Here is a 52,470-nt window from a genome sequence, read left to right on the forward strand (position 1 = left end):
GGCATGGATAAGCAGAGTGGCGATGCCAAGATTGCGGTCTATGACTTGGGTGGTGGTACTTTCGATATCTCCATTATCGAAATCGCTGATGTTGATGGTGAAAAGCAGTTTGAAGTGCTGGCCACCAATGGTGACACCTTCCTCGGTGGTGAAGACTTTGACCTGCGACTGATTGAGTTCTTGGCGGCGGAGTTCAAGAAAGAGTCCGGTATTGACCTTTCTGGTGATCCTTTGGCGATGCAGCGCCTGAAAGAAGCGGCAGAGAAAGCCAAGATTGAGCTGTCTTCTGCGCAGCAAACCGATGTGAATCTGCCTTACATCACTGCCGATGCCACTGGTCCTAAGCACCTGAACGTTAAAGTGACTCGTGCCAAGCTGGAGTCCTTGGTTGAGGAGCTGGTTGATCGTTCTCTGGAACCTTGCCGGATCGCAATGAAAGACGCCGGTTTGCAGCCCAGTGAAATTGATGAAGTGATTCTGGTTGGTGGTCAGACCCGCATGCCGCTGGTACAGCAGCGTGTGAAAGAACTGTTCCAGAAAGAGCCTCGCCGTGACGTTAACCCCGATGAAGCGGTGGCCATGGGCGCGGCTATCCAGGGTGCCGTCCTGGCTGGTGATGTAAAAGATGTGTTGCTGCTGGACGTGACTCCGCTGACTCTGGGGATTGAAACTCTGGGTGGGGTGATGACACCGCTGATCGAGAAGAACACCACTATTCCGACCCGCAAGTCACAAATTTTCTCCACAGCCGATGATAATCAGACGGCGGTAACCATTCATGTGTTGCAGGGTGAGCGCAAGCAAGCAAGTGGTAACAAGTCTCTGGGTCGTTTTGACCTGGCCGATATTCCGCCTGCACCTCGTGGCGTGCCCCAGGTTGAAGTGAGCTTCGATATTGATGCCAACGGTATCCTTAATGTCTCTGCTAAAGACAAGGCCACCGGTAAAGAGCAGTCCATCGTAATCAAGGCTTCCTCCGGTCTGTCTGACGAGGAAATTGAAAAGATGGTGCGCGATGCTGAAGCTAATGCAGCTGAGGACAAGAAGTTCGAAGAGCTGGTGCAAGCGCGCAACAGTGGTGATGGCATGGTCCACACTGCCCGTAAGACCCTGAAAGATGCAGGCGATAAAGCGACTGCTGAAGAAAAAGAGAAAATTGAAGCGGCTATCAAGGATCTGGAAGAGGCGCTGAAAGGTGATAGCAAAGATGCCATCGCCAGCAAAACTGAAGCCTTGACCGAGGCGTTGTCAGGCTTGGCGCAGAAAATGTACGCCGAAGCCGCCGCGCAGCAGGAAGGTGCCACCGGTGAAGCTGGTAAGGCGAAAGAAGATGACGCGGTGGATGCCGAGTTTGAAGAAGTGAAGGACGACAAGAAGTAAGGTCGGCCCAGACTGGGACGCGGGCGTTAAGCCCGCGTCTGTGTTTTCAACGCGATAACGGCTAGCCAGCGAAAGATATGTCAAAACGCGATTTTTACGAAGTGCTGGGGCTACAGAAAAACGCCTCCGAAGCGGACATCAAAAAAGCCTATCGCCGTATGGCGATGAAGTATCACCCGGATCGTAATCCGGATGATAAAGAGGCTGAAGCCAAGTTCAAAGAAGTGAGCGAGGCCTATGAAGTCCTGTCCGATGCCAAAAAGAAAGCGGCCTACGACCAGTTTGGTCATGCAGGGGTGGATGGCAATGGTGGCGGATTCGGCGGTGGCGGTTTTAGTGGCGGCGGCAGCTTCCAGGACATTTTTGGCGATGTTTTCGGCGATATCTTTGGTGGCGGCGGTGGCGGTTTTGGTCGTGCAGGGAGAGGTGGACCACAACGTGGCTCAGACTTGCGCTACACCCTTGAGTTAGACTTGGAAGAAGCCGTCAAAGGATGCCAAAAGTCGATTCGCATCCCGTCTTTGGTGGAGTGTGAGACCTGTGATGGCTCTGGGGCCAAGCCAGGTACGCAGCCACAAACCTGTTCTACCTGTGGTGGGGCAGGGCAAATCCGGATGCAACAGGGCTTTTTTGCGGTTCAGCAGACCTGTCCTGCCTGCCATGGTGCGGGTAAGGTGATTGCAGATCCCTGCCGTGACTGCCATGGTCGTGGTCGGGTAGAGGAAACCAAAACCCTTAATGTGAAAATCCCGGCTGGTGTTGATAGCGGTGACCGCATCCGTTTGTCTGGTGAGGGCGAGGCGGGTTTACAAGGCGGCCCTGCCGGCGATCTCTATGTGCAGGTGTCGGTACGTGAGCATCCCATTTTTGAACGGGATGGTAAGAACCTTTATTGCGAAGTACCGGTTAGCATTGTAGATGCTGCCTTGGGTGGTGAGCTGGAAGTGCCGACTTTAGATGGTCGAGTGAAGTTGAAGATTCCGGCAGAAACCCAAACTGGCAAACTCTTCCGTCTGCGTGGTAAAGGCGTAGTGCCGGTACGTGGCGGTGCGCCAGGGGATCTGATCTGCCGAGTGGCGGTAGAGACCCCAGTGAATCTGACTGCACGGCAAAAGGAACTGCTACGCGAGTTTCAGGCCAGTATGGATGATGAGGGAGAGCGTCACTCACCGAAGAAAAAATCATTCTTCGATGGAGTGAAGAAGTTCTTCGAAGATATGAAATAAGCGAGGATACTCGCACACAGGCGGCATTGGCCGCCTGTTTTGTTTGTATGCCATCCCATGGTTGCATTCTATAATAGCCGACTTAGATTGAGTAGAAGACAGGATACACAGCATGACTCGCATTGCCATTATGGGCGCCGCCGGACGGATGGGGCGTAATCTCATTGATGCCGTGCTCCAGCAAGAGGGGGTAACCCTGGCCGCTGGCATTCTGGAGCCCGGAAGCAGCCTGCTGGGGGCTGATTTAGGAGAGTTGGCGGGCAAAGGCAAACTGGGGGTAAAAGCCGTCAGTACTGTCGAGTCAGTGCTGGATCAGTTTGATGTGCTCATCGACTTTACTGCTCCCGAAGTGACAGTCGCCAATGCAGCCTTGTGTGCAGCCCATGGCAAGAAGCTGGTGGTGGGCACGACGGGTTTGAGTGCCGAACAAAAGCAAGCCCTGCAGCAGGCCGCACAACAGACGGCCATCATGTTTGCACCCAATATGAGCGTTGGCGTTAACCTCTGCTTCAAATTGCTGGAGTTGGCGGCCCAGGTACTGGGTGATGATTACGATGTGGAGATCGTAGAAGCTCACCATCGTCATAAGGTCGACTCACCTTCCGGTACTGCTTTGCGGATGGGCGAGGTAGTGGCCGATGCACTGGGGCGTGATCTGGCCAGTTGCGCTGTCTATGGTCGTGAAGGTCAGGTTGGAGCGCGTCCTGCCAAAGAAATAGGCTTTGCCACCGTTCGTGCAGGGGATGTAGTGGGGGATCACACGGTGATTTTTGCCACCGAAGGGGAGCGAGTAGAAATCACCCATAAAGCGTCCAGCCGAATGACCTTTGCCAAGGGAGCGGTACGCGCGGCACTGTGGTTGCAGCAAAAACAGCAGGGCCTGTTCGATATGCAGGATGTGTTGGGGCTGCGTAACTGAGTTGAGGCGCTCTAGTAAATGACTGGTTAAAAATCAAGCATCCCTTGCATGGGGTGCTTGGTATCACTAGAATATGCCGTTCTTTGCAATACCCGTTCTTTAATCTCCTTGCTTCTCGCCATCCGGTGGGGGGCTGTTAACCCGTAAGGAGCTTTCATGCGTCATTACGAAATCGTATTTCTGGTTCATCCCGATCAGAGCGAGCAGGTTCCTGCTATGGTCGAGCGTTACACCTCTCTGATCGAAGGTGCTAACGGCAAGATCCATCGTCTGGAAGACTGGGGCCGTCGCCAACTGGCTTACCCCATCAACAAGATTCACAAAGCTCACTACGTGATGCTGAATGTTGAGTGCTCTCAGGAAGTTCTGGACGAACTGGAAGACCTGTTCCGTTATAACGATGCGGTAATCCGTAACCTGGTTATCCGTCGTGACGAAGCCATCACTGAAGTATCTCCGATTAAAGCTGCTGAAAGTCGTGAAGAGCGTCGTCCCCGTCGTGATGACTCTGCTGCCAAAGCCGAGCAGAACGATGCTGAAGACGAAGTAGCTGAAGAATCCAGCGAAGACTAATTAAGCAGATCACAGAGGAGTTCAATCATGGCGCGTTTTTTCCGTCGTCGTAAGTTCTGTCGTTTCACCGCCGAAGGCGTGAAGGAAATCGACTACAAAGACATCGAAACCTTAAAGGGCTACATCACTGAAACCGGCAAGATCGTTCCTAGCCGTATCACTGGTACTAAAGCCCGTTATCAGCGTCAGCTGGCTAGCGCGATCAAGCGTGCCCGCTTCCTGGCGTTGCTGCCCTATACCGATAGCCACGAATAAGGATACGTCCGGGCATGCGTGCTCTTGCTGAGTACATCATGCGGGGCCGCAAAGAGGCCCTGGTCGTAGCAGTCGTGAGCGCTGCGCTACCCCTGATGTTTTGGGTAAGTGCGGCAACCCTGAGCCTGGTGACCCTGAGACGGGGCGTCAGCGAGGGAGCAGTAATACTAGCGTGGGCATCACTACCCACATTGGCTTGGTGGTGGGGACAGGGAGATCCTACTCCCTTACTGAGTCTGATAGGCACCTTTTTACTGGCCTGGGTGCTGAGAGTCTCGGTGTCCTGGACCAAGGTGCTGTTGGTAGTGAGCGGGTTAGCCCTGGTGCTGAGCGGTATATTGAGTTGGGCGTTGGCCGATGTACTCAATATCTTGCAGACCCTCAGTGATCAGATGCTGGCACGCATGAGCCCTGAAGGCCTGGAGGCTCCACCGGAGGCTCTGCGCCAGTTCATGATGGACTTGTTGTTAGGTGGGGTAACCGCCTTCCACTTGGCTGTGATGTTAGGCAGCTTGGCACTTGCCCGTAGTTGGCAGGCTGGGCTGTACAACCCGGGCGGCTTCCAGACTGAGTTTCATCAGCTGCGTTTGCCACTGAGCCTGGCGTTGGGACTGGTGGTCGTGCTTTTTATGGGAACCAGTATTGATCCGCAGGGATTACGGTGGTTACCAGCATTAACTGTGCCCTTGGTGATGGCTGGCTTAGCGCTGGTTCATGGTGTGATAGGTATTAAGGCATTGGGCAGAGCATGGTTAGTGGGCTTCTATACGGCCTTCTTCCTGCTCGGTATTTATATGTATCCCTTATTGATGCTGGCGGCTGTGCTGGATTCAGCCTTTAACATTCGTCGGCGTCTGCGTCCGGTGCATTCATCGGACACTTAACGAAGAGGTTTGCGAGATGGAAGTTATTCTGCTCGAGAAAGTCGGCAAGCTGGGTAGCTTGGGTGACAAAGTAAACGTGAAGTCTGGTTATGGTCGCAACTACCTGCTGCCTTTTGGCAAAGCGGTAATGGCAACTGCTGATAACCTGGCGAAGTTCGAAGAGCGTCGCGCTGAGCTGGAAAAAGCGGCTGCTGACAAGCTGGCTGCTGCTGAAGCCCGTGCTCTGCAACTGAAAGAGATCGAGCTGTCCATCGTGGCCAAAGCTGGTGACGAAGGTAAATTGTTCGGTTCTATCGGTACTCGTGACATCGCTGAAGCGATCACTCAAGCCGGTATCGCGGTAGACAAGTCTGAAGTTCGTCTGCCCAATGGCGCTCTGCGTCACACTGGTGAGTTCGAAGTCAGCATCCAGTTGCACGCTGAAGTGTCTGCAACTGTTGCTATCGTGGTTGTTGCTGAGTAATTTCAGTACACCCGCTAGACAAACACCCGCTTAGGCGGGTGTTTGTGTTTTTAGCCATACCGAAAAGGCCTGCTAAACTAGGCCGCTGTTCAGTCATCAACGAGCTGTGGTTGTAATGATGGAGATGGATACCGAGCTGGATCAACAAACCCAGGCGCTGAAGGTGCCGCCTTATTCACTCGAGGCGGAACAATCGGTGCTCGGTGGGGTACTGCTGGATAACCAGGCCTGGGATTCCGTGGCCGAGCAGGTCACAGATGATGACTTCTATCGGCGTGAGCATCGCCTGATTTATCGGGCCATGGCCAAGCTGATTGGCGAGCAGCAGCCGCTGGATATTATTACTCTCTCGGAAGAGTTGGAGTCGCGGGCAGAGTTGGAACAAGTGGGTGGCCTGGCTTACCTGGGAGAGTTGGCGCAGAACACACCCAGTACAATCAATATCCGAGCCTATGCGGAAATTGTGCGGGATCGCTCCTTACTGCGACAGCTGATCGGTATTGGTGGTGAAATTGTTGATATGGCTTACCACACAGAGGGGCGACAAGCCACCGAAGTGTTGAGTGAGGCGGAAGCCAAGGTTTTTAAAATTGCCGAAAGCCGCGGCAAGTCTAATGGCCCCGAAGCGGTGAATCCGATTCTGGCGCGCACCATTGAAAAAATCGACCAGCTTAATCAGGTTGGGGGCAGCATTACCGGCGTAAGCTCCGGATTTACCGATCTGGATGCCATGACTTCGGGCTTGCAGCCATCGGATCTGGTGATCGTTGCGGCGCGCCCTTCAATGGGGAAAACCACGTTCTCGATGAACATCGTCGAAAACGTAGTAGTCGGCGGGGAAAAGCCGGTACTGGTATTTAGTTTGGAGATGCCTGCGGATCAGTTGATGATGCGTATGCTCGCCTCCTTGGGCAAAATTCCCCTCAGTAATGTGCGCAGTGGTCAGCTGGATCCGGAAGAGTGGAACCGACTCACCGCGGCGGTGCATATGCTGCGTAATAAGCCTTTGTATATTGATGATCAGCCGGGCATCACCCCCAGTGAAATGCGGGCGCGGGCGCGCCGTATTCATCGGGAACATGGCAGCCTGGGGCTGATAATGGTCGACTACCTGCAATTGATGCGCTTGGGTGGCAAGGTAGAGAGTCGTACACAGGAAGTAGCGGAAATATCGCGTTCTTTAAAAGCCTTGGCGAAGGAGTTGCAGTGCACGGTGATTGCCCTGTCACAGCTGAACCGTAGCTTGGAAAACCGTCCTAACAAGCGTCCGGTGAACTCTGACTTGCGGGAATCGGGCTCAATCGAGCAGGATGCCGACGTGATCCTCTTTATCTACCGGGATGAGGTCTATAACGAGGACAGTCCTGATAAAGGCGTGGCGGAAATTATTATCGGTAAACAGCGTAACGGGCCTATCGGTACCTGCCGCCTGGCCTTTATTGGTAAATACACCCGCTTCGAGGATCTGGCCCGTACTGGTTATGATGACTATCAGTATGAGTAATCCGCGTCTGCACGCTTAATCGGTTTTAAATTGTCGGCAGTAAGCGGCAAAGGCTGGGGGCAGTGGGGCCTTGCCACGGGATTGGTAATCAAAGGCGAGAATGCTGGACTGAGCGAGGGCGACCTCTTGCTGGTCCTGACAGCGGCGTAGCCGGTATTGTAATACGCAGCCATGCTGATCAAGTTCACTGACTCCCAGACTGCCCTCCAGTTCGTCTGCGTAGAAGGCTTCCGCACGAAACTGGATAGCCACATCGGCCAGAATCATGCCGCAGCCACCTAAATCCATCTCACTGAAACCTCCGGCACTTAGCCAGCGTACCCTGAGCTCATGGAGCAGATTAAGCAAGGCGCCATTGCTGAGGTGATTGCCGTAATTAATGTCCTGTATTTGCACACGTATCAGACTGTGAAAAGGCAGGGTGGGGAGTGTCAGGCGTAAGCGGGGCATCAGCACCTCCTGGGGGCTGTTTTTCAGCAAAAAAATTGCTGCTATCGAGTAAAAAATACAATCATCGCCAGCGCTAAGATTGCGCACAATAGCGCTCCCGTGGAGGAGTGCCCATGTCGAGTTTTCTGTTAGTTGATGCGATTTTGGATCAGTTGGCTGAGCAAGGCTATGCCATTGTTGATGGACTTTTGTCTGATACCTTATTGCAGAATCTGCATGATGATTTGCATGAGCAGGGCTTGCGCCCAGCCCGTATTGGCCAGGATCGCTTACGTATGGCGGAGGTGCGTGGCGATAAAATTGATTGGCTCGATGGTAATACGCCTCCACAACAGGAGTTTTTGGGGCTGACGCAAAGCTGGCAAGAAGCTTTTAACCGCAGCTTCTATTTGGGCTTAAACGCTGCGGAGTTTCACTATGCTTACTACCCCGAGGGGGGCGGTTATCAAAAGCATTGGGATAACTTTCAGGGCACTAATGCCCGGGTACTGACCTTTATCACCTACCTCAATCGTTTCTGGCAGCCGGGGGATGGGGGAGAGCTGGTTATTTACACCGAGGACGATAGCGCCGTGCGTGCCTTGGTCGCTCCTACCTGGGGTACCAGTGTGCTGTTTTTTAGTGATCGTTTCCCCCACCAAGTGATGCCCGCGGTGAAGCCCCGTGCCAGTGTGACGGGTTGGTTTCGCCGCAATGATCCCCTGGTGTTTTAAGGGCGTGCATTTCATCCGCTATTCGCGTGGATGGGTACCAGGTGCTGGCGAAAACGCTCGGTACAGGCTTGCCAACTGAAGCCTTCCGCTGCCCGGCGACAGAGGCTGCGATCAAGTTGCAGGCAGCGCTGCACCGCCCTGGCTAAGTCTTCATCAAGAAAACCACTGACCCCTGGCTGCACCACATCAATGGGTCCGGTAACGGGATAGGCCGCCACTGGGGTGCCACAGGCCATGGCCTCCAGCATCACCAAACCAAAGGTATCGGTGCGGGAAGGAAAGACAAACACATCCGCCTGAGCATACTCTTGGGCCAGTGCCTGCCCACGCTTAAAACCTACCCACTCGACTTCCGGATAGCGCTTTTCCAGTTCAGTACGGGCGGGGCCATCGCCAACCACCCGCTTACGGGCAGGAAAGGGCAGTTGTAAGAAGGCTTCCAGGTTCTTTTCCACTGCCACCCGTCCGACATAAAGCAGCAAGGGTTGGCCGCAATGCTGCATTGGCTCCGCTAGTTGTGGATGCCGCGGCTGGGGACGAAATAACTCGGTATCCACTCCTCGTCCCCAAACCACCAAGTTGCTTAAGCCCTGGGCGCTTAGCTCATCGGCATTACTGAGGGTGGTGACGAGTACGTGACGGCTAGGGCGGTGAAACCAACGTAAAAAACGATAGCCCCAAGCCAGGGGAATTAGGGCGCAGCGGCTATGCACATACTCTGGAAACTTGGTATGCAATGAGGTGCTAAAGGGCAGCTGCTGTCGATTTAAATAGCGTCGGGCAGCTAAGCCGAGCGGGCCCTCGGTAGCGATGTGATAGGCATCAGCCTGGGCGGCTTGCAGCATCTTAGGCAGGCGCCAGATATCCAGCGCTAGGCGAATATCCGGATAGGTGGGACAGGGGAGATTACGAAACAGGCCGGGATGGATCACTTCGATTTGGATGCCCTGCTGCTGTAACTGCTGACACATTTGCTGCAGGGTGGTGACGACACCATTGATTTGTGGTGTCCAGGCATCGGTAACTAAGACCAGCTTGTTCATTTAGGCGCTCCTTGCCAGGGCCGAGTCGGCGGTTTGTGATAACAACACCTCGCGTTGACGCACCCAGCGCACCAGTTCAATGCGCCCATCCAGGTGCTCAACCAAGGCGGTGCAGGACTCTACCCAATCGCCACAGTTGAGATAGCGCACCTCACCTACCTTACGAATTTCGGCATGATGGATATGGCCGCAGACTACCCCATCGAAGCCCCGCCGTTGGCACTCATGGGCCAGGGCTTCTTCAAACTCGCTGATAAAGCTCACCGCTTTTTTGACCCGGTGTTTGAGGTAGGCAGAGAGTGACCAGTAGCCCATACCAAAGCGTTGGCGTAGTTGATTGAGCCACCGGTTCAATACCAGCAGGCTTTCGTAAGCGGAGTCACCGAGGAAGGCGAGCCAGCGATGGTAGCGGGTAATCACATCGAACAGATCGCCATGGGTGATCAGCCAACGCTCACCTTGCAGGGTCTGGTATTCCGCTTCATCTACCAGACGGATGTTGCCTAGCTCAAGGGTTGAGTATTTGCGTAGAAATTCATCGTGGTTACCGGTGACATAGGTGACTTCGGTACCTCGTTTGGCCAGGGTCAGGATGCGCCTGAGCACATTGGAATGGCTTTGTGGCCAGTAAAAACCTTTGCGCAGGCGCCAGCCATCGATGATGTCGCCTACCAAGAACAGTTGCTGACAGTCATGGCTTTTTAGAAATTCAGTTAACAGTTCCGCCTGGCAGCCCCGGGTACCCAGGTGGGTATCGGAGATCCAGATGGTGCGAACACGGCGCTTGTGCGGGGGCAGGACTGGGGTCGTCATGGGCAGCTCCTGTAACAGTCACTGCCATGCTAGGTAAATTTAATGACGGAAATATTGCGGGGTAACGCCTGCTTGTCTTAGCCGGCAGCGAGGTAGTCTTGCAGCACAGTACAGGTGGTGTGGGTGAGCTGCTGTACCTCAGCGGCGGTCATACAGAAGGGGGGCATCATATAGACCAACTTACCAAAGGGTCGGAGCCAGATGCCCGCCTCAACCAACATGGGTTGCAGGCGGCGATTATCCACAGGCTGTGCTAACTCAATCACTCCGATGGCGCCGAGGCAGCGTACCTCCGCCACGCCGTTAAGTTGGCGGGCGGGGGCTAACCCCTGGGAGAGTTGTTGCTCAAGTTGAGCGACCTGTTGTTGCCAGGGTTGGCTTAGGAGTAGCTCAATGCTGGCAGTGGCCACGGCGCAGGCCAGTGGGTTGGCCATAAAAGTAGGGCCATGCATAAAGCAGCCAGCGCCACCGGCGGAGATGGTTTCGGCAATATGGGTGGTGGTGAGGGTGGCGGCCAGGGTCATATAGCCGCCGGTGAGGGCTTTGCCAACACAGAGAATATCCGGGCTGATCGCCGCATGTTCACAGGCGAAGAGTTTGCCGGTGCGGCCAAAGCCAGTGGCAATCTCATCGGCAATCAACAGCACATCAAACTCATCACAGAGACGGCGAGCCTCCGCCAGGTAGGCGGGCGGATAAAAACGCATTCCCCCTGCCCCCTGCACGATGGGTTCCAGAATCAGGGCGGCCAGTTCGTGCTGGTGGTTGGCTAGCAGAGCGCGTAAGGGCTCCATTTCCCCTGGCTGCAACGGACGGTTAAAGCCCGTCGCTGGTGCGGGGGCAAACAGTTGCTGCATCAAGACTCCGCTAAACAACTCATGCATTCCTGTCACCGGATCACAGACTGACATCGCGCCGGTGGTGTCACCGTGATACCCCTGGCGTAGGGCCAGCAACCGTTGTTTGCCTGGCAGCCCCCGTGCTTGCCAGTATTGGATTGCCATCTTCATCGCCACCTCAACGGCGACGGAACCTGAGTCACAGAGAAACACTTTATCTAACCCCGCAGGGCTAAGGGCAACCAGATGCTGGCCAAGGCGAATGGCTGGCTCATGGGTGAGGCCGCCAAACATGACATGGCTCATTTTCTGGCTTTGTTCGACTAGCGCTTGATTGAGTTTGGGATGGTTGTAGCCATGAATAGCCGCCCACCAGGAGGCCATGCCATCAATCAGCTCGCGGCCATCGCTCAAATACAGCTTAACCCCCTGGGCATGGCTGACCGGAAACACCGGTGCAGGATTCAGCATGGAGGTATAAGGATGCCAGAGGTGTTGGCGGTCAAAGGCCAGATCCAGATCGGTAAGCATAAGGAGTCCTGAAACAGTGCACGGGGCCGGTATTGTGCCATGGTTGGTAAGTAGACGGAAAAGTACGCTGGCGTGATGCGGGGAGTGATGGCGTAAAAAAGCTGAAACTCATGGGAAACTTTCCAGTAGGGGGCAAGTCTACTTATGCAAGCCAACGCCATGCGTCAGGCGAAATAAATTAAAAGCCTTGAAGGAGAGCCTTATGAATAAGTCCAAACTTGTTGCTGCTACTGCCATTACCGGTTTGCTGTCACTGGGTATGATGAGTGCCGATGTGGCGCTGGCCGAAGGTGCCAAAGAGAAGTGCTACGGTGTAGCCAAAGCCGGTCAAAACGATTGCGCCGCTAATGGTCATGCCTGTGCCGGTCAGGCTTCCACCGACAATGATCCCAACGAATGGGTCTATGTGGCAGCCGGTACCTGTGAAGGCATGGGTGGAATGAAGAAGTAAGTCATGCTCACAACCCTCCCTCTGGCTGTAGGTGTGGGGCTGCGCGCCCCCCACTACCCTGATTTTCTTGAGCAGCGTCCGCCCATCGCTTGGTTGGAAGCGCACAGTGAAAATTACTTTGGTGGTGGGGCGGCCTTGCAGACGCTAACGCGGATTGCCGCCCATTACCCTATTAGCCTGCATGGAGTGGGAATGGGTCTGGCCTCTGCCCAGGAGCTTGATCCGGAGCACCTGCAAGCCCTGTGCAAACTGGTGCAGCGGATTCAGCCGCAGGCGGTATCGGAGCACCTGAGTTGGTGTCGGGCAGAAGGGCAGGTGATTAATGACTTACTGCCTTTTCCCTATTCGGAAGAAGCTTTGCTGCTAGTGACGGATCGGGTGCAGCGGGTGCAGGATGCATTAGGGCGGCCTTTATTGATCGAAAATCTGTCTACATACCTGCGTTTTGCCGACTCGGTGCTGACGGAGGCTGAGTTTTTAGCGGAACTGGTGCTGCGCACAGGTTGTGGATTATTACTGGATATCAACAACCTCTATGTGAATCAGGTCAATCTGGGGGTGGATGCCCAGCAAGAGATTGCCCGTCTGCCGGCAGCGGCTATTGCCGAAATTCATCTGGCAGGTTTTAGCCAGCGTAATGGTTGCCTGGTCGATAGCCATAGTCGTGCGGTGGTGGATGAGGTATGGCAGTTATATGCCGCCACCCTGGCGCAGATTGGTCCGCGACCGACCCTGATTGAGTGGGATCTGGACATTCCGAGCTTGGATGTGCTGCTTGGTGAAGCAGATAAAGCAGACGCTATTTTACGGAGGCTGCCATGACGATCTCCTTAGCAACCAGCCAGGCGCGACTCTTAGCGGCGATTCGGGAGCAGGCGGAGTTGCCAAGCGAATGGCTGGTGGATGCCTATCCCTGCACACCCGATAAAGGCTTGGCGGTGTACCGCAATAATCGCCGCATCCTGTTGAAGGAGATGCTGCGTAGCCTCTACCCCACAGTGGCGGCCTTAGTCGGTGAGGCTTATTTTGCCGGTTTGATTCATGCCTATGTGATGTCAGTGCCCTCACGCAGTGGTGATGTGCATCGTTATGGGGAGCAGATGGCGGACTTTATTGCCCAGTATCCGGGGAGTGAGGCCCTGCCCTATTTAGCCGATGTAGCGCGTTTGGAATGGGCTTGGCATCGCAGCTATTACGCTGAGGATAGCCCGCCCTTTGAACTGGCCTGCTTGCAGCAATGGGGGGCGGAGTCATTCCCGCTTCTGGTGTTTGAGCTGGATGCCGCGGTGCAGCTGTTGCAGTCCGAGTACAGCGTGCTGTCCATTTGGGCCTATCACCAACAAACACAGCCCAGCGGCTCCCTTCACTGGCAACAACCCCAGCATCTATTGGTTTGGCGGCCGGGGCGCGTGCAACTCAAGGAGCTCAGTGAGGCTGAATGGCAGGCGTTGCAAGCAATGGCCGCAGGCTTACCGCTGGAGCAGGTGGTGGAGCGAGCCCTGCAGGCAGAAGAAGAGTTCGATATTCAGACCAAGTTATTGGAATGGATTCAGATGCGGGTGATAGCAGGTGTTCATCTGCCGCCCTGTTAGCTTTTCTCTGTTGTGTTGGTAGAGAGGAGCGCTATCACCGTGATAATCACTCATGTCATACCCCAACGAGAGGAGGGCGCGCTATGCAGGCTCTATTCGCTCAGCGTGAGACGCTGTTGAAAATTGCCCAGCCACTCAGTGATGTACTGAATTTGCTGATTCGTTTTTATCTCGCCAAGGTCTTTTTCATGTCTGGCTTAACCAAGCTGCGTGACTGGGAGACAACGGTTTTTCTGTTTCAGGAAGAGTACCGTGTACCGCTGCTGTCACCGGAACTGGCGGCATTTTTCGGCACTGCCGGGGAGCTGGTGTTACCCGTCTTGTTGCTGCTGGGACTGGCGGGGCGTCTGGCCGGATTAGGGCTGTTTGTGCTGAATATTGTCGCGGTGGTGTCCTATTACCATGTGCTGTCTGAGGTGCAGTCGATGCTGGATGCCCACTTCTATTGGGGGCTGCTGCTGGCTGTGGTGGTGCTGTATGGGCCGGGACGTTTAGCCGTCGATCACTGGCTATGCCGCCGCTGTCAGAGCGCTTAATCGGCATAACTTTTTACCTTGCCCGCCCAGGGATCTGGGCGGGGCGGATCAGATGCTCTTTTTCAGCTGCTCACGTAACTCGGGGGAGAGGCCCTTATCCAGGTCCTCTTCGGTGGTGGTTAAATCCATCTTGCTTAGCAGTTCCGCCAGAATCGGGCCACAGCTGCCTTGGGTTTGGCGGTAGATACTAAAGAGCGAGTCGAGGGACAGATTTTGCCCCTGCCAGGCGCCTTCCTGCTTCACACAGTTGAGATATTGCTGCGAATAAGGCACCAACAGATTCCAGTTGCGGCTGACATCGGCCTGCAATTGCCAGAACAGTTCCCAGTTCACCTGTTCCGATAGCTGCTGTAACAGCTGGCCTAGTTGGCTGATGGCTTCTTGCTGTGGGCCATTGCCGGGGGTATTGGCCTGGCTGGGCAGGCTCAGAGTGGCGGCTAGAGATAGGGTTAGCACGCGGAAAAAAGTCATGATGCGGACTCCGCTAATGGCTGTACTCCCGTTACTTCCAGGGCTTGTCCCTGGGAGCGAAAGCGGACATTGAGTTGGTAGACTAACACGCCATATTCACGTTCGTCCTGCTGCTGATAGGCCGGGCGGGGGTCCTGGGCGAGAATTTGGCGCACCAATTCGAGTAATTGCGGGTACTGCTGTTGCCAGTGCTGTAACTGTTGCAAGGCCTCAGGGCAAAAGCGTACCTCCCGTAGAGGAGGGGGCTGTTCGGCAAAGCCGCCTTTGGCCTCAGGCAGGGAGTCAACAAAGGGAATGTAGGGCTTGATGTCTAGCACCGGTGTGCCATCCAGGAGGTCGGCGCCCCCCAGGCTCAACACCAGCTGTCCCTGCTCCTGCCGCCAACCGTGCCAAGGCACGACGGATAAGCCGATGGGGTTCGGGCGGAAAGGGCTGCGACTGGCAAAGACGCCGACCTTCTCGTTGCCCCCCAGCCGTGGCGGGCGTACCCGTTCATGCCAGGGGCGCTGTAGATGCTGGTGGAAGACAAAGCTCAACCACAGGTGACTGAAGCCCTCCAGCCCTGACAGGGCAGCAGGACTAAATTGCGGACTGAGCCAGAGCTCAACCTGGGCGGCGGTCACCAGACCGGGTTGGCGCGGGATGCCAAACTTCTCCCGAAACGGCGAGCGGATATGGCCGATGGCCTGGAATGCAAAGCTATTTTTGTCCATGTGTACAAATTAGATGAAGTATACTTGCCCGGTGAGTCAGTTAAGGAGTGGTTATGAGCCAGTCAAGCATACCTGTTTTAGACCTGGAGCGCTTTGCTTCCGATCGCACTGCTTTTGTGCAAGAACTGGGTAAGGGATATGCCGAGTGGGGATTTGCCGGGATTGTAAACCACGGCATCAGTGATGAAATTTTGCAGCAGGCCTATACACAGATTAAGGCGTTCTTCGCGCTGGATCAGGCCACTAAAGACAAGTACATCCTGCCGGGTATGGGTGGGGCTCGGGGCTATACTGGCTTTGGCGTCGAGCACGCTAAAGATAGCGATTATCCCGACCTGAAGGAGTTCTGGCATGTTGGGCGAGAGCTGCCCACCGGTGAGCTCCCCCACCCGAGTCTGTTAGCGAACCTTTGGGTAGAAGAACTACCGGAGTTTAAACCAGCGCTGCTTAACCTGTACCAGGCACTGGATACCCTGGGTGGGAAAATGCTCAGCGCCATGGCGTTGTATCTGGGACTGGAAGAACACTACTTTGCCGATAAGGTTAATCGTGGTAACTCCATTCTTCGCCCTATTCACTACCCCCCGGTCGCACAGCAGGATGGCCTGTCGGTGCGCTCCGCTCAGCATGAAGACATTAACTTCATCACCCTGTTGATCGGGGCGGAAGAGCCTGGGCTGGAAGTGCTGAGCAAAAAAGGCGAATGGGTACCCATTAATGCCATTCCCGGCACCATCGTCTGTAATATCGGCGATATGCTGCAGCGCCTAACTAACCATGTGTTGCCTTCAACCACCCATCGTGTGGTGAATCCTCAGGGAGAGCGTAGTCAACATCCACGCTATTCGATTCCGTTCTTCCTGCACCCCAATCCGGACTTTGTCATTGAGACGCTGCCGGGCTGCATCACGGCGGATAATCCCAATCGTTACCCTGAACCGATCACTGCTGATGATTACCTTAAGCAGCGCCTGCGTGAGATTGGTCTGTTGTAACGAACAAGCTGGCCCGATGGCGATGTGCTTTGACGGCCAGCTCCGCTAAATGCTCCAGGCGTCCGCCGATATCCAGCCAGGCTAACATCTCTTGCAGGGGAAGTTGGCCCTGGCTACCCGCCTCAAATAACAGTTGTTTACTCTGCTGATAGCCTTGCTGTAAACGCTGCAGACTATGTTCCAATGCGGCTGGGTCGCAGAAATAGCGGCCATGGGGCCGAGCCAGCTCAAGCAGGGCCACGCCATCCTGCTGTAGTTGCAGTAGCCTTTGGCTGAGTGCACTCGCGGTCGGTAGGGGCCGTGCCTGTAGTTGGGTGGCGAGGGTATTGGCCTGATGACGCACATCCTGATAGTAGTGACTGATGCGCAGGAGCAGGCTAAGGCGTTGCCCTTGCTCCACACTCAGGGGCTGGCGGCCGAGCTCAGTAATATGCTGATCCAGGTGTTGTTGTAGCGTTTCCCATTCCTGTTGCAGGCGGTCAGGGCCACTTTCGCTGCTTAATGCAGCCTGTGCCTGTTGCAGGCTGAGACTGCCGAGGCGGGCCAGTTCCAGATCTAAGGCCTCCAGCGCCAGAGCGGGAGTGGCGAGTAGAGTAGTGTCGACATACTGGGGTTGGCTGGGTTGATGTTCCTGCTGCTGGAAGCGTGTTTGTAGCCATAGTGTCAGGCGGGTCAGTAACGGCCAGAGCAAAAGAATGCCCAGTAGGTTAAAACCGGTATGGAAGGCTGCCAGCACGCTGGCGGGCTCCTGGCTTTGCCATTGGCTTAACGCAGGATGCAGGCCAAGTAATAACAGTAGCCCTACGGCAGCAGTGAGCAGGTTGAACAGGATATGAGCAGCGGCGACCCGTTTGGCGTTCGCCGTGGCGCCGATGACCGCCAGGATCGCGGTAGAGGTGGTGCCCAGGTTGGCCCCAATCACCAGGGCGGCGGCCAGGCTCAGGGGCAGGTTGAGACTGACAGTGGCGCTCAATACCAGGGCTAATACGGCACTGGATGACTGCATGATCGCGGTGAGTAGGGTGCCTACTCCGATCAACAGTAACAGTTGCCCGAGCAGGGGTAAGTCTTGTCCTGGCAGGATCAGGCCAGCATTCCAACCGGCGAGCCCGTCTTTTAACAGGTTAATGCCCAGAAAAAACAGCCCCAGCCCGCTCAGGCTTTGGCCACTAGCTTGAAGCAGTGGGCGCGGCAACAGCTGTGCCAGCATGCCCAGGCCAATCATTGGCAGGGCGAGAGCGCCAATATCCAGTTTCAGGCCAAGCAGCGCCACCATCCAGCCGGTCATGGTAGTGCCGAGGTTACAACCGAAAACAATGGCGATGGCTTGGCGCAGGCTCAGCAGACCTGCATTGACAAAGCCGAGGGTCGCCACCGTCACGGCGCTGGAGGACTGCACCAGGGCGGTAATCAGGGTGCCGGATAATATCGCCCGTTGATCGGAATGGGCTGCCCGTTGCAGCCATTCATGCAAGCGACTGCCCGCCAGGGCTTTTAACCCCTCGGTGAGTAATTGCATGCCGAGTAGAAAGAGTCCCAGGCCACCGAGGGTGGTACTCACCATGGTCAGGGTCATGCTTTATTCCAACAGGGGTAAGGGGTTGAGGACACGGTTGCGGTGGCGTAGTTCAAAGTGCACATGGCTGCCGGAGGCACGACCACTTCTGCCCATCTTGGCAATGGTTTCCCCCTGATCAACCCGAGTGCCCTTGCTCACCAGATTGGCCTGGTTATGGGCGTAGAGCGATTGAAAACCATTGGGATGGTCGATGATGATGACATGGCCATATCCTCGCATACTGCCGCTGAAACTGACGGTGCCGGGTGCCGCAGCCAAAATGGGGGTGCCATCCGGTCCGCGGAAGTCGACGCCTTTATGCAGGCGACCATCACGGGGGCCGTAATTGGATGACACCTGCGGGCGTTGCACGGGGTAGCGGAAGCGTCCTATTTGCACATCCGGGACATACAGGCGTTGGCCGACTTCCAGGTGCTCAGGTTCGACATCCGGGTTAAGCGCCAACAGTTGGCTGACACTCATGCCATAGCGCCTGGCAATGCTATAGAAGGTGTCCCCTGCTTGGACTTCATAGACTTGGGTGGGGCCATCTGGGCGCTGAGGGCTACTGCTACAGCCTGCGAGTAAACTCAGCAGAGCCGCCAGCAGAATTAAGGCAGGGAGGCCTTTCATATCAGGGTTCCTGTAATTGGCGGGCGGGGTACTGTGCCTGCTGTAGTAGTGCCAGTATCCCCTCTGGGCCGGGTAGATGCAGGGCGCCTACCACGACAAAAAAAGTACCGCGCGATTGTAATAGGCTCAGCAAGCGTTGGCTCATCTGCTGATTGCGCTGGCGGTTGAGTCGATCCATATAGCGCCCCAGCTGAGGGTCCTGTGCGCTTTCCTGTTGTAGGAGCAGATAGACCTGCTCAGCATCGCCACGGCGCCAGGCAAGATACAGTTGCTGGAGAAACTCCGGCTGACTGTCCATCTGCTCCAGGCTGGATTGCAAGGCGCGCACCTGCAGGGCGATGTCATCCACCGCCAGGCTTTGTAGTTGGCCTTCGAGGGTCTCTAATGCCAGGATCGGCCGGTTCCCGCTGCGCCGCATAAAGTAATGATCTATCCCTGAGTCGGTCTGAAATCCCTGACGTGCGGCATCCGCCAACACCAGATGACTACCCAGACGCCAGGGTTGCCAGTGCTGCATGCTGTCACAGGCAACGGCGAGGCGTTGGCAATGGCGTTGCAGTGCTTGGCGTAGGGTTGGGGAGAGGTAGTGATTGAGGTGCTTGTCCCCTGCTAATCGACTGTAACGTTCAATCAGCGCCTGTTGCTCGGGGATGCTCATGGCGGTTGGGTCTATTTCCACCACCAACGCATCCGCCAGGGCAAAGGCGGCCTCAATCGGTGCCGGTAAGGGGTAATCCTGTGGCCGAAAGGCGTGTAAGGAGCCGAGTAAATAGAGTGTGGCGGTGGGGGAGCGCACCTGCCAGGCATACACGGGGCCAGCCCAGAGCTGGGGTATCCACAACAGGGTGAGGAGTAATAATGCCAGCCACTGGCCTGGGCGAGCAGGTCGTTTCGTCATGGTATTCCTCAAGTCTACTGGGCCTCTGCGCTAGCAAGGAGGCAAATATTATGCCGGGATTGCCGGAGCAGGGGTACGGGCCAGGCAATAGAGTTGCAAGTTGGCGTGACTTTGTTTGCTGTGGATCAAGCGCGCCAAGGCGTGGGCGGTGGCGCCGGTGGTGAGGACATCATCCACCAGGGCGATGGGAAGATCGGGCAGGCTGCCCTCAAGCAGGAAGGCCTGTTGCAGATTTCGTCGCCGTTGCCGAGCGGAAAGACCTTGCTGGGTAGGGGTAAGACGTTGCCGCTGCAGGCGATCACTGAGTACCGGTATTTGCCAAGCCTGGCCCAGTTGAGTGGCAAGCCATTGGCTGTGATTAAAGCCGCGCTGGCGCAAGCGTTCGGTATGCATGGGCACCGGCAGTAACACAGCGGGTTTAGGTTGGCTGTGGGGCCAGGCAGTTAGCAATAGCTGCACCAGTAATTTACCGGCATGGAAGTCGGCTTGATATTTAAAGCGGCTAATTAACTGCGCCAGGGGCAGTTCATAGCGAAATCCACACCAGCTTAATTGAAAGGGCCAAGGCTGTTGCAGGCATTGCCCACATAGCTGCTCACCGCGAGGCAATGGCAGGGCGCAGGAGCGGCAACTGTGACCATTCCAGGGCAGGTCTTCCAGGCAGCCTGAGCAGAGTGGGGTGCCGTGATGAAGTCCACAGAGCGGGCAAGATGATTTTGTTAGTATGTTTTTTGATCTGTTGTAAACCTGCTTCCATTGCATGGGTTGACACCTGTTGGCCAGTAGCTATGATGCCAGCATCGTCCAGCGCTCTGGGCGCTTTGCTTGCTCTAAGGTTCTGTAAGGATAAGCCATGTCTGCCCTAACCCCGATGTCGACTCCGTCCGCTGCCACTGCCTTAATCCGCCATGACTGGAGCGAGGCAGAAGTGCGTGCTCTGTTTGAGCAACCTTTCAATGACTTGCTGTTTCAAGCACAGAGCGTTCATCGCCAGTTTTTTGATCCCAACGAAGTACAGGTTAGCACGCTGTTATCGATTAAGACCGGCGCCTGTCCTGAGGATTGCAAATACTGCCCGCAGAGCTCCCATTACGATACCGGCCTAGAGGCTGAGCGTTTGATGGAAGTGAAGAAGGTGTTGGCGGAAGCGGCTCAGGCCAAAGAAAAAGGGGCGACTCGCTTCTGTATGGGAGCTGCCTGGAAACACCCCCGTGCGAAAGATATGCCCTACATCATGGAGATGATCCGTGGAGTGAAGGCGATGGGATTGGAGGCCTGTATGACCCTGGGCACCCTCAGCCGTGATCAGGCGACTGATTTGGCCGAGGCTGGGCTGGATTACTACAACCATAACCTCGACACCTCGCCGGAGTTTTATAACAGCATTATCACTACCCGTACCTACCAGGAGCGTCTGGATACCCTCGGCCATGTGCGGGAAGCGGGTATGAAAGTGTGCTGTGGCGGCATTATGGGGATGGGGGAAAGCCTGACAGATCGCATTGGTTTGCTGCGGGTATTGGCGAATATGCCTGAGCACCCTGAGAGTGTGCCTATCAATATGCTGGTGAAGGTGCCGGGCACCCCCTTGGAAGATGTGGAGGCGCTGGAGCCTTTTGACTTTATCCGCACCGTAGCGGTAGCCCGTATTCTCATGCCGCAGTCCCATGTACGTTTGTCGGCAGGACGGGAAAAAATGAACGAGCAAATGCAGGCGTTATGTTTTATGGCGGGGGCTAACTCGATCTTCTACGGAGAGAAGTTGCTCACCACACCGAACCCCGAGGCCCATGCCGATAAGCTGCTGTTCAATAAACTGGGAATTCGTCCGGAAAGCCGTGAAGGGGTGTCGGATGAGGCCCATGAGCAGGCCCTGTTGCAGCAGATTAAGGATCAGGAGCGCCAATCCTTGTTCCATGATGCGGCCTCCCATTAACAAGAATTCCTGCCGGGGCGAGGGCTCTCTTCGCCCCGTTGTTCTGCTTGTGCTGACGCCGAGTATGTTATGACTTCCAGCTTTGATCTTGCCCAGCGGCTACAGCAGCGGCGCCAGCAGCAGCTCTATCGCCAGCGGCGTTTATTAGGTTCGGCTCAAGGTGCGCAGGTGCGGGTGGATGGGCGCGACTGTTTAGCCTTTTGTAATAACGATTACCTGGGCCTGGCGAATCACCCTTATTTAGCGGAGGCAATGGCCAAGGCTGCCCGTCAATATGGGGTTGGCAGTGGAGCCTCCCATCTGGTGCTGGGCCACAGTGAGCTACATCATCAGTTAGAAGAAGCGCTCGCCCGTTTCTGTCAGCGCCCGCGTGCTTTACTCTTCTCCACCGGTTACATGGCCAACCTTGGCACCCTGACGGCTCTGCTGGATAAGCAGGGCGCGGTGTTTGAGGATCGTCTGAATCATGCTTCTTTGCTTGATGGCGGTTTGCTCAGTGGAGCACGCTTTCAGCGCTATCTGCACAATGATGTGGCCAGCCTGCGGCAACGCCTGGCAAGTTCAGAGGCCAGTGCCAAATTGGTGGTAACAGATGGGGTATTTAGCATGGATGGCGATATTGCCCCATTGCCGCAACTGGCGGAGGCCTGCCAGCAGGCGGGGGCCTGGCTGATGGTGGATGATGCCCACGGCTTCGGTGTACTGGGCGAGCAAGGCTATGGCTGTCTGGAACACTTTGCTTTGAACCATCAGCAGGTGCCTATTCTGATGGGTACCCTGGGTAAAGCCCTGGGCACGGCGGGTGCCTTCGTTGCGGGTTCAGAGGAATTGATTGAGGCGCTGATCCAATTTGCCCGTCCCTACATTTATACAACGGCTATGCCCCCGGCGGTGGCGGCGGCAACCTTGGCCAGTCTGCAGCTTGTCCAGCAGGAAAGTTGGCGTCGGCAGCATTTGCAACAGCTGATTCGTTGGTTTAGTCAGCAGGCTCTGGCGGAGGGGCTGCCACTGATGCCCTCCAGTACGCCTATTCAGCCCCTGCTGGTGGGCGAGGCCGAACGGGCTCTCGCGCTGTCAGAGTCATTATGGCAAAAGGGCATGCTAGTAACCGCGATTCGTCCGCCAACGGTGCCAGCCGGCAGTGCCAGATTGCGCATCACTCTGAGTGCGGCACATAGCCAAGCTGATGTAGAGCACTTGCTGGATGCCTTGCTGCAAAGTTGGCGGGAGGTGCAGGGTGGCTAATTGGGTGTTGTTGAGTGGTTGGGCGATGCCGCCGCAGAGTTGGCAGCCGTGCTTGGCCGAGTTATCTGCTTTGGGGCAGTTGCAGGTGCTGGATTATCGAGGGCTGCAAAGTTCGGACTTGGCTGGGGCAGCAGCGGAGTTGCTAAGGCAGGCGTCGGCACCGGCTAACTGGCTGGGTTGGTCACTTGGTGGGCGTCTGGCGATGGAGGCCGCAGCGCAGGCTCCGCAACGGGTGCAGGCAGTAGTGACGCTGACGGCATCACCCTGTTTTGTCGATGAGCAGTTAGGTATGCCAGCCGCAGTGTTTAATGATTTTGTTGCCGGTATGGCCACTCAACCCGAACTGACCTTAAAGCGTTTTGCTGGATTAGTGGCGCAGCATAGTACGGATCCCCGCGCCGCACTGCGCCAAGTGCGCAGCTGGTTAGCGCAAAACCAAACTGAGCAGCTGGCGCATATCGCTGGGCAGTTGTCTTGGTTGGCGGATGATCAGCGTGCACGCTGGCAACAGGTACAGGTTCCTCATTGGCATCTGTTGCAGCGCCAGGATGCATTGCTGCCGGCTGCGTTGGCGCAGGTTTGGCAACCTCATGCGTACTTGGCGGGTGGTCACTTGAGTTGGCAGGAGCAGGTGGGGCAGTGGTTGCCGCTGTTGCAATGCTGGTTGCAACAGGAGGGGCTGGATGGATAAGGGAGCGGTGGCGCGTCACTTTAGCCGTGCGGCAGCGAGTTATGACCAGGTCGCGGAGTTGCAACGGCAGGTGGCGGACGCCTTGTTGGCGGAATACCAACAGAGCACTGGCACTATCCTGGACTTAGGTTGTGGTACAGGCTACCTGTCTGGGCAATTGCAAGCAGGTTTTGCTGTCGCCGGTCAGCAGACATCCAGGGTAGTGGCCCTGGATTTGGCTCCAGGGATGTTGGCTCAGGCCCGTCAGCAACACCCGCAGCCGGGCATTCACTGGCTCCAAGGCGATGCGGAGGCCTTGCCGCTGGCGGAAGGCTGCTGTAGTGCGGTGTTATCGAGTTTGGCGGTGCAATGGTGTAGCGATCCGCAACAACTTTTCCGAGAGTGTTGGCGGGTATTAAAGCCGGGTGGGCAGTTGTTGCTCTCCACACTAGGCCCCGCCACCTTGCATGAGCTTCGCCAAGCCTGGGCCGAGTCAGATAATGCGGCTCACGTGAATCGTTTCTGGTCATTAGCAAGCTGGCAGCGGGCCTCAGGATCGGGATGGCAAGGGCAGTGGTTGCAACGCAATTGGACACTCTATTACCCCCGAGCCTGGGCGCTGATGAAAGAGCTGAAGCTGTTAGGCGCGAGCCATGTGGAAGGTGAACGCAGTGTGCAAGGGCTAGGAGGGCGTCAACGCCTGCAGCAGGTTGAGCAGGGATACCGTCAGTTTGTCACCGAGCAGGGGTTGCCTGCTACCTATGAAGTCTTTTTGGCCGTATTGAGGAAACCTGAATGAGTTGTGTCTTTATCACTGGCACGGATACTGACGCTGGCAAGACCCTGGTGGGGGCGGCGATGCTTTATCAAGCTCGTCAGCAGGGGTTGAGTACCCTGGGAATAAAGCCTATCTCGGCCGGCTGTGAGCGTACGCCTGCAGGGCTGCGCAACAGCGATGCGTTAGCACTGCAGGCGCAAAGTGCACCGGCCTGCGCCTACTCAATACATAATCCCCTGGCTTATGAGCCGCCCATTGCGCCCCATATTGCCGCCCGTGAGGTGGGGGAAGAGTTATCGCTGCAGCGCTTAAATCAGAGTCTGGCAGCGAGCTTGGCACAGCCGGCTCAATTCACTTTGATTGAGGGGGCGGGGGGCTGGTTATTGCCCTTGAATGATCAGGAAACATTGGCGCAGTGGGTGGAGCAGCAGCGGTGGCCGGTTGTGCTGGTGGTTGGGCTAAAGCTGGGTTGCCTCAATCATGCACTGTTGACGGTGCAGGCGATTACCCAAGCAGGCTTACCGATACTCGGTTGGGTGGGGAGTCGGGTGGATCCTCAAATGAGCCGAGCAGAGCAAAATATCCAAAGCCTGCAGGCGATGATAGAAGCCCCCTGCTTAGGGGTAGTACCTCATTTAGACAACCCTTCAGCCAGTGAAGCAGCCAAATATATAGACATTAACCCTTTACTTTGGCGAAACAGAGGTTAAAAATTAAACAGTAACGGAGGAGGACATATGCAGGTTACCTCTTCGTCTTGGTCATCAGCATGGCAAGGCTTTCAACGCGCTGAGCAGCAATTGAGTGGTGCCAGTCGGCAAATTGCTCAAGGAGCTGAGGGTGTCGAGGAAGGCCTTTTGGCGTTACCGCCAGCTAAAGTGCAAGCAGACGCCTCGTTGAAGGTGTTGCAGATGGCTCATGACCGATTAGGTACATTGCTGGATATTAGCGTCTAACTCCTGTCTACGTTTGATTTTGAGGGCAAGCGGAGGCAATGATGATTATCAGTCATGGCCTAACATATCAACCCAGTGTGCTGCCACCTGCCGCAGCGCAGCAGGCGCTTGCACCTGAACTTTCCCCCGCCCAGCAAGTGCTGGCCTCACCCCACAATACCCAGGCACAGAACGAGCAAAAGGAACGTGCGAGTCGCCAGGGGGCGAACCCTAATGGGGTGCGCAAAGATCCTAAAGAAGTTCAGAAAGAGCAACGCCTGCAAGGCAAAGAGCGGGAGCTGCAAAACAAAGAGCGTCTGCTGAGTGAAGAAGAACAGCGCCAACTCGATGAGTTGAAGCAGCGTGACCAGGAAGTGCGTCAGCATGAACAGGCGCATGCCAGTGCAGGAAATCAATTTTCCGGTGCGCCGCGTTATGAGTTTACCCGTGGCCCGGACGGACGCTTGTATGCTACGGGAGGAGAAGTAGCAGTGGATACTTCCCCGGTACCTAATGATCCGGAAGAGACGATTCGTAAAGCAGAAATCATTCTTAAGGCCGCCCTGGCACCAGGACAGCCATCGGATCAAGACCGGCGAATTGCTGCAGAAGCGCAGCGGATGTTGTCTGAAGCGAGGGCTGAGCTGGCGCGTCAGCGTGAGCTAGAACGGCGACAAGAGCAGGAACAAGGTAAAACGGTGCGCCAGGACGAGGCAAAAGAGCAGGCTGCCCGCTTAGAGAGTCAGCGGCAAAGTAGTGAGTCTGTGCAACGCCCCACTCTGGAACGAGATGAGGCGGCAGAGAAGAAAACCGCAACCAACAATAGTGAAGCGCTACGGTTACAGCAAATTAATGAGCAATTGAGTGAAGTGAATCGTCGTCTGGTGGATCTGGGGGTGTTTTCCAAGCTCTACCCGAGTGGGGTGTTCGTGAATGTGCATGCTTAATTAACAGCGCTGATGAGGCTTCATTTACAGACATGTAAAGGCAAGGTGCGTACCTTGCCTTTTTTATGTGTGTTAGAGGTGTACTGACCCTTAGTGCAGCAGGAAGCGCTGTAAGGTGCGCATAAAAAGTTCTGGCTTTTCCGCATGAGGCCAATGTCCTGCCCCGGCAATGAGCTTGAGCTGGGCTTGGGGGAAAAGAGCTAAGACAGCTTCACGGTATTCAGATTTGATGTAGTGGGACAGCTCACCCTTAATAAAAAGAGTGCTGCCGGTAAAGCAGGAGCCGCTAGGTGGGCGACTGATTTGTTCATACTGTTGTTGCAATACACTAAGGTTACAGCGCCACTGGAAACCTCCATGCGGCTGTTTACTCAGGTTTTTGAGCAGAAATTGGCGCACGCCTGTTTCTGGTACAAGAGGCGTCAGCAGTTGGTCGGCCTGGCTGCGACTTTGCAAGTTGGCTAGATCCAGTTGGTTCAGCGCAGTAAAAATATCATCGTGATGACGAGGGTAGGCTACCGGCGCAATATCCACCACGATTAGCTTGTTGATGCGCTTCGGGTGGTTAAGGGCGAGTTGCATGGCGACTTTGCCACCCATCGAGTGGCCTAGCAGTACACAGCTTTCAATTTCCAGGCTATCCATCAGTGCGAGGACATCATCCGCCATACTGGGATAGTCATGCTGTTGATGATGAAAGGATTGTCCATGATTGCGTAAGTCGACATTAATAACGTCAAAGTCTTGGCTAAGAAGGCGAGCCGGAGTGCCCCAATTATCGCTGCTGCCGAATAATCCATGCAGAATGATCAGGGCTGGGCCCTGGCCTTGGCGCTGATAGTGTAAGTGCATTTTGGGCTCCTTGGTGACACCGAGATTCGATTGTCCTGACTCACTCGCTAGATGGCAAGCCGGCTGGCATGGACACCTAAGTTAAAAATTCCTATGCTTGGCCACCATTAGCTGCGCCTTTCTATGGGTTCCGCCGCACTGGGACCACCGTCAGCAGCAGGGAAAGGATCGCAGTGCTCGGATGGCTGGTTGCAATGCCGGGCAAGTTGCTGCTGGCGGTATTTTCACTGCTATTGATTGGTCTGAGATGCGTTCATCTGATTCAACCCTGGTATGGGATCTCTCTACCCGACTTTTTCACTGGTGCTTACCTCCTTTGCTGTTAGGGCTGTGGGGTACGGCTGAGTTTGGTTATATGGAGTGGCATCAGTATTTAGGCTTTGCACTGGCCGGCTTGCTTTGCTTCCGTTGGTGCTGGGGGCTGGTAGGTGGACACTATGCTCGCTTTGCACAGTTCTTGCGGGGGCCGAGCGTGCTTTGGGCCTATTGTCGGGGTCGTTATCAATCGGCAGGAGGTCATAATCCTCTGGGGGGATGGATGGTGTTAATGATGTTGTTGTTGCTAACAGCCCAAGTGATGACGGGGTTGTTTGCTAATGATGACATGTTTACGGAAGGCCCCCTATACAGCTGGGTGAGTAAGGCGCTAAGTGATGAGCTTACGCGCTGGCACTACCGATTGTTTGATGGGCTATTGATTGTGATTGCGCTGCATATTTTGGCCATTGGTTGGTATCAGTTGCGCGGTAAACGTCTGGTAGAGGCGATGTGGCACGGTTATCAAGTTGGAGCCAAGCCGATGCCGTACCCTGTGCGCTCATTATGGCTCAGTTTAAGTTGGGGAGCGGGCTTATTGGTGAGTGTGATTTTGTGGTGGCTGACGGATTCGTTTTAGCCAAGTGTGCGTCAGCTACGTATAATAGGCGCCTTCTTGAGCACCGGTATGGGGACGGGCAATGGTATTAGGCACTCAACCAACACCCAAAATGGGGCGTATTCGACAGAAGCGGCGTGCGGCAATTCTAGCTGCTGCTGAGCAAGAGTTTGCCCTCAATGGCTTCAAAGGCACCAGTACCAGTGCGATCGCTGAACGAGCTAGCTTAGCTAAAGCGCAGGTGCACTATTATTTCGGTAGCAAGGAAGAGCTTTATCAGGAAGTGTTAAGCACTATTCTGCGTCAATGGAATTTAGTGCTGGAAGACATTACTCCAGATGATCAGCCTGCCGAAGTGTTAGCGCGTTATATCCGTGCCAAAATGCAGTTTTCCCGTGAGCGGCCGGAACTATCCAAGATTTTTGCTTCCGAGGTGTTGCGTGGTGCGCCTATTCTGCGTGCTTTTTTAGGCAAGCAGCAGTTTGAGTGGGTGCAGACGCGGGCCGCGGTAATCCAAAGCTGGATTGATCAAGGCAAGATGAGAGCAGTAGATCCCGTTCAGTTAATCGTTCACATATGGGCCCTGACGCAGCATTATGCTGATTTTGATACCCAGGTGTTGGCTGTGATGGGCAAAGATTCATTAGTAGAGGAGGAGTATGAGCTCCTTATCCAGCAAGTGATAGAGCTTGTGCTAAGGGGCTGCGGCCTCGTTAAGACTGATAGCTGAAATCGGGGCCTGCGGGCCCCGATTTTTTTTGGCCGTTTGTATGGTTTTGGTGCTTGGTTAAACAGATTGCGTCATTTTGGGGCGTATGTTCGGCGTATCTTAACCATTTCTAGCCCGTCATGAAGGAAAGGTCAGCATAAGAAGCTGGCCTGCTTTTTGCGTAGAAGAAAAAACGGAGCGCTTGGTTTGTTTTTTTGTGTGCACTGTCTAAGCTGAAAAAGTTGCCACAATAAAAAATACAATATTGGAGTTTATATGTACCCAAAAAGTAGGGGGCGGCGATGACAGCGGTACCTTTATTGGCCTTGGAAGGGATTACCAAGGACTATCCAGGCTGTCGCGCTAACGATGATGTGAGCCTAAGTTTGCAAGCTGGGGAAATACGGGCGCTGCTTGGAGAGAATGGTGCTGGTAAAAGCACCCTGATGAAGATTATTTATGGTTTGGTGAAGCCCGATGCTGGTACGTTGCGCTGGCAAGGTCAAGAAGTACAGGTAAAGGATCCTGCCCATGCTCGTCGTCTAGGGATTGGCATGGTGTTTCAGCACTTCTCCTTATTTGAAACCCTAAGCATTGCAGAAAATATTGCATTGGCTTTGGAGCCTGAGGCGGCAGCGGATCGCCAAGTGCTGGCTAAGCGTATTAAAGAAGTCTCGAAGCAGTATGGTATGCCACTGGATCCCCAGCGTTTGGTTTATACCCTGTCGACAGGTGAACGCCAGCGTGTAGAGATCGTCCGTTGTCTTTTACAGGACATCAAGTTGTTGATCTTAGATGAGCCCACTTCGGTGCTCACGCCACAGGAAGTTGAGGTGCTGTTTGTTACTCTGCGCCAGTTGGCGGCAGAGGGGTGCAGCATTCTGTTTATCTCGCACAAATTAAAAGAAGTAAAAGCGCTCTGTCACAGTGCCACCATTTTGCGTCAGGGGCGTATTAGTGGTAACTGCGATCCACAGCTCGAATCTACCGCTACGATGGCGCAGAAAATGGTGGGTGAGGGAGTGAATCTGGAAACTTCTTACCCGCCAGGTCGTCCAGGGTCACCTTGTTTAGCGGTGGAACAATTGTCGTTACCCGCGGCGGATGCCTTCGCTACTGCGCTTAAACAGATCAGCTTTAACTTACATCGTGGTGAAATCCTGGGCATTGCTGGAGTGGCGGGCAACGGTCAAGCCGAGTTGTTAGCCGCTTTATCGGGTGAGCTGCAGGGGGCAACGGGCAGTGTGCGCCTGTTGGAACAGGATATTCTGCCGCTTGATGTAGCGGCTCGACGGCAATTGGGGTTGGGTTTTGTCCCAGAGGATCGCCTCGGCAGGGGGGCTGTGCCTGAGTTGGGATTGGTGGATAACGCCTTGTTAACGGGCTATCAGGGGCCAGCTGTCAATAAGGGTTGGATTGATTTTGCTTGGTTGCGTCAGTGGGCGAGTGATATCTGCCAGCAGTTTAATGTCAAGACCGCAGGTGTGGATGCGGAGGCGAAGAGCCTCTCTGGGGGTAATTTGCAGAAGTTCATTTTAGGGCGAGAGATTACCCAGCGTCCGAAGGTGTTATTAGCAGCTCATCCCACCTGGGGAGTTGATGTAGGGGCTGCCATTGTTATCCATCATGCGCTAATTGCTTTGCGTGATCAGGGGGCAGGGATTCTGGTGGTGTCGGAAGACATTGATGAGCTCTTTATGATTTCAGACCGAATAGGGGCGATCTGTGATGGTCGTCTATCGCCGATTCAGAAAACGGCGGAAACCAGCCTAGAGCAATTGGGTGAATGGATGGCCGGTGTGTTTGAGGAGGTGCAGGATGCTTAAGCTCGAACCCCGTGCTGCCAGCTCCCGCGTGATGGGATATGGCTCACCGTTGTTGGCGCTGGCGTTAACCCTTATTACCGGATATGTGCTCTTTGCCTTATTGGGTAAGGATCCGGTGGAGTCGTTATATACCTTCTTTATTGCCCCCTTGGCGGATCTTTATGGTTGGTCAGAGCTGGGGGTGAAGGTCACGCCTATCCTGCTTTGTGCATTAGGGCTGGCGGTTTGCTATCGCGCTAATGTCTGGAATATCGGTGCCGAGGGGCAGCTGATTGCCGGTGCGCTACTGGGCAGCATGATGGCCTTGCAGTTGCTGGATATAGAGGGATGGTGGGTGCTGCCTACCGTCTTGCTCAGTGGCGTAATGGGGGGATTGATGTGGGGTGGGGTGGCGGCCTGGCTGAAGACCCGCTTTGCGGCCAATGAAATTCTCACCACTATCATGCTCAATTACATTGCGCTGAACCTGCTTTTATATGGCATTCATGGTCCTTTGAAAGATCCCCAGGGGTATAACTTCCCTGAATCTGCCCTCTTTACTGATAGTGCCTTGCTGCCGGTTTGGTTAGAAGGAACGCGCCTGCACGTAGGGTTGGCCTTTGCGTTATTACTGATGGCGGTCATTTGGGTATTGCTGAGTCGTACCTTGTTGGGCTTTCAGGTCAAGGTGGTAGGGGCGGATGCCAGTGCAGGGCGCTATGCCGGCTTTAAATCCCAGCGTTTGATCTGGTTCTGCTTGTTGTTGAGTGGTGCTTTAGCTGGCTTGGCGGGTGTAGTAGAGGTTGCTGGTCCTATTGGGCAGCTGGTGCCGGTCGTATCGCCAGGCTATGGCTATAGCGCCATTATCGTTGCCTTCCTGGGGCGCTTACATCCCCTCGGGATTGTCTTGGCTAGTACTTTGATGGGGCTGATCTATCTGGGTGGTGAGCTGGCGCAAATCTCCCTTGGCTTGCCGTTAGCCTTGACTGGGGTATTTCAAGGGTTGTTGCTGTTTTATCTGCTGATTTGTGATGTCTTGATTCACTTCCGCGTGCGTTGGCAGAGGGGAGCGTAAAGATGGATATGGAATTACTGGTTAATGTGCTTTATGCCGCGATCCGTACTGGCACGCCGCTTTTGCTAGTGGCGCTAGGTGAATTGGTGTGTGAAAAGTCAGGTGTACTCAATCTTGGTCAAGAAGGCATGATGCTGATGGGGGCGGTGGCAGGTTTTATTGCAGCTTACCAAGGCTTACCACTACCGATGGCATTTGTAGTAGCTATGCTGGCGGGGATGTTGATGTCCTGGTTATTTGGCTTCCTGGCCCTTCAGTTATCGACTAATCAGGTGGCAACAGGGTTGGCATTAACCATTTTGGGGGTTGGTCTCTCGGCATTTTTGGGGGCGGCGTATATTGGACAGCCGGTCGAGGGGGTGCGTCCCTGGGAATTGCCGTTGCTGGCGGATATTCCGCTGTTGGGCAAGGTATTGTTTAGTCACGACCCCTTGGTTTATCTCTCCTTTGTGCTGGCTGCAGCGGTGGCCTGGTTTCTTTATCGTACCCGTGCAGGGTTAATGTTACGTGCCATCGGTGAATCGCCGCAGTCTGCCAACGCGACGGGGTTGCCAGTGCTGTGGGTGCGGTATGCGGCCGTTTCTTTTGGTGGGGCAATGGCTGGTTTGGCGGGTGCCTATCTGTCTTTGGTTTATACCCCGATGTGGGCCGAAAACATGACCGCTGGGCGGGGCTGGATAGCGCTTGCTTTGGTGGTATTTGCGAGTTGGCGTGTGGGGCGTGCTCTGTTGGGAGCGTACTTATTTGGTTTGGCAAGCATTCTGCATCTTGTATTGCAGGGGATGGGTTTTGCCGTCTCGCCTAATCTGCTTGCTATGCTGCCCTATGTGGCGACGATTGTAGTGCTGGTGCTGCTCAGTCGTGGCGGCGGTCGCCACCTGAATGCGCCTATGTCTTTGGGAAAACCCTTCCATCCAGCCCGCCATTGAGCGGATTGACGAGGAGTAATAACAATGAAACGAGTTCTCATGGTTCCCACGCTGATGGCGGCAATGATGGCTGTCTCGGTGGTCCAAGCGGATCCTTTAAAAGTCGGCTTTGTTTATGTTGGGCCAGTGGGTGACGCGGGTTGGACAGCTAAGCATGATCAGGGGCGTCAATGTTTAGAGCAGCAGCTGGGGGATAAAGTCAGTACCAGTTATGTAGAGAGTGTGCCGGAAGGGGCCGATGCAGAGCGGGTGATTGAGAATCTGGCGCGTACTGGGCACAAATTGATCTTTACCACCTCATTTGGCTACATGAACCCGACATTGAAAGTGGCGAAAAAGTTCAAAGATGTAAAGTTTGAACACGCGACTGGATATAAAACAGCGGACAATGTCTCGAATTACTTTACTCGTGCATATCAAGGGCGTTATTTGACCGGCATGGTCGCCGGAAAAATGACGAAATCTAATGTTATCGGCTATATCGGGGCCTTCCCAATTCCTGAGGTGGTGCGTGGTATCAACGCTTTTACCCAAGGATTGCGTGAGGTAAACCCTGAGGCCAAGGTTAAAGTGGTTTGGATTAACTCCTGGTATGACCCCGCTAAGGAGCGTGAGGCGGCCGAAGCGCTCATGCAGCAAGGTGCTGATGTCCTGAATACTCACTCCGATTCGCCCGCTGCCATCCAAGCGGCTGAGGCAAAAGGTGTTTATGCCATGGGGTATCATGATGATATGTCAGAGTTTGGGCCTAAAGCTCATCTGACCGCTACTATGCACAACTGGTGTAACTATTATGTAGAGCGTGCTCAGGCTGTGTTGGATGGTAGCTGGACGAGCCAGTCTTCTTGGCCAGGAATGGAAGCAGGTACGACTCACTTGGCGCCTTATAATGAAGCCATTCCGGCCGATGTAGTCGCCATGGTGGAAAAGCGTAAGCAAGAAATTATCGAGGGCAGTTACAAAGTATTCACAGGGCCGGTACGTGATCAATCTGGTGTAGAGCGAGTGCCGGCCGGTGAGGTGATGAGTGATGGCGCTATGTTGGGCTTTGACTGGTATGTAGAAGGTGTGGAGGGTGAGCTGCCCAAGTAAGGGTGCTTACAAATTGACCATTAAAGCGGATTAAGTCATAATCTCGCTTCTGTGTTTTCCGGGCCTATTGGGCCCGGTTTCTCTTTGTTGGATTCCTTGGTGTGTACTAGGGTCAAAAGTGGCCAGGAGTTGCTTTTGCCTTGCGTGCATGCTAGGTGCGGCGTATAATGCCGTACCCATTTTTTGGGGAACCGGCATTGCCGTGCAAAATTGGAGCTGTGATCAACATGCAAAACCAGAAAATTCGTATTCGGTTGAAGGCGTTTGATCACCGCCTGATTGACTCGTCCGCTCAGGAGATCGTTGAGACTGCTAAGCGTACGGGTGCTCAGGTGCGTGGTCCTATTCCGCTTCCGACTCGTAAAGAGCGTTTCACTGTGCTGATTTCTCCGCACGTGAACAAGGACGCGCGTGATCAGTATGAAATTCGTACTCACAAGCGTGTGCTCGACATCGTGGATCCAACAGAAAAGACTGTTGATGCACTGATGAAGCTGGACCTGGCTGCAGGCGTGGACGTACAAATCAGCCTGGGTTAATCCCGGTCTGTAGTAACTGTCTACCAGCGCTTTGCGCCGTGGAATGCTCAATGTGGGCAGCCATAGAGGGTGTGTAGCCCCGTACACAATATGAGGTAAAACTAAATGACAATTGGTGTTATCGGAAGAAAAGCGGGTATGACCCGTATCTTCACCGAAGATGGTGCTTCCGTCCCAGTTACTGTTATTGAGGTGGAGCCTAACCGTGTTACTCAGGTTAAAGACCTGGAAAACGACGGTTATGCAGCCGTTCAGGTAACCACTGGTTCTCGTCGTGCTTCTCTGGTCAGCAAGCCGCTGGCTGGTCACTATGCTAAGGCTGGTGTGGAAGCAGGTCGTGGTCTGTGGGAGTTCCGCCTGCAAGAAGGTCAGACTGCAGAAGTTGGCGAACAGCTGACTGTGGCTCAGTTTGAAGCCGGTCAGAAAATTGACGTTACCGGTCAGTCCAAGGGTAAGGGTTTTCAGGGCGGTATCAAGCGCTGGAACTTCCTGAGCCAGGATGCTTCTCACGGTAACTCTGTTTCTCACCGTGCTCCCGGTTCCATCGGTCAGTGTCAGACTCCTGGACGTGTGTTCAAGGGTAAGAAAATGGCCGGTCATATGGGTGCCGAGCGCGTTACCGTTCAGTCCCTGGAAGTTGTGCGTGTTGATGCAGAGCGTAACCTGCTGCTGGTCAAGGGCGCTGTTCCCGGTGCAACTGGCGGTGATCTGATCATTCAACCAGCTGTTAAAGCTCGCGCCTAAAGGGGTCTAAGCAATGAATCTATCTATTGCCGGAGCCAAGGGTACGGTTGAGGTCTCTGAGCTGACCTTCGGAAAAGAATTTAACGAAGCGCTGGTGCATCAGGTAGTTACTGCATACCTGGCTGGTGCACGTCAGGGTACCAAGGCCCAATTGACCCGCTCTGAAGTAAGCGGTGGCGGCGCCAAGCCGTGGCGTCAAAAGGGTACTGGCCGTGCCCGTGTAGGTTCCGCCAACAGCCCTCTGTGGCGTAGTGGTGGTGTGACTTTCGCTGCTAAGCCTCGCAGCTTTGAGCAGAAAGTTAACAAGAAAATGTATCGTGCTGCTATTCGCTGCATCCTGTCCGAACTGGTTCGTCAGGAGCGTCTGGTAGTAGTGGAAGACCTGAAAGTTGAATCCCCCAAGACTAAAGTCTTTGCTGCACATCTGCAGGCTATGGGTCTGGACAACGTTCTGGTTGTATCTGACAACGTCGAGCAGAACCTGTATCTGGCTGCCCGCAACCTGCCTCACGTTGATGTACGTGATGTAGCTGGTATTGATCCGGTTGCGCTGGTTGGGCATGAAAAAGTGCTGGTAACTGTACCTGCTCTGAAGAAGTTTGAGGAGTTGCTGGGATGAACCAAGAGCGCATCTTCAAAATTCTGCTCGGTCCGCACATCTCCGAGAAAGCAACCATCGTAGCCGAAGACGCTCAGCAGGTTGTATTCCGTGTGACTCCAGATGCGACCAAGGCAGAAGTTAAGCAGGCCGTTGAGCAGCTCTTCAACGTCAAAGTTGAAAAGGTAAACGTGCTCAACGCTAAAGGTAAGACCAAGCGTACCGTACGTGGTCTAGGCCGCCGTGCCAACATTCGCAAGGCTTACGTGCGTCTGGCCGAAGGTCATGACATTGACTTCGTTGGCGCTGAGTAAGGGGATTTCAGGTCATGGCAATTGTAAAGTGTAAACCGACTTCCGCTGGCCGCCGCCAAGTGGTGAAGGTGGTCAACCCTGACCTGCACAAGGGCGCGCCCTATGCACCTCTGGTTGAGCAGCTGAGCCGTTCTGGTGGCCGCAACAACATGGGTCGCATCACTACCCGTCACGTGGGTGGTGGTCATAAGCGTCACTATCGTCTGGTTGACTTCAAGCGTAACAAAGATGGTGTTGCAGCCATCGTTGAGCGTCTGGAATACGATCCTAACCGTTCTGCCCATTTGGCTCTGCTGAAGTATGCTGACGGCGAGCGCCGTTACATCATTGCACCCAAGGGGCTGAAGGCTGGCGATAAAGTGCAGTCTGGTTCTGATGCCGCTATCAAAGTGGGTAATACCCTGCCAATCCGTAACATTCCGGTTGGTAGTACTATTCACTGTATCGAGCTGAAGCCTGGTAAAGGTGCTCAGTTGGCCCGCTCTGCTGGTGCCGCTGTTCAGCTGGTAGCGCGCGAAGGGCAGTATGCCACTATTCGTTTGCGCTCTGGTGAAATGCGTAAGGTGCACATTGACTGCCGCGCCACCCTGGGTGAGGTTGGCAACTCTGAGCATAACCTGCGCAGCCTGGGTAAGGCCGGTGCCAAGCGCTGGCGTGGTGTTCGTCCGACCGTTCGTGGTGTTGCCATGAACCCGGTAGACCACCCGCACGGTGGTGGTGAGGGTCGCACCTCTGGTGGTCGTCATCCCGTTACACCTTGGGGTGTGCCGACCAAGGGCTATAAGACCCGCAAGAACAAGCGTACTACGAAAATGATCGTACGCCGTCGCACTGCCAAGTAATTAAGAGGAATCAGCTGTGCCACGTTCACTGAAGAAAGGTCCTTTTATCGACCTTCACTTGATGAAGAAGGTAGAGGCTGCAGTAGAGAAGGGCGAAAAGCGTCCGATCAAAACCTGGTCACGTCGCTCTACTATCTTCCCACAGTTCGTTGGGTTGACTATTGCAGTCCATAATGGTCGCCAGCACGTTCCGGTGTTTATCACCGAAGACATGGTTGGTCATAAACTGGGTGAGTTTGCTGTGACTCGTGCCTTTAAAGGTCACGCAGCAGACAAGAAGGCTAAACGTTAAGAGAGGAGATAACCATGGAAGCTGTTGCTAAGCTGACTGGCGCTCGCCTTTCTGCACAGAAAGCCCGCCTGGTCGCTGATCTGATCCGTGGCAAGAATGTTGACGAAGCACTAAATATTCTGACCTTTAGCACCAAAAAGGGTGCTCACTTGGTCAAGAAGGTGCTGGAGTCCGCTGTTGCTAATGCTGAGCACAATGAAGGTGCTGATGTTGATGAGCTGAAAGTGGATACCATCTTCGTAGATGAAGGTCCTAGCATGAAGCGCATCATGCCGCGTGCCAAAGGTCGTGCTGATCGCATCCTGAAGCGCACTTGCCACATCACCATCAAGGTTGCTGAGCGTTAAGGAGACACCGTTATGGGTCAGAAAGTACATCCTACAGGCTACCGACTCGGTGTCACCAAAGATCACACTTCTGTGTGGTACGCCGGTCGTGGCGAATATGCCAAGAAGCTGCTGAACGATCTGCAGGTGCGTAAGTATCTGGAAGAGAAGCTGAAAGCTGCCTCTGTTAGCCGTATTGAAATTGAGCGTCCTGCTAACAATGCGCGTATCACTATTCACACTGCCCGTCCCGGTATCGTGATTGGTAAGAAGGGTGAAGACGTAGAGAAATTGCGCCAGGACGTATCTAACATGATGGGCGTGCCTGTGCACGTCAACATCGAAGAAATTCGTAAGCCTGAGCTGGATGCCAAACTGACTGCTCAGTCAGTGGCTCAGCAGCTGGAACGCCGTGTTATGTTCCGTCGCGCGATGAAGCGTGCCGTACAGAATGCTATGCGTCTGGGTGCTAAGGGTATCAAGATCCAGGTTTCTGGTCGTCTGGGTGGTGCTGAAATCGCGCGTACTGAATGGTACCGCGAAGGGCGTGTTCCTCTGCATACTCTGCGTGCTGACATCGACTACAACACTGCCGAAGCTCATACCACTTATGGTGTGATCGGTGTGAAAGTGTGGATCTTCAAGGGCGAAGTTCTGGGCGGTATCGAACAGGTACGTGCCGAAAAGAATGCGCCTAAGAAGAAAGGCAAGTAAGAGAGGATACGTCCCATGTTGCAACCAAAGCGTACCAAGTTCCGCAAAGTGCATAAGGGCCGTAACCGCGGTCTGGCACTGCGTGGTAGCAAAGTCAGCTTCGGCGACTTTGGTCTGAAGACGACTGAACGCGGCCGTATCACTGCACGTCAGATTGAAGCGGCTCGTCGTGCTATGACTCGTCACGTTAAGCGTGGTGGTAAGATCTGGATCCGCGTATTCCCTGATAAGCCTATTACCGAGAAGCCCCTGGAAGTTCGTATGGGTAGCGGTAAAGGTAACGTGGAATACTGGGTGGCTGAAGTTCAGCCTGGCAAGGTGCTGTTCGAGATGGAAGGTGTTGCTGAGACTCTGGCTCAGGAAGCTTTCGCTCTGGCAGCGGCTAAGCTCCCCGTGAGTACCACCTTTGTTAAGCGGACGGTAATGTAATGAAAACTGCAGAACTGCGTGAGAAGTCCGTAGCTGAACTGCAGCAGGTAATGCTGGGTCTGCTAAAAGATCAGTTCAACCTGCGGATGCAGAAAGCGTCTGGGCAGTTGGCTCAGACTCACTTGCTGGGCAAAGTCCGTCGTGACATTGCTCGCGTGAAGACGGTGCTGACCGAAAAGGCAGGTAACTAAGATGTCTGAGAAAATTGTTCGAACTGAGACCGGTCGGGTCGTCAGCGACAAGATGGATAAGACCGTCACTGTCCTGATCGAGCGTAAAGTAAAGCACCCGATTTACGGCAAGTACGTCAAGCGCTCCACCAAGCTGAAGGCTCATGATGAAAATAATGAGTGTCAACTAGGTGATCTGGTTACCATCCAAGAAACTCGTCCTTTTTCAAAGACGAAAACTTGGAAGCTGGTAAAGATTGAAGAGCGCGCCGCTAAGGTGTAAAATCGCGGCTCTTTTGCTCCTCCGTACTTTTCCTGCCGGGGTGACTCGGTGGGAAAAGTGCTGTTTTGGCTTTGTGGAGTAGATCATGATCCAAACAGAATCCATGCTGGATGTTGCTGACAACAGCGGCGCCAAGCGTGTGCAGTGTATTAAGGTACTGGGTGGTTCTCACCGTCGTTATGCGAGCGTGGGAGACATCATCAAAGTTGCTGTTAAGGAAGCAATTCCTCGCGGCAAGGTAAAGAAAGGTCAGGTAATGAATGCCGTGGTAGTTCGTACCAAAAAAGGCGTTCGTCGTGCCGACGGCTCTGTTATCCGCTTTGATGTGAATTCTGCTGTGTTGCTTAACAACAAGCTTGAGCCTATCGGCACTCGTATTTTTGGGCCGGTAACTCGTGAACTTCGCAGTGAAAAATTCATGAAAATCATTTCCCTGGCTCCTGAAGTGCTCTAATCGAGTGCGAGAAGGTAGTAGGAAAGGATAAAAGTACTATGCGTAAAATCAGACGTGACGACGAAGTAATCGTCATTGCGGGCAAAGACAAAGGCAAGCGCGGTAAAGTGCTGCGTGTGCTGAAGGATGACCGCCTCATCGTTTCCGGCATCAACATGGTCAAGAAGCACCAGAAGCCTAACCCCCTTCTGAACCAGCCGGGTGGTATCGTTGAGAAAGAAGCCTCTATCGCCACCTCTAATGTTGCGATCTTCAATCCGAAGACCAGCAAAGGTGACCGTGTCGGCTTCAAGATTCTTGAAGATGGCAGCAAAGTGCGCATCTTTAAGTCCACCCAAGAAGTCATTGGTGCTTAAGGAGTTTGGCCATGTCACGCTTGAAAGAGCTGTACAAGAAAGAAGTAGCGGCCAAGCTGAAAGAACAGTTTGGCTACGAAAACGTAATGCAGGTTCCGCGCATTACTAAAATCACCCTGAATATGGGTGTCGGTGAGGCTGTAGGCGATAAAAAGCAAATCGAGAGCGCCGTGGCGGATATGACTGCTATCAGTGGTCAGAAGCCCGTTGTTACTCGTGCCCGTAAGTCCGTTGCAGGCTTCAAAATTCGTGAAGGCTGGCCCATCGGTTGCAAGGTGACCCTGCGCGGTGAGCGTATGTGGGAATTCCTGGATCGTCTGGTTGACATCGCTGTACCCCGTATCCGTGACTTCCGTGGTTTGAATGGCAAGTCCTTCGACGGTCGTGGAAACTACAGCATGGGCGTTAAAGAGCAGATCATCTTCCCTGAAATCGACTATGACAAAGTCGATAAGCTGCGTGGTATGGATATTACTATCACCACTACCGCAGCGACCAATGAAGAAGGTCGTGCCCTGTTGGCAGCCCTGAACTTCCCGTTCCGTAAGTAAGGAGGCCTCGCCATGGCAAAGCTGAGTATGAAAAAGCGCGAAGAAAAGCGCGCCGAAACCGTCGCTAAGTTTGCTGCCAAGCGCGCCGAACTGAAAGCGATCATCAAGAATCCCGCCACCTCTGATGAGGCTCGCTGGGAAGCGCAGATGGCACTGCAGAAGTTGCCGCGCAACGCTAGCCCGATCCGTCAGCAGCGTCGTTGCCAGATTACTGGTCGCCCGCATGCGGTGTATCGCAAGTTTGGTCTGTCTCGTATCATGCTGCGTGAAGCGGCAATGCGCGGTGACGTCCCAGGCTTGAAGAAAGCTAGTTGGTAAGCGGCTTGCGCTAGCAAGCCCTGCTGCACAATAGTTTTCAGGAGTTATTTTTAGATGAGTATGCAAGATACCCTAGCGGATATGTTTACCCGTATCCGCAATGCGCACTTGGCTAATCATGCCGCTGTATCTATGCCTTCTTCCAAGATGAAGGTAGCGGTAGCCAAAGTGCTAAAGGATGAGGGTTATATCAGTGATTTCGCTATTGCAGGCGAGAAAAAACTGACCCTCACCATTGAGTTGAAGTATTACGAAGGTAAGCCCGTTATCGAGCGTCTTGTACGTGTTAGCCGTCCTGGCTTGCGTCAGTATAAGAATCGCTCTGACCTGCCTAAGGTTGAAGGTGGTCTGGGTATTGCCATTGTCTCTACCTCCAAAGGTGTGATGACCGACCGCGCTGCACGTGCTGCTGGCGTGGGTGGCGAAGTCATCTGCACAGTATTCTAAGGAGGACTGAGATGTCTCGTGTAGCTAAAAAGCCCGTGGTCGTTCCTGCTGGTGTTGAAGTTAAACTGGCTGGTCAGGAAGTGGCTGTTAAAGGCAAAAATGGTCAGTTGAACCTGAGCATTCATTCCTCTGTTGAGGTGACTCAGGATGGCAACCAGCTTCTGTTTGCTGCTCGCGATGGCAGCGTGCAGGCGAAGGCAATGTCTGGCACCGTGCGTGCTCTGGTTAACAACATGGTAATCGGCGTATCTGAAGGCTTCGAGAAGAAGCTGGAGTTGGTCGGTGTTGGTTACCGTGCTGCGGCTAAGGGTGATGCGGTAAGCTTGACGCTGGGTTTCTCCCATCCGGTTGAATATAAACTCCCTGCCGGTGTGACTGCTGAAACTCCGAACCAGACTACTATCTTGTTGAAAGGTTCAGATAAACAGCAGATTGGCCAAGTGGCCGCAGAGATCCGCGCCTTCCGTGCGCCGGAGCCCTACAAAGGCAAGGGTATCCGTTACTCCGACGAGTTTGTGCGTCGGAAAGAAGCTAAGAAGAAGTAAGGCAGGATTCCATGAACGAGAAAAAAGTTTCCCGTTTGCGTCGCGCTGCCCGTGGTCGCCACAAGATGCGCGAACTGGGCGTGAATCGCCTGACTATTCACCGTACTCCACGCCACATCTACGCTCAGGTTTTCTCTCCCTGTGGTGGACATGTGCTGGCCGCGGCCTCTACTCTGGACACCGAGCTGCGCTCTGGCCAGACTGGCAATGCCGACGCGGCAGCCAAAGTAGGAGCGCTGGTCGCTAAGCGTGCTTTGGAGGCTGGTGTTAAGCAAGTAGCCTTCGATCGTGCTGGTTTTAAATACCACGGTCGTATTAAGGCCCTGGCTGATGCTGCCCGTGAAGGCGGACTTGAATTCTAAGGTGTGACAATGGCAAACATCGAACAGAAAGACGGCGACCTGCAAGAAAAGCTGGTCCAAGTTAACCGTGTTGCCAAAGTGGTCAAGGGTGGACGCATTTTCGCGTTCACCGCTCTGACTGTGGTTGGTGACGGTAAGGGCCGTGTCGGTTTTGGTCGTGGTAAGGCGCGTGAAGTGCCTGCAGCTATCGCCAAGGCTATGGAAGCGGCTCGTCGCAACATGATTAAAGTTGAGCTGAATGGCGGTACTATTCAGTACCCCGTTAAAGCTCGTCATGGTGCTTCCAAGATCTACATGCAGCCTGCTTCTGAAGGTACAGGTGTTATCGCTGGTGGTGCGATGCGCTCTGTGCTGGAAATGGCTGGTGTTCACAACGTACTGGCAAAGTGCTACGGCTCTACCAATCCGGTAAACGTAGTGCGTGCAACTTTCAACGGTTTGGCGCAAATGAAGGCTCCCGAAGAAATTGCTGCTAAGCGCGGTAAAACCGTTGAAGAGATTCTGGGGTAATCAACCATGGCAAATACTGTAAAAGTAACCCTGGTTCGTAGCCCTATCGGCAAACAGCCGAAGCATCGTGCCACTGTGCGCGGTCTGGGTCTGCGTAAAATTGGTCAGGTGGTTGAATTGCAGGATACTCCTGAGGTTCGCGGCATGATCAACAAAGTGAACTACATGGTTCGCGTCGTCGGCGAGTAAGGAGATACTCATGTTTCTGAATACTCTTACCCCGGGCGAAGGCGCCAAAAAAGCACGTAAGCGTGTAGGTCGTGGTATCGGTAGCGGTCTGGGTAAGACCTGTGGCCGTGGTCACAAAGGTGCCAAGTCCCGTACTGGTGGCGGTATCAAGTTGGGCTTCGAAGGCGGTCAGATGCCTCTGCAGCGTCGTCTGCCCAAGTTTGGTTTCGTTTCCCATATGGCTATGACTACTGCTGAAGTTCGTTTGTCTGAGCTGGCTCTGGTAGAAGCTGATGTTGTTGATCTGGCTGCTCTGAAGGCTGCCAATGTGATCAAGGGCAACATGATTCGTGCCAAGATTGTACTCTCAGGTGAGCTGAACAAAGCTGTTACTGTTCGTGGTTTGAAAGTGACTGCCGGTGCTAAGGCAGCCATTGAAGCCGCAGGCGGTAAAGTCGAGGAATAATGTTCGATGGCCAAGCAAGGAACTATACCGGCAGGTGTACAAAGTGGTTTGGGTGAGCTTTGGGCTCGTCTCCGCTTTGTATTAATGGCAATTGTTGTGTACCGCATTGGTGCGCACATTCCGGTGCCGGGGATCAATCCTGATCGCCTTGCAGCCATGTTTGAACAGAACCAAGGCACCATTCTGAGTCTATTCAATATGTTCTCAGGTGGTGCTCTTGAGCGCATGAGTATCTTGGCTTTGGGGATTATGCCCTATATTTCGGCTTCGATTATCATGCAGCTCATGACCGTGGTAGTACCGCAGCTAGAGCAGCTGAAGAAAGAAGGTGAGAGTGGTCGACGCAAAATTACCCAGTATACCCGCTACGGAACTGTGGTACTGGCGTTGTTCCAGGGCGCTGGTTTGGCTGTAGGTTTGGCCAGTCAGGGTATCGCTTTCCAGGCTAGCCTGAGCTTCTACGCGGTTGCGGTAGCTACTCTGGTTGCCGGCTCTGTCTTTATGATGTGGCTGGGCGAGCAAGTGACTGAAAAAGGTATCGGTAACGGCATTTCTATCCTGATTTATGCAGGTATTGTTGCTGGATTGCCTGGTGCTATTGGTCAGTCTTTTGAAGCAGCCCGTCAAGGTGACCTGAGCATTTTGGCCTTGTTGGCTATTGCTGTGGTAGCTGTTGCTACTGTCGCATTCGTGGTGTTTGTGGAGCGTGGTCAGCGACGCATCACAATTAACTATGCTAAGCGTCAACATGGTCGTCATATGTATGCGGCGCAAACTAGTCATTTACCCCTAAAGGTCAATATGGCTGGTGTGATTCCGCCTATTTTTGCATCCAGTATTCTGCTTTTCCCTGCCTCTTTGGGGCAGTGGTTTGGTCAGAGTGAAAATATGCAGTGGTTGCAAGATATTGCTTTAGCATTATCACCGGGACAACCGTTGTATCTTTTGCTGTTTGCAATTAGTATTGTCTTCTTCTGTTTCTTCTACACGGCACTGATGTTCAATCCGAAGGATGTCGCCGACAACCTGAAGAAATCAGGTGCCTTGATTCCCGGAATTCGTCCCGGTGATCAGTCCGCTCGCTACATTGATAATGTGCTTACGCGCTTGACTCTGGCTGGTGCTCTTTATATCACCGCCGTGTCTTTGATGCCGCAGTTTCTTGTAGTGGCTTGGAATGTACCCTTCTACTTTGGTGGGACATCTCTACTGATCGTCGTGGTTGTGGTGATGGATTTCATGGCTCAGGTGCAATCTCATTTGATGTCTCATCAATATGAATCCCTGATGCGTAAGTCCAATTTACGTGGTATCGGCGGCCTCTAACCGTCGCACCTTAATTTTATGGAGTGAAGCATGAAAGTTCGTGCCTCTGTAAAGAAAATTTGTCGTAATTGCAAGATCGTACGTCGTAACGGTTCCGTTCGAGTGATCTGCAAAGTTGAACCTCGTCATAAGCAACGCCAGGGTTGATTCTGGGTTGTGCTGAAGGTGCATTGACTTGATTTTGCATGGTTGGGTCATTACTATAATGCGCCTTTCGGTGACGGTTTTACCATATTGTCGATGCCCATGAAGGTGGGTATCTTGATCGGAGTAAATTGAATGGCCCGTATAGCTGGCGTCAATATTCCTGACAATAAGCATGCGGTGATCTCTTTGACTTATATCTACGGGATCGGCCGCACTACTGCTCAACAGCTGTGTGCAAGCATTGGCATTGAGCAGTCTACAAAGATTGCTGATCTGTCCGAAGAGACCCTGGATGTTCTGCGTGGCGAAGTTGCCAAGCTTGCGGTTGAGGGTGACCTCCGCCGTGAAATCTCTATGAACATCAAGCGTCTGATGGACTTGGGCTGCTATCGCGGTCTGCGTCATCGTCGTGGCCTACCAGTGCGTGGTCAGCGTACCAAGACCAATGCTCGCACTCGTAAAGGTCCGCGTAAGCCGATCCGTAAGTAAGCTTTAGCGAAGGAATTCTCGTATGGCCAAGCCAAATGCTCGTACCCGTAAAAAGGTAAAGAAGCAGGTTGTTGATGGAGTTGCGCATATCCACGCCTCCTTCAATAACACCATTGTGACCATTACTGACCGTCAGGGTAACACTCTGTCTTGGGCAACTGCTGGTGGGTCCGGCTTCCGTGGTTCTCGTAAGAGCACCCCCTTTGCTGCACAGGTTGCAGCAGAGCGCGCTGGACAGGCTGCGTTGGAATATGGTCTGAAGAACCTGGACGTGCTGGTTAAAGGCCCGGGCCCAGGTCGTGAGTCTGCTGTGCGTGCTCTGAACGCTGTAGGCTACAAGATCACTAATATTACCGACGTGACGCCTATTCCTCACAACGGTTGTCGTCCGCCCAAGAAGCGTCGTGTTTAATCAGGAGACGGTAGAATGGCTCGTTATATCGGACCCAAGTGCAAGCTCTCCCGCCGTGAAGGAACCGACCTGTTCCTGAAGAGCGGTGTGCGTGCTCTGGATTCCAAGTGCAAAATTGATGCAGCACCTGGTATGCACGGCGCCCGTCGTGGACGTCTGTCAGACTATGGTCTGCAACTGCGTGAAAAGCAGAAAGTTCGTCGTATTTACGGTGTACTGGAGCGTCAGTTCCGTAACTACTACAAAGAAGCCGCTCGTCTGCGTGGTGCTACTGGTGAAAACCTGCTGCAACTGCTGGAAGCGCGTCTTGATAACGTTGTTTATCGCATGGGCTTTGGTTCTACCCGTGCTGAAGCGCGTCAAATCGTATCCCACAAGGCTATCTCTGTTAATGGCAAGACCGTTAACATTCCTTCTTTCAAGGTAGCTCCCGGTGATGTGGTTGCTGTTCGTGAAAAGGCCAAGAGCCAGCTGCGTATTAAGGCTGCTCTGGAAGTTTCCGCTCAGCGTGCTCCGGTACAGTGGGTTGATGTTGACTCTGGCAAGATGGAAGGCGTTCTGAAAGCTCTGCCAGAGCGCAGCGAACTCTCCGCAGACATCAACGAAAACTTGATTGTTGAGCTGTATTCTAAGTAATTGAATTTGAGCTCAACTTCAAAACTAGGTGGAACTATGCAGCGTTCAGTCAGCGAATTTCTCACTCCACGTCACATTGACGTGCAGGAAATCAGCAAGACTCATGCGAAAGTGACCCTCGAGCCCCTGGAACGGGGCTTCGGCCACACCCTGGGTAATGCCTTGCGTCGTATCCTGCTCTCTTCCATGCCGGGATGCGCTATTACTGAAGTGCACATTGATGGTGTTCTTCATGAGTACAGCGCCATCGAAGGTGTTCAGGAGGACGTGATTGAGATCCTGCTGAACCTTAAAGGTGTTGCTGTAGCAATGCACGCTGGTGATGAAGTTACACTGAAGCTTTCTAAGAAAGGTCCAGGTGTAGTCACCGCTGCAGATATTGAGCTGCCGCATGATGTGGAAATTGTTAATCCTGATCATGTGATTGCACACTTGAATGAAGCGGCTAATCTTTCCATGCAACTGAAGGTTTCTCGCGGTCGTGGTTACGTACCTGCTGATAGCCGACTGAGCTTGGAAGATGAAGGCCGTGTGATTGGGCGCTTGCAACTGGATGCCAGCTACAGCCCTGTACGTCGTGTTTCCTACGTCGTAGAGCGCGCGCGTGTAGAGCAACGTACTGACCTGGATAAGCTTGTAATTGATCTAGAGACCAACGGGACTTTGGATCCAGAGGAAGCTATCCGTCGTGCCGCAACTATTCTGCAGCAACAGCTGGCTGTTTTTGTTGATCTGGAAGCTGACAAAGAGCCTGAGCCGGTTAAAGAGGAAGAGGAATTTGATCCTATTCTGCTGCGCCCGGTAGATGAGCTTGAGCTGACAGTCCGTTCTGCCAACTGCCTGAAAGCGGAAAACATTTATTACATTGGCGACCTTATCCAGCGTACCGAAGTGGAGTTGTTAAAGACTCCTAACCTGGGTAAGAAGTCTCTGACTGAAATTAAAGATGTGTTGGCATCCCGTGGTCTATCGCTGGGCATGCGTTTAGAGAACTGGCCGCCTGCGTCTCTACGCAACGACGATAAGGCTGCGTCCTGACCACCTAGATAACCAACACTTGAGTTTGGTAAGGAATTCGACATGCGTCATCGTAAAAGCGGTCGTCACTTAAATCGCACCAGTGCTCACCGCAAAGCCATGTTTAAAAACATGGCCGTGTCTCTGTTTGAGCACGAGGTGATCAAGACTACCCTGCCTAAGGCCAAAGAACTGCGTCGCTTTGCTGAGCCGTTGATTACTCTGGCTAAGGTAGACTCTGTAGCTAATCGCCGTCTGGCTTTTGCCCGTACTCGTAGCAAAGAAGCGGTAGGCAAGCTCTTTACTGAGCTGGGTCCCCGTTACAATGCTCGTCCTGGTGGTTACATCCGCATCCTGAAGTGTGGTTTCCGTGATGGAGACAGCGCACCTATGGCTTATGTGGAACTGGTTGACCGTCCTGGATTTGTGGCGGAAGAAGCTGGCGAATAAGCTGGGTCTTGAATAAAAAACCGCGCTTCGGCGCGGTTTTTTATTGGCTTTTAAAGAGTGGTTAGCTGTAAAAAGGCCAGCATTATGCTGGCCTTGGTGTGTGTTGGGAGTCCTTACTGCTTGGCGAGGAGAGGGGCTAAGAAGCGGCCGGTATGGCTTTGTGGAAGTGTTGCCAGGTATTCTGGGCTTCCTTGCGCAATGATTTGGCCGCCGCCAGTGCCCCCTTCTGGACCAAGATCAATCAGCCAGTCAGCGGTTTTTATCACGTCCAGGTTATGCTCGATAACTACCACGGTGTTGCCATGATCACGCAAACGGTGGAGTACATTGAGGAGCTGCTGAATATCGTAGAAGTGCAATCCAGTAGTTGGCTCATCCAGGATATAAAGAGTCTTACCGGTATCGCGTTTTGAGAGCTCCTTGGCGAGTTTCACTCGTTGCGCTTCGCCGCCGGAAAGCGTGGTCGCACTTTGTCCAAGGCGGATATAGGACAGGCCAACATCCATTAGGGTTTGTAGTTTGCGTGCGATCATGGGGACGGCATTGAAGAACTCGCAAGCATCCTCAACCGTCATTTCCAGCACTTCGTGAATATTCTTGCCTTTGTAAGTAATCTCCAGGGTTTCGCGGTTATAGCGTTTTCCTTTGCAGAGATCGCAAGGTACATAGATGTCAGGCAAGAAGTGCATTTCTACTTTGATTACCCCATCCCCTTGGCAAGCTTCACAACGTCCACCTTTGACATTAAAACTGAAGCGACCAGGTTTGTAGCCGCGTGAACGTGCTTCCTGAGTGGCGCTAAAGAGCTCGCGGATAGGGGTGAAAATGCCGGTATAGGTGGCAGGGTTGGAGCGTGGAGTGCGGCCGATAGGGCTTTGATCGATATCGACTACTTTATCAAAGTGTTCTAAACCCTGAATTTCCTGGTAGGGGGCGGCCTCCAATGTTGTTGCGCCATTCAAAGCGGTGGCAGCGAGCGGAAAGAGGGTGGCATTAATCAGGGTTGATTTGCCTGAGCCGGAAACGCCAGTGATACAGGTAAACAGGCCAACTGGGATGTGTAGGTCCACTTGCTGTAAATTGTTACCTGTTGCACCTAAGAGACTTAGTTGCCGTGATGGATCGGGTTGATTGCGTTGTTCAGGTACTGCGATACAGCGACGTCCGCTTAAGTAGTCTCCGGTGATGGACTGAGGGTTAGCCATCACTTCCGCAGGTGTGCCCTGCGCAATAATTTGCCCTCCATGTACGCCTGCGCCAGGGCCAATATCAAGAACGTGATCGGCTAGGCGAATGGCGTCCTCATCGTGTTCTACCACAATAACGGTATTGCCCAGGTCACGTAGATGGGTCAGGGTTTGCAATAAGCGATCATTGTCCCGCTGGTGCAATCCTATCGAGGGTTCATCGAGGATGTACATCACTCCAACCAGTCCTGCACCGATTTGGCTGGCTAACCGAATTCGTTGGGCTTCGCCACCAGAAAGGGTATCTGCACTGCGTTCTAAGGTCAGGTAATCAAGCCCAACATTAACCAGAAAGCTGAGGCGGGCTTGTATTTCTTTCAGAATTTTGTCGGCAATCTCGCCACGCTTGCCACTCAGGCTGAGGTTGGAGAAATAGTCATGACAGTTACCCACAGCCATATGAGCAATATTGGGTAAATTTTTACCGTCAATAAAAACGTGGCGTGCTTCACGCCGCAGGCGTGAGCCTTCGCAGCTGGGGCACTTTTTCAGGGTAAGATAGCGAGCCAGGTCTTCGCGCACCATTTGGGAGTCGGTTTCCCGGTAACGGCGTTCCATGTTAGGTAATACCCCTTCAAAGGGATGGCTACGGCTGATGGTAACGCCTCGATCGCTGACGTAAGTAAACTGAATTTCCTCTTTACCGCTGCCATGCAGAATCACTTCGCGTTGCTCTGGCTTAAGCTGTGCAAAGGGGGTGTTGACATCAAAGCCATAGTGTTCTGCGACGGCTTTAATGAGTTGAAAATAGTAGACGCTGCGCTTGTCCCAGCCTTTGATAGTACCCTCTGCCAAGGTGAGCTCAGGATCAACAATCACTTTATTGGGGTCAAAATATTGGCGTACACCTAAGCCATCACAGCTGGGGCAAGCGCCATGAGGACTGTTAAAGGAGAATAGGCGGGGTTCGAGTTCGCTAATGCTGTAGCCGCATTCAGGGCAAGCAAAACGGGCAGAGAAAACAATTTCTGCTTGGTCAGGTTGATCAAGATAGGCAACCTTAGCCAGCCCGTCGCTTAGCTCTAGCGCAGTTTCAAAGGATTCTGCTAAGCGTTGTTGTAGATCAGCGCGGACTTTGAAACGGTCAACAATCACCTCAATATTGTGCTTACGTTTTTTGTCGAGTTCAGGGGCGGCATCCAGTTCATAGATTTCGCCGTCAATGCGCACACGAATGAAACCTTGGCTGCGCAGGTTTTGCAAAATGTTAAGGTGTTCCCCTTTGCGACCTTGAATAACAGGGGCCAGCAGCATTAGCCGGGTGTCTTCCGGCAGTGCTAAAACTTGGTCAACCATTTGGCTGACGGTTTGTGCCTCTAGGGGTAAATCATGGTCTGGGCAGCGTGGTTCACCAACTCGAGCAAAGAGTAAGCGAAGGTAGTCGTAGATTTCTGTGATGGTACCGACCGTTGAGCGCGGATTATGTGAGGTGGATTTTTGCTCAATGGATATCGCTGGCGATAGGCCTTCGATATGATCCACATCCGGCTTCTCCATCATGGAGAGAAATTGACGGGCATAAGTTGAAAGTGACTCGACGTAGCGTCGCTGTCCTTCGGCATACAGAGTGTCAAAGGCCAGGGAAGATTTTCCCGAGCCAGAAAGACCGGTAATAACAATTAGCTTGTCACGCGGAAGGTCTACATCAATATTCTTGAGATTGTGAGTACGGGCACCCCGTACCAGAATCTTATCCATGCTCAGGCTCCAGCCAGCAATCTATCGGTATTGCGACCCCGCTAAGGGGTGAAGTGTTCGCAGACAAATGCCTTAACTTTTGGCTTAGGGCTGTATAAACTAACAGGATTTTGATTAAGGGAGAACATCATGGCCCGTGGTGGTGTAAATAAAGTTATTTTGGTGGGAAACCTCGGGGCTGATCCTGAGGTGCGTTATATGCCCAATGGAAATGCGGTCGCTAACATTAGCTTGGCAACAAGTGAAAGTTGGAAAGATCGTAACTCTGGGCAAATGCAGGAACGCACCGAATGGCACAGGGTGGTGTTTTTCGGGCGTTTGGCGGAAGTGGTCGGGCAGTATGCTCGTAAAGGTTCCAAGCTTTATGTGGAAGGCAAACTGCAAACCCGCAAGTGGCAAGATCAAAGTGGGCAGGATCGTTATACCACTGAGGTTGTGGTCGATATGGGTGGCAGTATGCAGTTTCTGGATAGTCCTCGTGATGGCGCTGCCGGTGGCGGTTACGAATCCAGTCAGGGCGGTGGCTATGGTGGTGGGCAGCAAAGTGCACCCCAGCAGAACTATCAACAACCAAATCAAGGTTATGCGCCGCAGCAGGGTGGACGTCAGCAGCAGGCACCCGCGCCGACCCAAGCACAGCCGATGCCGCAGAATAACTTTGATGATTTCGATGACGACATTCCGTTCTAACGAACGACAAGGGCCGATTACCGGCCCTTTTTTGTTACCTTTTCATAGGTAAAGGTTGCTTCAAGAGCGGGTAACACAGTGTTGCTATTATTGGTGAGAGCGCTCAGCGGGCGAGGAGTAAACTGCGGGGTTCTAGGGAGGATAGCTATGACCAATATCAAAATGAAAAGCTGGTTGCTGGCCAGTATGTTGATGACATCAGGAGCCGTACAGGCAGAGTCGTTGGCTCAGCTTTATCAGCTGACCTTGCAACAGGATCCAGTTTTGCAAGCAGCTGAGGCTGCACGTCAGGCGGCGGCTGAAGTTATTCCACAGCGTCAAGCTGCCTTGTTGCCCTCCTTGTCTGCATCGGCCTCTACTCAGTATCGGGATAGCAAAAACGGCGGTACTAACTGGCATGATTATGGATTGAGTTTGCGTCAACCGCTGTATAACCGTGCCAGTTGGCTTGGCTATCAGCAGGGTAAACAGCTTGATGCCAGTGCGGCGCTTCAATTAGAGCAAGCTCAGCAGCAAGTATTGTTGCGGGTGGTGGAGGCTTATCTAGAAGCACTGCGCGCTCGTATGCAGTTGCAAACCGCAGAAGCGGAAGAACAGGCGATTTTGCGTCGTTTAGAGCAGAACCAGGCTCAATTTGATGTTGGTTTGATTGCTATTACCGATGTAGAGGAGGCCCGTGCGGCTTATCAGCGTGCCCAAGTCAGTCGAATCCAGGCTGCTAATTTGCTGGAGAACAATCTGGAGGCACTGGCTCGGTTAGCGGGACAGCCGATCCAGGTGTTGTTCGAGTTAGCTGCGGACTATCCATTAACTGATGTCGTGCCTGACCTGGATACGGTGGTGGAGCAGGCATTGGCTAATAATTTGGATTTGCAGCGTCAGCGTTTGGCGGTGGAGTCCGCGCAAACTCAAACTAAAATCAGCTCAGCTGGACACTTACCGACAGTAGATTTAACGGCCAGTGCAGGTGGTGCAGACCAAGGTAATGGTATGCAGCGTCTAAATACGGTGGGCGTTACTCTGAGCATGCCGTTGTATGCCGGTGGTGCGGTACAGTCTGGCGTGCGTGAATCCCAGGCTCGACTCACTCAGCAGCAGGCGGAGCAAGAAAACTTGCGGCGCCAAGTGCAGTTGCAGGCTCGTACACTAGTGCGGAACTTGCAAGCTGATGTCGCAACCATTGAAGCGCAGCGCTTAGCGATTCAAGCCAGCGAAACAGCCTTGAAGGCAACAGAAGCAGGATATGAGGTGGGGACTCGCAATATTGTCGATGTGCTGGAGTCGCAGAAGAATCTGTTCCAGTCGCAACGCAATTATGCTGATGCGCGTTATAACCTGGTGCTGAACCAATTACGCTTGCAGGAGCTTCAGGGGCAGTTAGCCGTAGCAGACTTGCAAGAATTAGATCGTTGGCTTTTGCCTTAAGCGAACATGGACACTTCTGCCTCTAGTATGACGCTGTGGGGGAGGGAGTTGTCTAGCTGCGACCGGCATACCGCTAGTCTCGTTAGACTGGCGGTATTGCTATTCATTCATGCTATGATCCTAGGCCTCAAAAGTGCTTTAGTAGCACATGGTGATGTTTTTCAGGTATAGGACGAGTTATGTCAGATAATCCCGCTCAGGTTTCCCCGGAAGAGGGC

The 52,470-nt window shown here is 53.7% G+C and carries 70 protein-coding genes (2 of these 70 running past the window's edge); 58 read left to right on the forward strand and 12 right to left on the reverse strand.

Annotated elements, in window-relative coordinates:
* The 8 genes from dnaK to dnaB form a co-directional block, all read left to right on the forward strand.
* Positions 1 to 1,380 carry the 3' portion of a molecular chaperone DnaK gene (gene dnaK / locus Q334_RS0103350; RefSeq protein ID WP_027311966.1) on the forward strand. The gene continues 534 nt to the left of window position 1, outside the view, so 1,380 of the gene's 1,914 nt are visible here — the last part of the coding sequence; its start codon lies off the left edge, out of view; it ends in the stop codon at positions 1,378 to 1,380.
* A 77-nt stretch (positions 1,381 to 1,457) separates the two neighbouring features.
* Positions 1,458 to 2,606 carry a molecular chaperone DnaJ gene (gene dnaJ / locus Q334_RS0103355; RefSeq protein WP_027311967.1) on the forward strand — a complete coding sequence of 383 codons (1,149 nt, stop codon included), beginning with the start codon at positions 1,458 to 1,460 and terminating at the stop codon, positions 2,604 to 2,606.
* 112 nt (positions 2,607 to 2,718) lie between these two features.
* On the forward strand, positions 2,719 to 3,525 hold the full coding sequence (gene dapB, locus Q334_RS0103360; protein WP_027311968.1) for a 4-hydroxy-tetrahydrodipicolinate reductase: 807 nt from the start codon (positions 2,719 to 2,721) through the stop codon (positions 3,523 to 3,525).
* A gap of 156 nt (positions 3,526 to 3,681) precedes the next feature.
* Positions 3,682 to 4,098 carry a 30S ribosomal protein S6 gene (rpsF, locus tag Q334_RS0103365; protein ID WP_027311969.1) on the forward strand — a complete coding sequence of 139 codons (417 nt, stop codon included), beginning with the start codon at positions 3,682 to 3,684 and terminating at the stop codon, positions 4,096 to 4,098.
* A gap of 27 nt (positions 4,099 to 4,125) precedes the next feature.
* Complete coding sequence (gene rpsR, locus Q334_RS0103370) at positions 4,126 to 4,353, forward strand: 30S ribosomal protein S18 (RefSeq protein WP_027311970.1); 228 nt, start codon at positions 4,126 to 4,128, stop codon at positions 4,351 to 4,353.
* Between the two features lie 14 nt (positions 4,354 to 4,367).
* Positions 4,368 to 5,237 carry a YybS family protein gene (locus Q334_RS0103375; RefSeq protein WP_027311971.1) on the forward strand — a complete coding sequence of 290 codons (870 nt, stop codon included), beginning with the start codon at positions 4,368 to 4,370 and terminating at the stop codon, positions 5,235 to 5,237.
* A gap of 16 nt (positions 5,238 to 5,253) precedes the next feature.
* Positions 5,254 to 5,700, forward strand: coding sequence for a 50S ribosomal protein L9 (gene rplI / locus Q334_RS0103380; protein ID WP_027311972.1), 447 nt, complete (start codon positions 5,254 to 5,256; stop codon positions 5,698 to 5,700).
* A gap of 118 nt (positions 5,701 to 5,818) precedes the next feature.
* A complete protein-coding gene (gene dnaB / locus Q334_RS0103385; RefSeq protein ID WP_027311973.1) occupies positions 5,819 to 7,204 on the forward strand; it encodes a replicative DNA helicase in 1,386 nt (461 codons plus the stop codon).
* A 15-nt stretch (positions 7,205 to 7,219) separates the two neighbouring features.
* Here dnaB and Q334_RS0103390 read toward each other — a convergent pair whose 3' ends face one another.
* The gene (locus tag Q334_RS0103390) at positions 7,220 to 7,654 is read right to left on the reverse strand and encodes an acyl-CoA thioesterase (RefSeq protein WP_027311974.1); all 435 of its coding nucleotides are present in this window, start codon (positions 7,652 to 7,654) and stop codon (positions 7,220 to 7,222) included.
* A gap of 113 nt (positions 7,655 to 7,767) precedes the next feature.
* Here Q334_RS0103390 and Q334_RS0103395 point away from each other — a divergent pair, with 113 nt between their 5' ends.
* On the forward strand, positions 7,768 to 8,367 hold the full coding sequence (locus Q334_RS0103395; protein WP_027311975.1) for a 2OG-Fe(II) oxygenase: 600 nt from the start codon (positions 7,768 to 7,770) through the stop codon (positions 8,365 to 8,367).
* 11 nt (positions 8,368 to 8,378) lie between these two features.
* On the opposite strand, the gene Q334_RS0103400 is transcribed toward Q334_RS0103395, so the two are convergent.
* The 3 genes from Q334_RS0103400 to bioA form a co-directional block, all read right to left on the reverse strand.
* On the reverse strand, positions 8,379 to 9,410 hold the full coding sequence (locus Q334_RS0103400) for a glycosyltransferase family 4 protein (protein WP_027311976.1): 1,032 nt from the start codon (positions 9,408 to 9,410) through the stop codon (positions 8,379 to 8,381).
* Positions 9,411 to 10,223, reverse strand: a complete 813-nt coding sequence (locus Q334_RS0103405) for a UDP-2,3-diacylglucosamine diphosphatase (protein ID WP_027311977.1) — start codon at positions 10,221 to 10,223, stop codon at positions 9,411 to 9,413. It lies immediately after the preceding gene.
* A gap of 77 nt (positions 10,224 to 10,300) precedes the next feature.
* A complete protein-coding gene (gene bioA, locus Q334_RS0103410; protein WP_027311978.1) occupies positions 10,301 to 11,593 on the reverse strand; it encodes an adenosylmethionine--8-amino-7-oxononanoate transaminase in 1,293 nt (430 codons plus the stop codon).
* Positions 11,594 to 11,795: 202 nt separating this feature from the next.
* Here bioA and Q334_RS0103415 point away from each other — a divergent pair, with 202 nt between their 5' ends.
* The 4 genes from Q334_RS0103415 to Q334_RS0103430 all read left to right on the forward strand — a co-directional run bounded on the left by Q334_RS0103415 (position 11,796) and on the right by Q334_RS0103430 (position 14,172).
* Complete coding sequence (locus Q334_RS0103415; protein ID WP_027311979.1) at positions 11,796 to 12,044, forward strand: BufA1 family periplasmic bufferin-type metallophore; 249 nt, start codon at positions 11,796 to 11,798, stop codon at positions 12,042 to 12,044.
* A gap of 3 nt (positions 12,045 to 12,047) precedes the next feature.
* Positions 12,048 to 12,866, forward strand: coding sequence for an MNIO family bufferin maturase (bufB, locus tag Q334_RS0103420; RefSeq protein ID WP_027311980.1), 819 nt, complete (start codon positions 12,048 to 12,050; stop codon positions 12,864 to 12,866).
* Positions 12,863 to 13,636, forward strand: coding sequence for an HvfC/BufC N-terminal domain-containing protein (locus Q334_RS0103425; RefSeq protein ID WP_027311981.1), 774 nt, complete (start codon positions 12,863 to 12,865; stop codon positions 13,634 to 13,636). The genes bufB and Q334_RS0103425 overlap by 4 nt, the downstream gene beginning before the upstream one ends.
* Positions 13,637 to 13,719: 83 nt before the next feature.
* Entirely contained in the window at positions 13,720 to 14,172 is a 453-nt protein-coding gene (locus Q334_RS0103430; RefSeq protein ID WP_027311982.1) for a DoxX family protein, read from the forward strand.
* A 48-nt stretch (positions 14,173 to 14,220) separates the two neighbouring features.
* On the opposite strand, the gene Q334_RS0103435 is transcribed toward Q334_RS0103430, so the two are convergent.
* Together Q334_RS0103435 and tsaA are read right to left on the reverse strand one after the other, a co-directional pair.
* Positions 14,221 to 14,643: a hypothetical protein gene (locus Q334_RS0103435; RefSeq protein WP_027311983.1), complete on the reverse strand. Its 423-nt coding sequence runs from the start codon at positions 14,641 to 14,643 to the stop codon at positions 14,221 to 14,223.
* Positions 14,640 to 15,356 carry a tRNA (N6-threonylcarbamoyladenosine(37)-N6)-methyltransferase TrmO gene (gene tsaA, locus Q334_RS0103440; RefSeq protein WP_027311984.1) on the reverse strand — a complete coding sequence of 239 codons (717 nt, stop codon included), beginning with the start codon at positions 15,354 to 15,356 and terminating at the stop codon, positions 14,640 to 14,642. Before tsaA ends, Q334_RS0103435 begins: the two co-directional genes overlap by 4 nt.
* A 53-nt stretch (positions 15,357 to 15,409) precedes the next feature.
* Here tsaA and Q334_RS0103445 point away from each other — a divergent pair, with 53 nt between their 5' ends.
* On the forward strand, positions 15,410 to 16,351 hold the full coding sequence (locus Q334_RS0103445) for an isopenicillin N synthase family dioxygenase (RefSeq protein ID WP_027311985.1): 942 nt from the start codon (positions 15,410 to 15,412) through the stop codon (positions 16,349 to 16,351).
* Here Q334_RS0103445 and Q334_RS17895 read toward each other — a convergent pair.
* From Q334_RS17895 to Q334_RS0103465, 4 genes are read right to left on the reverse strand one after another with little or no spacing between them, the layout of a single operon-like run.
* Positions 16,317 to 17,927 (reverse strand): Na/Pi cotransporter family protein, encoded by a 1,611-nt coding sequence (locus Q334_RS17895; protein WP_051527488.1) that lies wholly within the window; start codon positions 17,925 to 17,927, stop codon positions 16,317 to 16,319. The two genes, Q334_RS0103445 and Q334_RS17895, sit on opposite strands and share 35 nt — an antisense overlap.
* Positions 17,928 to 17,930: 3 nt before the next feature.
* Positions 17,931 to 18,542: a LysM peptidoglycan-binding domain-containing M23 family metallopeptidase gene (locus Q334_RS17900; protein WP_051527489.1), complete on the reverse strand. Its 612-nt coding sequence runs from the start codon at positions 18,540 to 18,542 to the stop codon at positions 17,931 to 17,933.
* Between the two features lies 1 nt (position 18,543).
* Positions 18,544 to 19,440: a TraB/GumN family protein gene (locus Q334_RS0103460; protein ID WP_027311986.1), complete on the reverse strand. Its 897-nt coding sequence runs from the start codon at positions 19,438 to 19,440 to the stop codon at positions 18,544 to 18,546.
* A gap of 48 nt (positions 19,441 to 19,488) precedes the next feature.
* A complete protein-coding gene (locus Q334_RS0103465) occupies positions 19,489 to 20,202 on the reverse strand; it encodes a ComF family protein (RefSeq protein WP_035460562.1) in 714 nt (237 codons plus the stop codon).
* 91 nt (positions 20,203 to 20,293) lie between these two features.
* Between Q334_RS0103465 and bioB the strand changes: the two genes are divergently transcribed.
* From bioB to Q334_RS17910, 7 genes are all read left to right on the forward strand, one after another.
* Positions 20,294 to 21,376: a biotin synthase BioB gene (bioB, locus tag Q334_RS0103470; RefSeq protein WP_342667430.1), complete on the forward strand. Its 1,083-nt coding sequence runs from the start codon at positions 20,294 to 20,296 to the stop codon at positions 21,374 to 21,376.
* Positions 21,377 to 21,445: 69 nt separating this feature from the next.
* Positions 21,446 to 22,621, forward strand: coding sequence for an 8-amino-7-oxononanoate synthase (gene bioF, locus Q334_RS0103475; protein WP_027311989.1), 1,176 nt, complete (start codon positions 21,446 to 21,448; stop codon positions 22,619 to 22,621).
* Positions 22,614 to 23,312 carry an alpha/beta fold hydrolase gene (locus Q334_RS0103480; protein ID WP_027311990.1) on the forward strand — a complete coding sequence of 233 codons (699 nt, stop codon included), beginning with the start codon at positions 22,614 to 22,616 and terminating at the stop codon, positions 23,310 to 23,312. Before bioF ends, Q334_RS0103480 begins: the two co-directional genes overlap by 8 nt.
* The gene (gene bioC / locus Q334_RS17905) at positions 23,305 to 24,090 is read left to right on the forward strand and encodes a malonyl-ACP O-methyltransferase BioC (RefSeq protein WP_035460564.1); all 786 of its coding nucleotides are present in this window, start codon (positions 23,305 to 23,307) and stop codon (positions 24,088 to 24,090) included. Before Q334_RS0103480 ends, bioC begins: the two co-directional genes overlap by 8 nt.
* Positions 24,087 to 24,779 carry a dethiobiotin synthase gene (gene bioD, locus Q334_RS0103490; RefSeq protein ID WP_027311991.1) on the forward strand — a complete coding sequence of 231 codons (693 nt, stop codon included), beginning with the start codon at positions 24,087 to 24,089 and terminating at the stop codon, positions 24,777 to 24,779. The genes bioC and bioD overlap by 4 nt, the downstream gene beginning before the upstream one ends.
* Before the next feature lie 27 nt (positions 24,780 to 24,806).
* Positions 24,807 to 25,025, forward strand: a complete 219-nt coding sequence (locus Q334_RS0103495; protein ID WP_027311992.1) for a hypothetical protein — start codon at positions 24,807 to 24,809, stop codon at positions 25,023 to 25,025.
* A gap of 41 nt (positions 25,026 to 25,066) precedes the next feature.
* Positions 25,067 to 25,951 (forward strand): putative metalloprotease CJM1_0395 family protein, encoded by an 885-nt coding sequence (locus Q334_RS17910; RefSeq protein ID WP_081414332.1) that lies wholly within the window; start codon positions 25,067 to 25,069, stop codon positions 25,949 to 25,951.
* Positions 25,952 to 26,041: 90 nt separating this feature from the next.
* On the opposite strand, the gene Q334_RS0103505 is transcribed toward Q334_RS17910, so the two are convergent.
* A complete protein-coding gene (locus tag Q334_RS0103505; protein WP_027311993.1) occupies positions 26,042 to 26,803 on the reverse strand; it encodes an alpha/beta fold hydrolase in 762 nt (253 codons plus the stop codon).
* A 181-nt stretch (positions 26,804 to 26,984) separates the two neighbouring features.
* On the opposite strand from Q334_RS0103505, the gene Q334_RS0103510 reads away from it, so the two are divergent.
* From Q334_RS0103510 to rplQ, 34 genes are all read left to right on the forward strand, one after another.
* Complete coding sequence (locus Q334_RS0103510) at positions 26,985 to 27,698, forward strand: cytochrome b/b6 domain-containing protein (protein ID WP_051527492.1); 714 nt, start codon at positions 26,985 to 26,987, stop codon at positions 27,696 to 27,698.
* A 61-nt stretch (positions 27,699 to 27,759) separates the two neighbouring features.
* Positions 27,760 to 28,407, forward strand: a complete 648-nt coding sequence (locus Q334_RS0103515) for a TetR/AcrR family transcriptional regulator (protein ID WP_027311995.1) — start codon at positions 27,760 to 27,762, stop codon at positions 28,405 to 28,407.
* 281 nt (positions 28,408 to 28,688) lie between these two features.
* Entirely contained in the window at positions 28,689 to 30,212 is a 1,524-nt protein-coding gene (locus Q334_RS0103520; RefSeq protein WP_027311996.1) for an ABC transporter ATP-binding protein, read from the forward strand.
* Complete coding sequence (locus tag Q334_RS0103525) at positions 30,205 to 31,266, forward strand: ABC transporter permease (protein ID WP_027311997.1); 1,062 nt, start codon at positions 30,205 to 30,207, stop codon at positions 31,264 to 31,266. Before Q334_RS0103520 ends, Q334_RS0103525 begins: the two co-directional genes overlap by 8 nt.
* Positions 31,267 to 31,268: 2 nt before the next feature.
* Positions 31,269 to 32,195 (forward strand): ABC transporter permease, encoded by a 927-nt coding sequence (locus Q334_RS0103530; RefSeq protein ID WP_027311998.1) that lies wholly within the window; start codon positions 31,269 to 31,271, stop codon positions 32,193 to 32,195.
* Positions 32,196 to 32,219: 24 nt separating this feature from the next.
* Positions 32,220 to 33,287: a BMP family ABC transporter substrate-binding protein gene (locus tag Q334_RS0103535; RefSeq protein WP_027311999.1), complete on the forward strand. Its 1,068-nt coding sequence runs from the start codon at positions 32,220 to 32,222 to the stop codon at positions 33,285 to 33,287.
* Positions 33,288 to 33,514: 227 nt separating this feature from the next.
* On the forward strand, positions 33,515 to 33,826 hold the full coding sequence (gene rpsJ / locus Q334_RS0103540) for a 30S ribosomal protein S10 (protein WP_027312000.1): 312 nt from the start codon (positions 33,515 to 33,517) through the stop codon (positions 33,824 to 33,826).
* 105 nt (positions 33,827 to 33,931) lie between these two features.
* Positions 33,932 to 34,570: a 50S ribosomal protein L3 gene (rplC, locus tag Q334_RS0103545; RefSeq protein WP_027312001.1), complete on the forward strand. Its 639-nt coding sequence runs from the start codon at positions 33,932 to 33,934 to the stop codon at positions 34,568 to 34,570.
* A 13-nt stretch (positions 34,571 to 34,583) separates the two neighbouring features.
* Positions 34,584 to 35,189 carry a 50S ribosomal protein L4 gene (gene rplD / locus Q334_RS0103550; RefSeq protein ID WP_027312002.1) on the forward strand — a complete coding sequence of 202 codons (606 nt, stop codon included), beginning with the start codon at positions 34,584 to 34,586 and terminating at the stop codon, positions 35,187 to 35,189.
* Entirely contained in the window at positions 35,186 to 35,482 is a 297-nt protein-coding gene (gene rplW / locus Q334_RS0103555; protein ID WP_027312003.1) for a 50S ribosomal protein L23, read from the forward strand. The genes rplD and rplW overlap by 4 nt, the downstream gene beginning before the upstream one ends.
* A gap of 14 nt (positions 35,483 to 35,496) precedes the next feature.
* A complete protein-coding gene (gene rplB / locus Q334_RS0103560) occupies positions 35,497 to 36,324 on the forward strand; it encodes a 50S ribosomal protein L2 (protein WP_027312004.1) in 828 nt (275 codons plus the stop codon).
* Positions 36,325 to 36,340: 16 nt separating this feature from the next.
* Entirely contained in the window at positions 36,341 to 36,616 is a 276-nt protein-coding gene (gene rpsS, locus Q334_RS0103565; protein ID WP_027312005.1) for a 30S ribosomal protein S19, read from the forward strand.
* 14 nt (positions 36,617 to 36,630) lie between these two features.
* On the forward strand, positions 36,631 to 36,963 hold the full coding sequence (rplV, locus tag Q334_RS0103570; RefSeq protein ID WP_027312006.1) for a 50S ribosomal protein L22: 333 nt from the start codon (positions 36,631 to 36,633) through the stop codon (positions 36,961 to 36,963).
* 12 nt (positions 36,964 to 36,975) lie between these two features.
* Positions 36,976 to 37,656: a 30S ribosomal protein S3 gene (gene rpsC / locus Q334_RS0103575; RefSeq protein WP_027312007.1), complete on the forward strand. Its 681-nt coding sequence runs from the start codon at positions 36,976 to 36,978 to the stop codon at positions 37,654 to 37,656.
* 15 nt (positions 37,657 to 37,671) lie between these two features.
* Entirely contained in the window at positions 37,672 to 38,085 is a 414-nt protein-coding gene (gene rplP, locus Q334_RS0103580; protein WP_027312008.1) for a 50S ribosomal protein L16, read from the forward strand.
* Entirely contained in the window at positions 38,085 to 38,276 is a 192-nt protein-coding gene (rpmC, locus tag Q334_RS0103585; protein ID WP_027312009.1) for a 50S ribosomal protein L29, read from the forward strand. The genes rplP and rpmC overlap by 1 nt, the downstream gene beginning before the upstream one ends.
* Before the next feature lies 1 nt (position 38,277).
* Positions 38,278 to 38,538, forward strand: a complete 261-nt coding sequence (gene rpsQ / locus Q334_RS0103590) for a 30S ribosomal protein S17 (protein ID WP_027312010.1) — start codon at positions 38,278 to 38,280, stop codon at positions 38,536 to 38,538.
* A gap of 85 nt (positions 38,539 to 38,623) precedes the next feature.
* Complete coding sequence (gene rplN, locus Q334_RS0103595; protein WP_027312011.1) at positions 38,624 to 38,992, forward strand: 50S ribosomal protein L14; 369 nt, start codon at positions 38,624 to 38,626, stop codon at positions 38,990 to 38,992.
* A gap of 38 nt (positions 38,993 to 39,030) precedes the next feature.
* On the forward strand, positions 39,031 to 39,348 hold the full coding sequence (gene rplX / locus Q334_RS0103600) for a 50S ribosomal protein L24 (protein ID WP_027312012.1): 318 nt from the start codon (positions 39,031 to 39,033) through the stop codon (positions 39,346 to 39,348).
* Positions 39,349 to 39,359: 11 nt separating this feature from the next.
* Positions 39,360 to 39,899 (forward strand): 50S ribosomal protein L5, encoded by a 540-nt coding sequence (rplE, locus tag Q334_RS0103605; protein ID WP_027312013.1) that lies wholly within the window; start codon positions 39,360 to 39,362, stop codon positions 39,897 to 39,899.
* 12 nt (positions 39,900 to 39,911) lie between these two features.
* On the forward strand, positions 39,912 to 40,217 hold the full coding sequence (rpsN, locus tag Q334_RS0103610) for a 30S ribosomal protein S14 (protein WP_027312014.1): 306 nt from the start codon (positions 39,912 to 39,914) through the stop codon (positions 40,215 to 40,217).
* Positions 40,218 to 40,271: 54 nt separating this feature from the next.
* Positions 40,272 to 40,664 carry a 30S ribosomal protein S8 gene (rpsH, locus tag Q334_RS0103615; RefSeq protein WP_027312015.1) on the forward strand — a complete coding sequence of 131 codons (393 nt, stop codon included), beginning with the start codon at positions 40,272 to 40,274 and terminating at the stop codon, positions 40,662 to 40,664.
* 11 nt (positions 40,665 to 40,675) lie between these two features.
* On the forward strand, positions 40,676 to 41,209 hold the full coding sequence (gene rplF, locus Q334_RS0103620) for a 50S ribosomal protein L6 (RefSeq protein ID WP_027312016.1): 534 nt from the start codon (positions 40,676 to 40,678) through the stop codon (positions 41,207 to 41,209).
* Between the two features lie 11 nt (positions 41,210 to 41,220).
* Complete coding sequence (gene rplR / locus Q334_RS0103625) at positions 41,221 to 41,571, forward strand: 50S ribosomal protein L18 (RefSeq protein ID WP_027312017.1); 351 nt, start codon at positions 41,221 to 41,223, stop codon at positions 41,569 to 41,571.
* 9 nt (positions 41,572 to 41,580) lie between these two features.
* The gene (rpsE, locus tag Q334_RS0103630; protein ID WP_027312018.1) at positions 41,581 to 42,081 is read left to right on the forward strand and encodes a 30S ribosomal protein S5; all 501 of its coding nucleotides are present in this window, start codon (positions 41,581 to 41,583) and stop codon (positions 42,079 to 42,081) included.
* Between the two features lie 6 nt (positions 42,082 to 42,087).
* A complete protein-coding gene (gene rpmD / locus Q334_RS0103635) occupies positions 42,088 to 42,270 on the forward strand; it encodes a 50S ribosomal protein L30 (protein ID WP_027312019.1) in 183 nt (60 codons plus the stop codon).
* Positions 42,271 to 42,280: 10 nt separating this feature from the next.
* Positions 42,281 to 42,715, forward strand: coding sequence for a 50S ribosomal protein L15 (rplO, locus tag Q334_RS0103640; protein WP_027312020.1), 435 nt, complete (start codon positions 42,281 to 42,283; stop codon positions 42,713 to 42,715).
* A gap of 6 nt (positions 42,716 to 42,721) precedes the next feature.
* Entirely contained in the window at positions 42,722 to 44,041 is a 1,320-nt protein-coding gene (gene secY / locus Q334_RS0103645) for a preprotein translocase subunit SecY (RefSeq protein ID WP_027312021.1), read from the forward strand.
* Positions 44,042 to 44,071: 30 nt separating this feature from the next.
* Positions 44,072 to 44,188: a 50S ribosomal protein L36 gene (gene rpmJ / locus Q334_RS20250; RefSeq protein ID WP_007021200.1), complete on the forward strand. Its 117-nt coding sequence runs from the start codon at positions 44,072 to 44,074 to the stop codon at positions 44,186 to 44,188.
* A 132-nt stretch (positions 44,189 to 44,320) separates the two neighbouring features.
* Positions 44,321 to 44,677 carry a 30S ribosomal protein S13 gene (gene rpsM / locus Q334_RS0103650; RefSeq protein ID WP_027312022.1) on the forward strand — a complete coding sequence of 119 codons (357 nt, stop codon included), beginning with the start codon at positions 44,321 to 44,323 and terminating at the stop codon, positions 44,675 to 44,677.
* A gap of 22 nt (positions 44,678 to 44,699) precedes the next feature.
* Positions 44,700 to 45,089: a 30S ribosomal protein S11 gene (rpsK, locus tag Q334_RS0103655; protein ID WP_027312023.1), complete on the forward strand. Its 390-nt coding sequence runs from the start codon at positions 44,700 to 44,702 to the stop codon at positions 45,087 to 45,089.
* Between the two features lie 15 nt (positions 45,090 to 45,104).
* Positions 45,105 to 45,725 carry a 30S ribosomal protein S4 gene (gene rpsD, locus Q334_RS0103660; RefSeq protein ID WP_027312024.1) on the forward strand — a complete coding sequence of 207 codons (621 nt, stop codon included), beginning with the start codon at positions 45,105 to 45,107 and terminating at the stop codon, positions 45,723 to 45,725.
* Positions 45,726 to 45,761: 36 nt separating this feature from the next.
* Positions 45,762 to 46,763 carry a DNA-directed RNA polymerase subunit alpha gene (locus Q334_RS0103665; protein WP_027312025.1) on the forward strand — a complete coding sequence of 334 codons (1,002 nt, stop codon included), beginning with the start codon at positions 45,762 to 45,764 and terminating at the stop codon, positions 46,761 to 46,763.
* A 42-nt stretch (positions 46,764 to 46,805) separates the two neighbouring features.
* A complete protein-coding gene (rplQ, locus tag Q334_RS0103670) occupies positions 46,806 to 47,192 on the forward strand; it encodes a 50S ribosomal protein L17 (RefSeq protein ID WP_027312026.1) in 387 nt (128 codons plus the stop codon).
* 113 nt (positions 47,193 to 47,305) lie between these two features.
* Here rplQ and uvrA read toward each other — a convergent pair whose 3' ends face one another.
* Positions 47,306 to 50,137 (reverse strand): excinuclease ABC subunit UvrA, encoded by a 2,832-nt coding sequence (gene uvrA, locus Q334_RS0103675; RefSeq protein ID WP_027312027.1) that lies wholly within the window; start codon positions 50,135 to 50,137, stop codon positions 47,306 to 47,308.
* A gap of 129 nt (positions 50,138 to 50,266) precedes the next feature.
* On the opposite strand from uvrA, the gene ssb reads away from it, so the two are divergent.
* The 3 genes from ssb to Q334_RS0103690 form a co-directional block, all read left to right on the forward strand.
* Complete coding sequence (gene ssb, locus Q334_RS0103680; protein ID WP_027312028.1) at positions 50,267 to 50,827, forward strand: single-stranded DNA-binding protein; 561 nt, start codon at positions 50,267 to 50,269, stop codon at positions 50,825 to 50,827.
* A 147-nt stretch (positions 50,828 to 50,974) separates the two neighbouring features.
* The gene (locus Q334_RS0103685; RefSeq protein WP_035460567.1) at positions 50,975 to 52,252 is read left to right on the forward strand and encodes a TolC family outer membrane protein; all 1,278 of its coding nucleotides are present in this window, start codon (positions 50,975 to 50,977) and stop codon (positions 52,250 to 52,252) included.
* Between the two features lie 179 nt (positions 52,253 to 52,431).
* Positions 52,432 to 52,470, forward strand: partial view of a helix-turn-helix domain-containing protein gene (locus Q334_RS0103690; RefSeq protein WP_051527493.1) — the start only. 612 nt of this gene lie beyond the right edge of the window; the window shows 39 of its 651 coding nt (coding positions 1–39); it begins with the start codon at positions 52,432 to 52,434; the stop codon falls past the right edge of the window.

Source organism: Balneatrix alpica DSM 16621 (genome assembly GCF_000619885.1).
GTDB lineage: Bacteria > Pseudomonadota > Gammaproteobacteria > Pseudomonadales > Balneatricaceae > Balneatrix > Balneatrix alpica.

Bases quoted from the DNA above. Each gene is read 5' to 3' on its own strand.
- dnaJ (WP_027311967.1), top strand. From the start codon at position 1,458: ATGTCAAAACGCGATTTTTACGAAGTGCTGGGGCTACAGAAAAACGCC.
- dapB (WP_027311968.1), top strand. From the start codon at position 2,719: ATGACTCGCATTGCCATTATGGGCGCCGCCGGACGGATGGGGCGTAAT.
- rpsF (WP_027311969.1), top strand. From the start codon at position 3,682: ATGCGTCATTACGAAATCGTATTTCTGGTTCATCCCGATCAGAGCGAG.
- rpsR (WP_027311970.1), top strand. From the start codon at position 4,126: ATGGCGCGTTTTTTCCGTCGTCGTAAGTTCTGTCGTTTCACCGCCGAA.
- Q334_RS0103375 (WP_027311971.1), top strand. From the start codon at position 4,368: ATGCGTGCTCTTGCTGAGTACATCATGCGGGGCCGCAAAGAGGCCCTG.
- rplI (WP_027311972.1), top strand. From the start codon at position 5,254: ATGGAAGTTATTCTGCTCGAGAAAGTCGGCAAGCTGGGTAGCTTGGGT.
- dnaB (WP_027311973.1), top strand. From the start codon at position 5,819: ATGGAGATGGATACCGAGCTGGATCAACAAACCCAGGCGCTGAAGGTG.
- Q334_RS0103390 (WP_027311974.1), bottom strand. From the start codon at position 7,654: ATGCCCCGCTTACGCCTGACACTCCCCACCCTGCCTTTTCACAGTCTG.
- Q334_RS0103395 (WP_027311975.1), top strand. From the start codon at position 7,768: ATGTCGAGTTTTCTGTTAGTTGATGCGATTTTGGATCAGTTGGCTGAG.
- Q334_RS0103400 (WP_027311976.1), bottom strand. From the start codon at position 9,410: ATGAACAAGCTGGTCTTAGTTACCGATGCCTGGACACCACAAATCAAT.
- Q334_RS0103405 (WP_027311977.1), bottom strand. From the start codon at position 10,223: ATGACGACCCCAGTCCTGCCCCCGCACAAGCGCCGTGTTCGCACCATC.
- bioA (WP_027311978.1), bottom strand. From the start codon at position 11,593: ATGCTTACCGATCTGGATCTGGCCTTTGACCGCCAACACCTCTGGCAT.
- Q334_RS0103415 (WP_027311979.1), top strand. From the start codon at position 11,796: ATGAATAAGTCCAAACTTGTTGCTGCTACTGCCATTACCGGTTTGCTG.
- bufB (WP_027311980.1), top strand. From the start codon at position 12,048: ATGCTCACAACCCTCCCTCTGGCTGTAGGTGTGGGGCTGCGCGCCCCC.
- Q334_RS0103425 (WP_027311981.1), top strand. From the start codon at position 12,863: ATGACGATCTCCTTAGCAACCAGCCAGGCGCGACTCTTAGCGGCGATT.
- Q334_RS0103430 (WP_027311982.1), top strand. From the start codon at position 13,720: ATGCAGGCTCTATTCGCTCAGCGTGAGACGCTGTTGAAAATTGCCCAG.
- Q334_RS0103435 (WP_027311983.1), bottom strand. From the start codon at position 14,643: ATGACTTTTTTCCGCGTGCTAACCCTATCTCTAGCCGCCACTCTGAGC.
- tsaA (WP_027311984.1), bottom strand. From the start codon at position 15,356: ATGGACAAAAATAGCTTTGCATTCCAGGCCATCGGCCATATCCGCTCG.
- Q334_RS0103445 (WP_027311985.1), top strand. From the start codon at position 15,410: ATGAGCCAGTCAAGCATACCTGTTTTAGACCTGGAGCGCTTTGCTTCC.
- Q334_RS17895 (WP_051527488.1), bottom strand. From the start codon at position 17,927: ATGACCCTGACCATGGTGAGTACCACCCTCGGTGGCCTGGGACTCTTT.
- Q334_RS17900 (WP_051527489.1), bottom strand. From the start codon at position 18,542: ATGAAAGGCCTCCCTGCCTTAATTCTGCTGGCGGCTCTGCTGAGTTTA.
- Q334_RS0103460 (WP_027311986.1), bottom strand. From the start codon at position 19,440: ATGACGAAACGACCTGCTCGCCCAGGCCAGTGGCTGGCATTATTACTC.
- Q334_RS0103465 (WP_035460562.1), bottom strand. From the start codon at position 20,202: ATGCAATGGAAGCAGGTTTACAACAGATCAAAAAACATACTAACAAAA.
- bioB (WP_342667430.1), top strand. From the start codon at position 20,294: ATGTCTGCCCTAACCCCGATGTCGACTCCGTCCGCTGCCACTGCCTTA.
- bioF (WP_027311989.1), top strand. From the start codon at position 21,446: ATGACTTCCAGCTTTGATCTTGCCCAGCGGCTACAGCAGCGGCGCCAG.
- bioC (WP_035460564.1), top strand. From the start codon at position 23,305: ATGGATAAGGGAGCGGTGGCGCGTCACTTTAGCCGTGCGGCAGCGAGT.
- bioD (WP_027311991.1), top strand. From the start codon at position 24,087: ATGAGTTGTGTCTTTATCACTGGCACGGATACTGACGCTGGCAAGACC.
- Q334_RS0103495 (WP_027311992.1), top strand. From the start codon at position 24,807: ATGCAGGTTACCTCTTCGTCTTGGTCATCAGCATGGCAAGGCTTTCAA.
- Q334_RS17910 (WP_081414332.1), top strand. From the start codon at position 25,067: ATGATTATCAGTCATGGCCTAACATATCAACCCAGTGTGCTGCCACCT.
- Q334_RS0103505 (WP_027311993.1), bottom strand. From the start codon at position 26,803: ATGCACTTACACTATCAGCGCCAAGGCCAGGGCCCAGCCCTGATCATT.
- Q334_RS0103510 (WP_051527492.1), top strand. From the start codon at position 26,985: ATGGCTGGTTGCAATGCCGGGCAAGTTGCTGCTGGCGGTATTTTCACT.
- Q334_RS0103515 (WP_027311995.1), top strand. From the start codon at position 27,760: ATGGTATTAGGCACTCAACCAACACCCAAAATGGGGCGTATTCGACAG.
- Q334_RS0103520 (WP_027311996.1), top strand. From the start codon at position 28,689: ATGACAGCGGTACCTTTATTGGCCTTGGAAGGGATTACCAAGGACTAT.
- Q334_RS0103525 (WP_027311997.1), top strand. From the start codon at position 30,205: ATGCTTAAGCTCGAACCCCGTGCTGCCAGCTCCCGCGTGATGGGATAT.
- Q334_RS0103530 (WP_027311998.1), top strand. From the start codon at position 31,269: ATGGATATGGAATTACTGGTTAATGTGCTTTATGCCGCGATCCGTACT.
- Q334_RS0103535 (WP_027311999.1), top strand. From the start codon at position 32,220: ATGAAACGAGTTCTCATGGTTCCCACGCTGATGGCGGCAATGATGGCT.
- rpsJ (WP_027312000.1), top strand. From the start codon at position 33,515: ATGCAAAACCAGAAAATTCGTATTCGGTTGAAGGCGTTTGATCACCGC.
- rplC (WP_027312001.1), top strand. From the start codon at position 33,932: ATGACAATTGGTGTTATCGGAAGAAAAGCGGGTATGACCCGTATCTTC.
- rplD (WP_027312002.1), top strand. From the start codon at position 34,584: ATGAATCTATCTATTGCCGGAGCCAAGGGTACGGTTGAGGTCTCTGAG.
- rplW (WP_027312003.1), top strand. From the start codon at position 35,186: ATGAACCAAGAGCGCATCTTCAAAATTCTGCTCGGTCCGCACATCTCC.
- rplB (WP_027312004.1), top strand. From the start codon at position 35,497: ATGGCAATTGTAAAGTGTAAACCGACTTCCGCTGGCCGCCGCCAAGTG.
- rplV (WP_027312006.1), top strand. From the start codon at position 36,631: ATGGAAGCTGTTGCTAAGCTGACTGGCGCTCGCCTTTCTGCACAGAAA.
- rpsC (WP_027312007.1), top strand. From the start codon at position 36,976: ATGGGTCAGAAAGTACATCCTACAGGCTACCGACTCGGTGTCACCAAA.
- rplP (WP_027312008.1), top strand. From the start codon at position 37,672: ATGTTGCAACCAAAGCGTACCAAGTTCCGCAAAGTGCATAAGGGCCGT.
- rpmC (WP_027312009.1), top strand. From the start codon at position 38,085: ATGAAAACTGCAGAACTGCGTGAGAAGTCCGTAGCTGAACTGCAGCAG.
- rpsQ (WP_027312010.1), top strand. From the start codon at position 38,278: ATGTCTGAGAAAATTGTTCGAACTGAGACCGGTCGGGTCGTCAGCGAC.
- rplN (WP_027312011.1), top strand. From the start codon at position 38,624: ATGATCCAAACAGAATCCATGCTGGATGTTGCTGACAACAGCGGCGCC.
- rplX (WP_027312012.1), top strand. From the start codon at position 39,031: ATGCGTAAAATCAGACGTGACGACGAAGTAATCGTCATTGCGGGCAAA.
- rplE (WP_027312013.1), top strand. From the start codon at position 39,360: ATGTCACGCTTGAAAGAGCTGTACAAGAAAGAAGTAGCGGCCAAGCTG.
- rpsN (WP_027312014.1), top strand. From the start codon at position 39,912: ATGGCAAAGCTGAGTATGAAAAAGCGCGAAGAAAAGCGCGCCGAAACC.
- rpsH (WP_027312015.1), top strand. From the start codon at position 40,272: ATGAGTATGCAAGATACCCTAGCGGATATGTTTACCCGTATCCGCAAT.
- rplF (WP_027312016.1), top strand. From the start codon at position 40,676: ATGTCTCGTGTAGCTAAAAAGCCCGTGGTCGTTCCTGCTGGTGTTGAA.
- rplR (WP_027312017.1), top strand. From the start codon at position 41,221: ATGAACGAGAAAAAAGTTTCCCGTTTGCGTCGCGCTGCCCGTGGTCGC.
- rpsE (WP_027312018.1), top strand. From the start codon at position 41,581: ATGGCAAACATCGAACAGAAAGACGGCGACCTGCAAGAAAAGCTGGTC.
- rpmD (WP_027312019.1), top strand. From the start codon at position 42,088: ATGGCAAATACTGTAAAAGTAACCCTGGTTCGTAGCCCTATCGGCAAA.
- rplO (WP_027312020.1), top strand. From the start codon at position 42,281: ATGTTTCTGAATACTCTTACCCCGGGCGAAGGCGCCAAAAAAGCACGT.
- secY (WP_027312021.1), top strand. From the start codon at position 42,722: ATGGCCAAGCAAGGAACTATACCGGCAGGTGTACAAAGTGGTTTGGGT.
- rpmJ (WP_007021200.1), top strand. From the start codon at position 44,072: ATGAAAGTTCGTGCCTCTGTAAAGAAAATTTGTCGTAATTGCAAGATC.
- rpsM (WP_027312022.1), top strand. From the start codon at position 44,321: ATGGCCCGTATAGCTGGCGTCAATATTCCTGACAATAAGCATGCGGTG.
- rpsK (WP_027312023.1), top strand. From the start codon at position 44,700: ATGGCCAAGCCAAATGCTCGTACCCGTAAAAAGGTAAAGAAGCAGGTT.
- rpsD (WP_027312024.1), top strand. From the start codon at position 45,105: ATGGCTCGTTATATCGGACCCAAGTGCAAGCTCTCCCGCCGTGAAGGA.
- Q334_RS0103665 (WP_027312025.1), top strand. From the start codon at position 45,762: ATGCAGCGTTCAGTCAGCGAATTTCTCACTCCACGTCACATTGACGTG.
- rplQ (WP_027312026.1), top strand. From the start codon at position 46,806: ATGCGTCATCGTAAAAGCGGTCGTCACTTAAATCGCACCAGTGCTCAC.
- uvrA (WP_027312027.1), bottom strand. From the start codon at position 50,137: ATGGATAAGATTCTGGTACGGGGTGCCCGTACTCACAATCTCAAGAAT.
- ssb (WP_027312028.1), top strand. From the start codon at position 50,267: ATGGCCCGTGGTGGTGTAAATAAAGTTATTTTGGTGGGAAACCTCGGG.
- Q334_RS0103685 (WP_035460567.1), top strand. From the start codon at position 50,975: ATGACCAATATCAAAATGAAAAGCTGGTTGCTGGCCAGTATGTTGATG.